A 54,382-nucleotide genomic window follows, 5' to 3' on the forward strand; every position below is an offset into this window, starting at 1 on the left:
CTGTCTCCGGATTTACATGCTTGCTGGATTGGTAAACCAGATAAAGCACAACCAAATAATTGATCGAGTACAAAATACTGATGGTCAAGAGAAACGCCGTTATCGACCAGCCGAAGGAAAGCGCCAAAATATAGGCAGCGACCGATTCGATGAGAAAACCGATTTGCAGGAAAATATCGTATTTTTGCTTTCCGGCGACAACAAATGAGACTGTCAAGGAAGTGACGATAAATTTGGCAGCAAACATGGGAGTAAGCAGCGAAATATAATACCCCGCTTTTTCCCAGCCGGGACCGAACAGCACTCCGATCACCTTCGGGGACAAGACGGCCACCAGGAAGAACATCGGGATCGAAGCCGCCGTCAGCAGAAGCAATGTTTTTCGGAACGCATGGACGAACTTCCCGGTTCGCTGCCGTTCCTCCGTCGCCCTGGACAAATAAACCTTGGCCACGTTCATGCTGATCAGCTGGATCGGCATGCCCAGCAGCCGATACGAAATATAATAATAGCCCACTTCCGCCAACCCGTATAAATTGCCGATAAATATATTCAATACGGAATAGGAGAAGGCGTTAATTAAAGAAGCGGGCGTTGAAAACAAGGCCTGGTTTTTATACTTTTTCAAGGCAGCTATGACGTCCATACGAGTGACTTGCAAAAAATCCTTGAGGTTGGCAAACGCATGCTTCGCCTGGCGGGTGATGCCCATCAGAGTGGACAGCAATTGGGCGAGAAGAAGCCCGGCCATCCCCATCTTCAGCAGGCCAAATCCGATTTGCCCGGCCGCTTGCAGCAGCGAACGCATAAATGTGACGGAAGCGATGATTTTGAATTGTTGATGCCGGTTGTTGTAGCTGCTTAAAATATTGATGATTCCGTTGAACCAGAGCAGCGGCAGCGCCATGAAGCACCATAGGCCGATGGCGCTGTACGACGTAACCCCCATGGCCAAGACGGCCGCAAGCCCTGTCCCGACAAGCGCGATTACGCTCAACTGGATCCCCAGACTGCCCACAGTCAGGGCGCTTGCTTCTTTATCGTTGTCAGCGACCACGATGCCCATATCGTATTTGGCGTTGATGACAGGGGTGAACATGCTGACCAAGGTCACAACCAGCGTGTAGGCGCCGAACTGCTCGGCCGTATAAATGCGGGTAATGATCGGCGATGTAAAAAATAAGATGAGCTGCGCGAAAATGGTTCCCAGGCTGAGCGTAAAAATGTTTTTCAGGAATGTGTTATTTTTAACTTTGCGAACAAGAGTCATATTGGATATCAGCTCTCCTATCCGTCCGTTCTGCCAATTATTCGATATCGCTGAATTCCAATAAGCACAAGCAGCAGCAAGATGACGTCATATCTTACCCTAAAAATCGATTCCAGATCTGCATACATCACGATCATCCCCATGTAAATGGCCACCCGAATGATGATGGGCATCAACACGTAATTATGGTTGTAAGAAGCGATCAATCGGTCAATTTGTCCGAGAATGAAACCGAACAGTACGATGGTGAATAACACCCCTGCTATCCCTAATTGGTAATATCCCAATGTCAATATATCGCTCGGAATTCCCCCCAAGATCATCGTATTGTTTTGCATGACCGTATTATACACATACAGCGGCTCCGACTCGCGGATGCCGATTTTGCTCAGCACAAACGCCGGAGAAAGGCTGATGATCCACAAGAAAAAGTCCTGCATGTAACGAAAAGAGTAGTTGTCGTTGGAAAGCACGAACAGCATGTTGGAAAAAGGAAACGAAAACTGCTGCATCAAGCTGGCCAATCCCAAATCCTCAAAGCTGATCGGTCTTCCGTACGATAAATAGGCAAAAATGGGATCCAGAACGATAATGCTGATGATCCCGATGACTACGATGACGCTCCATAATACCATTTCTTTGTTCGAACGTTTTTTTTCCTTATGCTTCGTCATCAAAAAGCCGATGATCACGGTTGCCAGCAAAATAACGATGTGCGTTCTGCCGCCATTAAGAAAAACAATGTACAGCGTAATCGCAAACGTAAACAGGGCCATCGTTCGATAGACGACGGTCGGCTTATATCGGGCCATCATATAAAACAAATAAAATGAAAAGATGATGAATGGCTTGAACATTCTCAGGAAAACAATCGGGTTATTGGCGCCGTCCTTAACGTCCGAGCGTTTGAAGCCTCGGACCAGCTCGATATTGTTTAATGCGTTCAGAATGCCGCCCTGCAAATAAACCTCCGCAAAGACGCCGACCATGCCAATAAAAAAAGTAAGGAACGCGATTTTTTCATATTTGGCCAGCGGCAGTTCCTCGGAGGGCTCACGGTGCTTCCCTATTTTTGTTTTAACGCCTACGCCATATCCTGCAAGCAATGCGATATAGCCTGCAAAAGCCAAGAAGGTTACCAGAAAGATGACGTTTGTTCCGTAGGCAACGGCAATTTTTTCGGGAACGCTGCTGCGGTTGATAATGAAATAGATGGGCACGACCCCATAGATCAGAGCATAAAAGTAGCTCCCGATCGAGAACGCTTTGATGCCCTTAATTTTTTTGTTTACCTTCATTACCGCAAATTGAACCATGGCAATTAATCCGACACAGAAAGAAATGGCCAATAAGTCCTGGCTGTACATGTTCATTAGGTTTGTTCACCTTTTATCTTATTCAGCGATAGACGCCTATGACGAGCGAATCCTTCGTCATCGGTCGTCACCTGCGGTGTTAAAAACTCGCCGGCAAGTTACCGTCAAATTTTCAAGATAGATGATATTAATTGTTCACCGATTGACTTTGCGTTCAATTCCTTGACCGGCGCCGTTTTTTTGTCGAATCCCGATTGTTCCAACCGGATTAACGCTTCCTTAATATCTTGTTCGTTGTTTTCACAAAAGACGCAGCGATCAAATCGCTCGAAAAATTGCCTCGTTTCCTCTTGATGCCCGTCCAAAATGAACAGTATGGGCTTGTTCGTTCCCATATACTGATAAATTTTGCCCGGTATTTGTCTTCCCCGGCGGTTGCTCAGGTGAACGAGCACATCGACTTCGCTTTCGAGCTTCTTGACGGTTTCGAACGTTTGTCGTCCGAGAATGTCGATGTTGTCCGTCGATTCCAGCTTTTCGTCGGAATTCCCGCACACCACGAATTTGAGATTCGTTTGTTTGACAGCGTTATATAACGGCTTTAAGTTTCTGATATGGGAATGGTAGTCGCCAAAATATCCGATTTTCGTTATTTTCCCGCTGTTTGGATATATATTTTCGTTCAGATAGGGGGGCAGCAAGGTGCCCATCTTTCCCGCGTATTCCGGAAAAATCGCGGCTTGTTCATTGCAGGTAAGCGGCGAAACATAGAACACGAAATCGGCGTAAGACAAGAGCTTTTTCTCTTCTTTTTTAATCAAGTAATTCATGCCGAACGTTTTATTGGTAATATCGGCGAACATGGGATCGCCCCAAATTTGGATATATTTATTATATTTTACTTTATTTTGTTTGATGAGCTCCCAGGCCAGCAGGTGAGAGGACTTCGGGTCCGAAACGGAAATGACGGCGTCAAAAGGATGCTCATCCAAGCCGTACACCTTTCGCACCTGATGAATGCTGCCTTTTAAGGAGTCGTAAATGTTAAATTTGAAATACACCTCCCTCGCCTTCATTTTCAGCTTTTTTTTCATGGCGGACAGCAGCGATGGATGGCTGCTCTGGTTCTGTTTGTTGGAAAATGCCGAGTACATCACACCGGACGGTATAGTAACCTTTCTAACGCCTTTCAAATCTAATGAAGCGTCGTAATTCGATGCGTTTTGCTGCGCCTCGGTCGTTAACAAAGTAACTTCCGCCCCGGCGGACAGCAAACCGTGAATCGTTGCTCGCTTTCTGATGGAGGACGATACATTGGCTTCAAGCGGGCGCGATGTAACAAACAGGATTTTCATCTTCAGTAACTACCACCTAGTTTTTGGTTTTCTTGACTGATTCCCCGGTCGCGATACGAAATTTCGCTATATAGATTCCCCAGTCTTTGCTTCATGATGTTCCAGCTGTATTGCTGCTCGTATAACTGTCTGGCTCGCGCTCCCATTTCCAGCCGCACCGCTTCATTGTCAAACAGATACTTGATCGCCAGTTCGAATTGCTCTTGATCATAATCAATCGTAAGGCCAATCTCCTCGCTTTCCACAATGCGGTCGATTCCGGTATTTTTGCAGACGATGATCGGCTTTTCGCACATCATCGCCTCGTACAGCTTGTTTGGCGAGGAATATTTGTGGTTCGCCACCTGAGGCGAATAGCATGCAAATAAAGCGTCGCTATGGCACGTCAGCTCCAGCACTTGCTTGTACGGAATTTTGCCCAAATAGGCGATGTTGTCATGCTTGTCGGCCGCCTCCTTGCACAGCGCTTCCAGGCTTCCGTATCCCCCAATGATCAGCTGCCATTCCGGATGCCTTGCGAAGATCTCCAGCGCTTCCTTGATCATTCTCCGGTTTTGCAGTATCCCAACATACAATAAGGTCGGCTTCGGATGCTCCCGCCGGGGAATCTCATCGACCATGTCAAAAGGCGTATTATGAATGTACTCGACCCTTTTGGGCCGGCTGCCCTTCACCTGCTCGATCCGGGCTTCATTCACCAAAATCAACGCTTCGGCTTGACGGATGGCGAAAAAGTCCATTTTCTTAATGATCGGCTTCAGCTGCCTGGGCACGTAAAAGGCATCGATATAAAAATCGCAAATGTCGTACACGTACTTTTTCCCAAACAGCATTTTCATCAGCAGCGCCGGCAATACGGTGTCAAAATCGTAAGCATGGATCAAGTCATACTCCTTGCGATGAACGAACAGCCATTTCAGCAAGGCGAGCTGAAAAAGGAGCAGCGGGATTAAATTTTTCAAGCCCTGGTTAAAGTCAGCCTTAATGCCGAAGCGATAAATATCCATTTCGCCGGCGGGAAGCGACAGCTTCTCCAATCGCATTCCGCTTTTTGAAGCACGCCGGTCCCAGGCCAGCGCGACAGGCGTATGGCCGTGCTCCATCGCTGCATTCATTTGTTTTTCGGCGCGCGGATAAGGATTGATCGGATTCGACCTCATGTATACGATTCTCATAGCAACCTCTCTTGCACAGAAAATGAATCATAATGACTCTGCATTTCCTTCAAATAGATGTGCAGCATCTTATCCTTGATGACCTGGATATCAAAATCTTTGATCTTCTCGAGGTTGATCCGAGACATCTTCTCGCGCAGCTCGGCGCTTTCGCATAAAGCGTCCAATGCCGAGGCCATCTGGCCGATATCTGTCGGATGGGCCAGAAAGCCTCCTTGCGAAGGCTCGACCAAATCGGTGTTTCCCCGAATATGGGACACAATGACCGGAAGTCCCGCCGACATAGCTTCCATTAAAGCGCGGGGCAAACCTTCTTGAAATGTCGGAAACAAGAACATATCGCTCGCCTTGAGCAGCTCGGGCATATCGGTGCGAAAGCCTAAAAAATGCACCCGGTCCGCAATGCCAAGCTGCTGCGCCAAGCTTTTGAGCTCTTCTTCCAACGGGCCTTTCCCGCATATCATGCAGTGCATCTGCTTATTGGCCGCCTGCGCGATCGCTCTTATACCGCTCTCGTAATTTTTCCGTTTGATCAGATCGCCAATCATGATCACAAGCGGGGCATTCGCGGGAATCCCCAAGGACTGCTTCACATCTTCTTTGCTGATTTGTACCGAAGCGTATTTGCGGGTGTCGACGCCTACCCCGGGAACATAAAACACTTTATCGCTGTTGTTCCTTAACCTGAACTGCTTCGCTGCCGCAAAGTCCTCGTGATTGATCGTGATCAGCCCGTCGGTCCATTTCGCCAACATTTTTTCCACCGATTTGTAGATCAGGTGATGCAGCAGCGGAGCTCCCTTATAAAAATGAAATCCGTGGGCCATGTAAATCACCGGCTTCGTCCCCGTCAGCCGCCCCGCGATTCGCCCCAGCAGTCCGCCTACCGGTGTGTTGCAATGGACGAGATCGTAGCTTTCTTCCTTCATAAGCCGGCATAACTGTTTCAGGGCGGTGATGTTTCTCAAATCAAGCGGGTTGCGAATAAAATCGATATGCTTCATGATCAGTTGATCGTTGCTATGATTCTTTATGTATTCGTTGAAATTCGCCGCAACATGCACTTCATGCCCTTGCGATAGAAGGGTGTCGAAAAGGACCAAATTGCCTTCATTCATTCGCCTCATAATGTTGGACACATACAATATTTTCATGTCAGCTACTCCTTATTGCGCACGGCTTGCTGACCGGCGGGAGACGAGTTATTGTAGATGCTTTTTCTTTGCAGCACGACAAGGATAGTGGCTACAAATATTTTGACATCCAGCCAAAAGGTCAGGTTCTTGACATAATAAACGTCGTTTTTCCTGCGCTCCTCTAATGACAGGTTATTGCGGTAAAAAGCCTGGTTATATCCCGTGATGCCGGGCCTGACCTCCCACTTCTGAAGCTCCTCCGGGGTGTACAGGTGAAGATTGTCCTGCAATCCGGGACGCGGGCCGATCAGGCTCATATCCCCTTTTAACACATTGATGAATTGGGCCAGCTCGTCAAGGCTGGTCTCTCGCAAAAATTTCCCGATTTTCGTCAAGCGGGGGTCATTCTTGGCATTAAACGTGCTGCCGTCGGCATTCCGGATATCGGGCGCGTTCACGATCATGGTGCGAAATTTGTACATTTTAAACACTTTCCCGTCTTTCCCGACTCTCGGGCCCAAATAGAAGACAGGTCCAGGATCGAACAGCTTGATCGCTATCGCAATAAGCAACAGCAATGGCGAAAGGATAATGAGAGCTACGGCCGCTGCCACGACATCGAGCCATCTTTTGATATATTTTTTATACATGATGATCATCCCTAATGGTCATTTGCTAATATCATGCGTTTGATCTCTGCCAAGCTTTCCGTTATATTGTACTGCGGCGACCAGCCGAGCACGTCCCGGGCTTTGCTGATATCCATGTGGTAGGTCATCGCATCTTCCTTAGCCTGCTCCTCGAAGACGAGATTGCCTTGATTATGGAAGGCGTCATTGACCGCTTCCGCAAGCGCGACATAAGAGATAGGCTGCTTCATGCCGATATTGAAGGCGCCTGTGACATCAGCTTGTTGCACCGCCTTGCGAATCGCATGAACAGCGTCTTTGACATAGAGGTACTGTCGCGATCCCGTCCCACGGCCGAAAATACGAATGGCTTCATGACGGGACGCCCGGTTCACAAAAATCCCGAACGCCCGGCTCACATGCTCTCCAACGCCGATAATCGGCGGCATTCTTAACGTCTTGATCGCCATCCCGTACCTGGCGTTATAATATTCCGCCAGCATCTCCACCGCCGCCTTGGAGTAGCCGTACAGCGTGCCCGGCTTCATGGGCTGGTCTTCTTTCCAGGGGAGCCGGTCAAAATCGGAATACACCGTGATCGATGAGATGATGACGATATTGCGGATCTGATTGCGGCGGCATGCCTCGAGCAAATTGGACGTCATCGTAACATTCGGCAAATACGTCTCCAAACGGTCCGGCCCTGTGCGGACAGCCGCCATATGGATGAGCGCATCGGCGCCTTCCGTCAGGGGCAGCAAACTGTCCAGCGAGTAGTCGGTATATCGATAGCTGTACTCCGTGGCGCCAACCGCATATTTGTCGATGCCCTTTCGCTGGCCCAGCACCGCATACTTGTCTTTGTCCGTGTTCATGGCAAGCAACCACTGCCCTATAAACCCTGTCGCACCCGTGATGACAATGTTCATTCGAGGCTCCTTAGTTGGCGGCTATGAAATAGCCGATTTTTTCATACTGGTTGTTGACCGGCCGTACCTTGGCGCCATTCTCATAGTACCAATGCTGGCACAAGTGCTCCGGAACGAGAAATTTCTCCTTCTGCACAACGGCATTCGGCAATTCGCAAAAAAATTCAAGCTTGAATGAGCCTTTGCCGTGAAAGACGGGCGTGACCGGCGATTTCAAGCGGCCGGTCAAATGCTCCAAGGTCAGCTTGAGCAGATTAAACGAAGTGTAGTAGCTTAGCAGCTTCCACATATGGCAGCCGTCCAGACGCGGGGTCGTCTCGATGATCTTAGGCTCATCGCCCTTCAATTTCATCTGAAAATATAACGGGCCGTTCTTGATGGACAGCTTCTCGGCTGTGCGGCTTACCAGGCTGAACAGCTGATCCAGCATTCCTTCATGGACTGCTCTGGAGGGAACGACATGCTCGCGCACCAGCCCTCCTTCAAACTGCGTCCAGCAATTTCGGTCGGAAGGAATCAGGAAGACGAGCTGCCCATCGATAAAATAAGCGTTGACGGAAATTTCCGGTCCGTCGATATATTCTTCGATAATCACTTTCCCCGTCCGGGAATAGCTTTTGGACATCGCGAACGTTTCCCGAAATTCATCCTCGTTTTTGATCAGCCGAACTCCGCGCTGCCCTTGCGAATCGACGGGCTTCATAATGAAAGGATATTCGAGGCGGACCGGCTCATCCGGCTGCTCGAGAATTTGAAATTGAATGTTGCCTGCAAACGAATTTCCCAGAAAACTTCTTAGCTCATCCTTCCTGTTGCAGATGGTCGCAACTTCGGAGCTGACGAAGTGCGGCAGCCCCAGCTGTTCGCTCACCCAGGAAGCAACCGGCATCGCCATATCGGAGCCTACCGAATACACCACATCGATCTGATGCTTCTCGACAAATCGAACCACCTGTTCCTTATCGAGAAAATTGATCGGCTCGAAATGATCGGCGTATTGGCTGGCCGGGCCATCGTTCGCTTGGGCAATGGCGTAGACCTTGAGGCCCATCTCCTTGCAGGCAAGCACGGCATCGCCCTGTACGGCCGCTACTCCCAGTATTAATATTTTCTGTTTCTCAGCCATCGCTACCCTCTCCAATGTGCACATATTTCTTTTAGCTTCTGTATCGTGTTATGGTCCGGCGATGATGCAAACAAGCTGTAATGCTCAGCCAACAGCTGATCGGGAAAGTCCCACCACTTCAGCTCCAATAACGATTCGATCAGCTGATCGTCAAAACGGTACTTGACGACTTTAGCCGGCACGCCTGCCACGATCGCGTAAGGAGGCACATCCTTCGTCACGACCGCGTTGGCGCCGATGACAGCGCCGTCGCCGACCGTAACCCCTCTGAGCAAGGTCACATTCGCGCCAATCCAAACATCGCTGCCGATGATGCACGGCTGCCGGAAGCGGTCGTAGCTCGCTTCGTCGTCCGGTCTGATGTCATCGACGCTGCTGTACAGAAAGGAGTGGTTCGTAAGCCGGGTGTAATCATGCTCGGCCGGGCCAATCGTCACGCCCCACGATATGGAAGTGAACTTTCCGATATTCGTATGCATGATCACCGTGTCCTGCCCGGTATACGAATGCTCTCCCATCTCCGTATGATAGATATGGCAAAACCGCCCTACCCTCGAATAGTTTTTGAGCCGCGAATGATCGATCTTGGCTCCTTCGGCAGCAATCCCTTTATAGCCGATATGGCTGTTTCGGACCCATGCCTGCTTGTATATTCGCGCTTCGTCTTCAATGGTGGAGGAATGTACTCTTGACTGTACGTCGAAGAAGCAGCGATTTCCCGTATCGGAATCGATAATCTCGGGAGCGAGCCCCGGCTCGATCGTCTTCAACTTTATGAACACTCCCTTCTGATGTACCATTTATTTGCCGAATTTGTGAACGATATCTTGCACCGACGAAATGACGTAGTCGACATCATCATCTGTCATAGACGGGTAAAGCGGCAAGGAAACGATATTTTCAAACCAGGCTTCCGCGTTCGGAAAATCCCCCTTTTTATAACCGAATTTTTTGCTGTAGGCCGTCATGAGGTGAACCGGAATAAAATGAACGCTGGTGCCTACATTGCGCTCCTTTAGCTCCTCGATCAGCTGATCCCTGTCTATACGCAGCTCTGCCGGATTCACGCGCAATACATACAGATGCCAGCTATGGGTTGTCGTGCCTTCGGAAACGGTCGGCACCTTCACTGCCGCAAGCTCGCTGAAAGCGCGGTTATACCGGTCGGCAATCTGGGCGCGTCGCTGCTGCATCTCTTCGAGCCGGTCTAGCTGAATCAAGCCGAGGGAGGCCTGGATATCAAACATATTGTATTTATAGCCCGGCTCTTCGATATCGTATTTCCACGATCCGCCCTTGGCATAACGATTCCAGGCATTGCGGCTCATGCCATGGGTAATCAGCACTCTGGCCCGGTTGGCGATTTCTTCATTATTGGTCACCAGCATGCCGCCTTCGCCGGTGCTGAGATTCTTGGTGGCATAGAAGCTGTAAGAGACGGCGCCCTTAGGATTGTCGCCGATCATCCGCCCTTTATATCGCGTATAAATCGCGTGTGCGGCATCTTCCGATACGAATAAACCGTGTTTGTCCGCTATCTCATAAATGGCATCCAGGTCGCACGAGTGCCCGGAATAATGTACGGGAATGATCGCTTTCGTCCGCGGAGTCACCTTCTTCGCGATTTCATCCGGATCGATGCAGCCTGTCTCCGGATCGATGTCGGCAAAAACCGGCACCGCTCCGACATGAATAATGGTATTGGCCGATGCCGCAAATGTCATCGGGGTGGTGATCACCTCGTCGCCCGGGCCGATATTCGCGGATAACAGCGCAATATGCAGGGCAGCGGTGCAAGAATTCATGGCCACGGCATGCTCGGCCCCTACATACTCGGCGAATTTCTTTTCAAACTCGATCGTTCGCGGGCCTTTGGCTAACCATCCGGATTTCAGCGACTGGACGACTTCATTCACTTCCTCATCCGTAATGTCAGGCAAGCAATAGGGCAAGAAGGCTTCTCTTATTTCGGTTGTTAACATCGTTATCCTCTCCTAAGTTTAGCCATGAGTTCATTTCAAATTTTAAAAAGAAGAAACTATCCATACCTGTCCATACACATAGTTTCTCCTTCTTAATCTTCGAAACGAAGATCGGCAGCGGCCGTCCCCTTCGGTAGCGAGCCTTCGCAGGCGGACAAGGACTTCGCCGAATCCTCAGGATATCTCGGGCATTTAACCCATCCTCACATCACACCCTTGACGATGAACGTCTAAGCCTGCAGCGCAGACCACAGCATGACCGAGTGCCTACAGTGATAAAGGTGCAGTAGACATTACCTGAAGGCCGAACGGAGTTGCCTGCTCCCTCGCCTTCGCTTGTGTCGTGAATGATGCGATTGGGGCAGCCGTTTATCGCACTAAGCTACGGCATGCCGTTCACAAAAATGCAATAATTCTTATGCATTTAATCAACATTATAATTTTAGACGGTCACTAATTCCTTCTGATCCTGCTTATTGCTGCTTTGAAACGTAGGAACGATATGCTTCAGCAGAGCGCGGATCGGCTCCTGGCCTTGTGTGAGCACCTTCTCCAGCTTCTTCATCTCGAAGTCGAGCTCGGTCCGGTCCATGATGACCGGATGGCCGATGAAGATCCGGTTATGCTTCGTCGAGCCCAGGCCTTCCTCGCTTGTCAGCAGTTCTTCGTACAATTTCTCACCGGGACGCATGCCCGTGAACTGAATCTGAATGTCGACGTTCGGCTCGAAGCCGGACAAGCGGATAAGGTCCGTGGCCAAGTCGACGATTTTCACCGGTTCGCCCATATCGAGGACGAACACTTCCCCGCCTTCCGCGAAGGCGCCTGCCTGAATCACCAATTGCACGGCTTCCGGTATCGTCATGAAGTAGCGAATCATCTCCGGATGTGTCACCGTAACCGGGCCGCCCATCGCGATCTGCTGCTTGAAGTGCGGAATGACGCTGCCCCGGCTGCCCAGCACGTTGCCGAAGCGGACGGCGGCGAATTTGGTCTCGCTCTGGTTGTTCAGCGCCTGCACGTACATTTCGGCGATCCGCTTCGTAGTGCCCATGACGCTCGTCGGGTTGACGGCTTTGTCCGTCGATATCATGACGAACCGCTCCGTCCCGTATTTGTCTGCGCAATCGGCGACGTTTTTCGTTCCGAAGACGTTATTTTTGACCGCTTCTGCGGGATTGCGCTCCATCAGAGGCACATGCTTATGGGCGGCCGCATGGAAGACAACATCCGGGCGATAGGTTTTGAAGACGTCGTCCATGCGCTCCCTGTCCTGCACGTCGGCAATGATCGTTTCCAGGACGGCGCCGGGGAACGTTCTCCGCAGCTCCATCTCGATCGCGTAGATGCTGTTCTCGCCGTGACCCAGAAGCAGCAGCCGGGAAGGGCGGAACGGCAGCACCTGACGGCACAGCTCGGAGCCGATCGAGCCGCCGGCGCCGGTAACGAGCACCGTCTTGTTTTCTACATAATTAGCAATTCCTTCCAGATCGACCTTGATCGGGTCCCGGCCGAGCAAATCCTCCACATCGACGTCGCGAATTTCCTTGACGGCGATTTTGCCGTCAATAAGATCTCCGAGCTTCGGAATCAGCTTCAGCTTGGCGCCTGTGCTTTTGCAAATGTCGATCACCCCGGCGATATCCTTGCGGCTGAGCGAAGGCATCGCGATGATGATGTCGTGAATCCCTTTTTCCTTCACAATCTGCGGCACCATCTCCCTCCCCCCGACGACCGTGATGCCCATGATCTGCTTACGGTGCTTCGTCTTGTCGTCGTCGATGAAGGCAACGGGATACATTTGGGCCCCTTTGTTGTACTTCAATTCCTTGGCGATCATCGTCCCGCAGTCTCCGGCCCCGATAATCAGCGCCTTGCGCTTGTTGGTCGGGATTCGGTACATCCGGTCGCGATAAACGCGCCACACGAACCGAACTCCGCCCATCAACAGAAGGATGGTCTCATACGCTCTCAGCACGATCGACAGCGGAACGCTCCGGCCTGTCAGCAGCCCGGCAACCGCCGTAGCCGCAAGGCAAGTGATGAAGACAGCCGCCAATATCGCCACCAGCTCGCCAATGCTGGCATACTGCCATACCCTCTGATACAGCTTGAAATAACCGGCCGTCAGCAGGCATACGGCGATCGAACATAAGCCGTAGATCATGCATTGCTTGTAGTAAAGCGGAGGCACATTGCCGCCAAAGCGCAACAGGTAGGAGGAATAAATGCTTATCCATACGATCAGCACATCAATCGCAACCAGTATTGCCGTTCTTTGTTTACTGCTCATGTCAATCCCCCACTCTAATGCTAACTTTCGGGCTATTTCTGTTTCGGTCCATATCCGTAATAGTAATAATAGGGCGATTCGCTCTTCTTCCGATCCTTGTTATTCAGCACGACGCCGAGCATTCGCGCATTCACCTGCTCCAGCCGGTCCAAAGCCTTGCGGGCCGTATCGCGCTTCACCTTGCCGCAATTCAGCACGAATACGACGCCGTCCACCTTCGTCGCCAAAATCTGCGAATCGGTTACGGCAAGCGTCGGCGGAGAATCGATCAGAATCATCTCAAAGCGCGTCTTCAGCTCCTCGATCAGCTGCTCCATCCGTTTGGAGTTCAGCATCTCGGCCGGATTCGGCGGGATCGGCCCGGACGGAAGCAGATACAGATGGTCGATATGCGTATCGTTCAGGCACTGCTGCAGATCCATCTGTCCAGCCAACAGGTTGGACAGCCCGCTCCGGTTCGATTTGAGAAAATAATGGTGCAAGGTCGGCTTTCGCATATCGGCGTCGATCAGTATCGTGCTCTTTCCTTCCTGGGCGAAGGTGACCGCCAGATTGGAGATCGTCGTCGATTTTCCTTCCGAAGGCTCCGGCGAAGTTACGACAATGCTGCGAATCTGGCTGTCGATCGACGAAAACTGAATGTTCGTGCGAAGCGTCCGGTATGCCTCTGACACGAAGGAACGCGGGTTCTCCTCGGTAATCAGCCGGTAATTATTGACCGATGCTCGCATATCTCGTTTCACCTACCTGTGCATTGGGATTATCGGTTCTCGTCTTCTTGAACTCGTCTTTGTTCATCTTATGAATCGTCACAAGCACCGGCAGCTGAAGCAGCTCTTGCACGTCCGCTTCGCTTTTCACGGTATCGTCCAAATATTCCAGCAGGAAGGCCAGGCCAATGCCCGCCAGCAGAGCTACGACGAAAGCGATCGCCAGGTTGGTTTCCTTCTTCGGCTTCACCGGAACCGGCTTCTCCAGCAGCTTCGCTTCGCTCAGAATCATAATATTGTCGACCTTCATGAAGGTCGGAGTAATCTCCTTGAATACTTGCGCCACCGCATTGACGATGCTGACAGCCCTCGCTTGAGAATGATCTTCCGTGCTGATGGTGATGACCTGGGTATCGTTCACCGAGCTGACATTGATCTTCCGGATAAGCTGTTCGGCCGTCAACTCAAGTTCAGGATACTTCTCCGCCACCTTATCCATGATTGCCGGGCTCTTGATGATTTCCTTGTATGTATTGATCATGAGGATTTGAGAACGAATCGCATCGCTGGAGAAATAATTCAAATCCTTGACCGGCGTTGCTCCGTTCACAATAAGCTTCGTGCTGGCCGAATAGACGGGTTGAATGTAAAAGTAACTGACCGCTCCGGTAACGATGCAGGATACCAATACAATCGTTACAATCATCCATAATCTTTTCTTGATAATGGCCAAATACTCTTTCAGTTCCAATTCCATAAGTTCCCCTCACTTTTCGCGCTTTCCATGATTGTGCTCGAACGATACAATACGTATCATAACACGGGCGACTATGGAAATTTAGCCGACTGCAGTCCCATTTTTTTCCGCTTGTCCCTGGCCGGATACCAAGTGCACACTCCATTCTCGTTCTTTTTAGCGAACATCCGACTTCAAGGCCTTGTGGCACCAAATGTATCATCCAAGCGGCGATCAATCGTTATGATACGGCATGCGCTGGTCCAGCGAATCGTTCATGGATGCCTTATTTCATGAAGTACATTTGTTTAGGAGCGGGATACGGGGAGGAACCTTGAATCAGCAAAGCGATTCCACTGTGCGTCCAGCGATCTTCGCGAATACCCAGTTCGTTTAAAATCTTGCGGACATCCAGCGGTTTGTTCCCTTGATTCGGATCATGGCCGTTCATCATTAACGCTCCTTCTCCTAAATAAATTTTTAGAAACATCCAATTGCGAACCATCATGCAACGGCGGCTCACATATCACTTTATGATACATTATGTATCTTGTCAAACGCTGATTATATCGATTTATGTAATAATATGTCGAATATAGAAAAAATGAATCATATTTCTCAAATAAAAATTTTCAAAACTTTGAAGCGCTTACACCAATTTTTGGATGCCGCAACTCCGCCTGCGACTCTATGACTACATTTAGGACCCTATATTCGCGTATGTACGAACAAGGCCGCGCAGACCCTTTTTTTTCATACAAAAGCACCCTTGACGGGTGCTTTTGCGCCTATTTTGCAAGCTCAAATCTTGATTTGACGATGTCGAAAACGATCTGATGTCCTTCTGCGGCAAGCTGCCCATCGCCTTCGATGAGCTGCGCAAGGTCAGGCTGGCGGCGGAGCTCGGAATATAAATCGACATAATCCCAACCTTGGGCGGATACATATACTCCCGTGCTGTAGGCATAATCGTTCAACGTCAGTCCCAAATTATTTTTGGTCTCGCTGACTTCTTTGGGCGGCGAAGACAGGAGCAGCAGCTTTGCGTCAGGGACTTCCGTTTGAATTTTGTACACGGCATCGGTGATGCTCTTCACGGCGCTTTGGAGCGGAACGGATTGCATATGCTCGTCCGCGATCATCGTATCCAGAATGAAAAGGTCCGGTTGCTGGCCAGTCGCCTCCTGCATTTTGTTTTCGTCCCATAAAGCCTGCAGCCCCGGAGCGACCGCGCGGTACTCCGACCACTTCACGCCGTCGTATCCGATAGCGCTTCTCAGATGCTGCTTCATGAAGGTGCTCCAATGCGTTCCGGCCTCGCCATTGTCAGCCACCGGCGCCGCTGCCGAGCCGAGCGCCGCCACCTTGACCTCCCCCTTCAGCGCATGCGCATAGCGGATATCGTCCATGATTGAGCGCGGAGAACCGTCCGGCTTCCAGCGCTCGATTTCTTCCTGATGCCGCTTCCGCTTAAGCTCCTCGTACTGCTGCTGCCATCGCACCGACTCAGCTCCTTCTCGGGCAATGGCTGCGTCGTATCTTTGGTTCCCGAAATAAACAATCGCTATAAAAATGCCAAGCAGCAGCGCCAGCGTCAACGTTTTGAGCCAATTCGGCAATGGTAACAGCTCCTTCTTCTGTAGAAAAAGGAGAGGCTCCAGCCCCTCCTCTTTTTTTTCTTCTATTATATAGTCGCAATAGTCACAGGTATCGGTTATTCGTTGATAAATTTCAGATGCGTCAGCATCCGCTTCAAAATTACGGCAGCCTGGGCCCGGCTTGCCTGCTGCTTCGGCTCGAACGACTTGCCGTCCACCGTGCCGACGATCCCGAGGCTTGCCAATTGAACTACATCATCCGCCGCCCACGCGCTGATCGCATGCTGATCGCTGAATACGGCGCCGTCTCTCTGCACGGACGTCAATCTGCCGGCTTCGGCGAAGCGGATCGCCCGCGCGATCAGAACGGCGAGCTGCTCGCGGTCCAGCGTCACTTCCGGGCGGAAGGTGCCGTCCTCGTAGCCTTCGATCAAACCGGCCTTGAAGGCGGCCTCGACGAAGCTGCTGTGCCAGTCGCTTGCCGTCACGTCCTTGAAGCGGGATTGATAAGCATCCGGCTTCAAGCCAAGCGAGCGGACAAGCAGCGCCGCAAATTGGGCGCGGGTCAGCTTTTCGTCGGGAGCGAATTCGTTCTCCGACATGCCCATGACAATCAGCTTGGAGGCCATCGTCTCGATATCGCTTTGTGCCCAGTGGCCATCGATGTCTAGGAATGTACGATGCGATTCGATGATGCCGTAGATGCTGTCGTGCGGAGACTTCAGCCTGGCCGTCGAATTGCCGTCCCCGTTCTCGAAGAGCGTCGGGATAAAGTAGATGGCGCTTGAATCGGGATCATACCATACGCCAGTGCCATATGTTGGATTGACCGGCTTGTCGATCGTAAGCTCGCGCTCCACATAAATGCCGTTGTAGCCGGTAATTTTCACATCGCCGACGGCAATCGAAAATTCGTGAGGCGTCGTAATCAGATCGATGCCGAGCTTTCTTGCCGTCTCGGCCACCTTCGTTTCCGTTGCCGCTTCCGAGCGCTGCACGGTGACAACGATCGGGCCGGCCGAGCCTGACGACAGGCTGCTGAGCAGCGATACCGGCAGCTTATATTTGGCGGAGCCAAGCTCGATCGCGATGAACGCTTTGGACGAGCCCGCCCCGGCAAAAGCGGCTACCGGCAGTTCCACCCGGACCACGTCGCCGCTTCCGGCGATCGTGATCGTATCGGTGGTCGCATTTCCGCTGTCAATCGCTTCGATGGCCGCTTTCAAAGCAGCGGCATCAACCGTGATCGTGCTGCCGGATTTGACAAGCGCGCTATCGCTCAGCTTGCCCTCGAACGTCGAGCCGGAAGGAGCGGGAGCTGAGCCGCCGCCTCTCCTTCCGCCGCCGGAGCGCCCTTGACCGAGACCTTCCGTGCGAATGATGAGAGACGCCGTCGACAAAATCGCCTTGAAATCAGGATCGACCTTCCGGATGAACCGCTTCGCCGTTTCGATCAGGTCAGCGCTGGTCACACCTAAATTTTTCAGCACTTTGCTGAAGCGGATGGAGGGATCGTCCAACATTTTGCCGATCTCTTCCTCTACGATTTTTTCAGCCTCGGCGCGGTTGTTAAGCAGGCGGGCCAGCTCGGCTGCCGTCATATTGCGGAAGCGCTGCTCAAGATTGATTTTCGTTTTCCTTGCCAGCATGGTGACATCCTTGAGATCGACCTCTCCCAAGCCTTTGTCGAGCCCGCCCAGCTTGATCAGCTGATCCGTAATGCGGCGGGTCTGCCCGTCTTGAATGACTTCCACTGCCGTGCTGCCGTCCGGACTATAATCGATGCCGGCCTGCAAAACGAGATACAACATATTTTCCGCCGTCAAATCCGGATACTGATCCTTATTGTCCGCAGCATCGAGCTTCGCTTTGACCCGATTCCAGATCGGGGCCACCAGTTCGGCATTGCCGGACAAGTCCGACTTCAGCGCCCGGAATCGTTCGCGTGCCGCTTTGATGTTCGCTTCTTCTTCGGCGGTCATGGCATTGCGCAGCTGCTTCGCTTTTTCCAATAGCTGCTTGTCAAGCTCCGCAGCCCAGGCTTGATTCGCAAGCGGAATGCCTGCAGGCAGCGCCATGGACAAGCTGCTGAGCAGCAGACTTGCGCTAATCGAGGCGGCCATCAGTTTTTTGCTTTTGTTCTTCATCATGCATCAACTCCATTATAATGAATTTTAATGATGCCAAAACTGGTACCAACGCTTGCTCTGCCTAGGGGAATCTCTAGGCACAATGCTGGTGCCCGACACAAGCCGGTTCGCATTGTCTGCATAATATTCCGCATAAGAGGACCCCAGTTGATCCTCGAGCACCCGATAAGCTTCGGCCAATGCCGATATACAGCGGGCCGAATTGTGCGCATCCGAACCGAGCAGATGCACGATTCCTTGCCGACACAGCGATAACGCCAGTCTCCGAATCGTCCGCCCGTGCATGCCGATGACAGAACCGGCGGTCAATTGCAGCAGCGCCCCATGCTCGACAAGCTGTCTGGCGCGGTCCGGCTCGGCAATAATCTCCGCATTTCTTTCCGGATGAGCGATAACAGGATGCAGATTTTTGATCCGCAGCTCATACAATAAATCATAGATGCTATCCGGTATATGCGAATGAGGCATCTCCAGCAATATATATTCAGATTGATTGAGACAGAGCAGCTGCCCCTGGTCCCATTCATCGAGCAAGCCGGCATGTATGCGAATTTCTTGTCCAGGCAGCAGCCGAAGCGGCATATTGCGCCCGGCCAGCTCCTCCTGCAGCGCCGAAAGCGATTCCCGGACGGCGAAGGCCGGATTGTCGTAAGCCCCGTTCGCATGATGCGGGGTGACGATAATCGTTTCGATGCCGTTCTTTATGGCGATCTCAGCCATTTGGAGCGCCTGCTCCAACGTCTGTGATCCGTCGTCCAGACCTGGAAGTATATGGCAATGGGTGTCGATCAGCTTTATCATATTCTCATTCCCCGCTATGCTTGTAAATCGATGCCGGAAGTTCCTCATCGCACCGGACCGCGGCGGCCGGCCGAACGGACTCGGCCGATCCCGGTTTTGCAGACTTCTGCCTTGACCAGCGGCCAGGATGGATAAATGTCTTCGGCATTTGCCATCCTATATATTATGGAAGAGAGACGCCTCTAACGAGCATTTCCTCTCGTCATCGCTTGCCATGACGATAAGTAATCATTGAGGCGTTCGACTCATTCATTCTTTCATCGACAAAATCATACAATACTCTTCCCATCATCTGTATTTTGGGGTACAATAGTCTCTGTTGATACATTTTGTAAAATATCCGTGACATTATTACTATAAGTTGATAAAATGTTACATTATGTAACCATTATTATACTAATCATCGTTATGAACCAAAGCATAAAGTGTTATAATGATGATATTATCGCAAGACTTAAGTCTTCAGACGCATTCGCACGTTATTTGGGGGTATCTGTATGAAATATGGGGAGCGCATCGCCCGGCTCAGAGAAAAGCACTCCATGACCCAAGAGGATTTAGCCAACAGACTAGGCATAACCCGCGCCTCTTTGTCTCACTACGAGAACAACAGACGTGAACCGGATTACGATACGACGGTAAAAATCGCCAATCTGTTCAACGTATCCATCGATTACTTGATGGGCCGTACAGAGGACCCGTACAAGGTTCTTGACGATGATGTCCGGCAGTTCGTTGACAGCCTGGAGCTGTCCGACGAAACGATCCTGGAGAAATTCACCCTTACCATCGACGGCAAAAAGCTAACTCCTGACGAAGCCAAGCGATTCATCGCTTTCGTCCGGGCAGAACGCTCCATGCACGAATAGATCAGCGACATGGTCAAATATTACTTTATGATACATTTTGTAACGTGTCAACCATCTAAATGCCTGTTTTTGCTCAGCTCATTCCGTTCGCTTCATCCCTGATTCTACGATCCGTTTGACCAACCGCGCCCTCGCACGCCGGCCTGCCCCGCTGTATCAAGCCTGTCCTTCAAGGAAAGTAGCCGCAGATCAAGGAGATGCGGCTGCCCTGGACAGATCGCTCCGGCGACCGATGACCCCGCACGCATGAGCGCTTCCCCTTCCGTGACCGCTCCGGTACCTTCGCCTTCATAATGATACGAATTGTATCATCCGCATTCACAAAAGCCTAACGCTACCCCCCTGCCCCATAGGCCGCCGACGTGCTCTTTTCCCTGCGAAAACTGCCGTGCTCTTCTCTCCGCAAAAGACCGCCAAGGAAATGACACGAGCGCCTGCTCATCATTTTGCCGCACACGCCCCGGAAACCCAGATTCCATGCTGCGGCGCTAATGTCCCGAGCAATACAACAAGCCTCTGCGCGAGGGCAGAGGCTGTCGTCATTGCAGCAATGAATAAGTTCAGATATAAGATGAGCAGTCGAAGTACAGCTGTATTCGCGCGGAAAGTAGCAGTCGAAGTACAGGCTGTATTCGTGCAGAGATTAGCAATCGAAATACAGACTGTATTCGTGCGGATGAATGCGAATCGATACGGCCTTCGCTTCTTCGCGCTTGAATGCAATGTAGTTGTTGATGAAGTCTTGAGAGAACACGCCGCCTTCGAGCAGAAACTCATGGTCAGCTTCCAATGCGGTGAGCGCCTCATCCAGCGAGCCCGGTACGCTGCGGATTTCCGCTTTCTCGGCGTCGGACAGCTCGTAAATGTTCTTGTCGAACGGACCATAGCCCAGAGCGCGCGGGTCGATCTTCTTCTTGATGCCGTCCAGACCGGCCATCAGCATTGCCGCGAACGCCAGGTACGGGTTCGCCGTGGAGTCCGGCGTACGGAACTCGATGCGACAGCCTTTCGGCGTAACAGCTGCTACCGGAATACGAACGGCCGCGGAACGGTTGCCCTTGGAGAATACCAGGTTGACCGGAGCTTCGTAACCCGGTACGAGACGCTTGAACGAGTTCGTGCTCGGGTTCGTCAGGGCGATCAGCGCCGGAGCGTGATACAGAATGCCGCCGATGTAGTTCAAAGCCGTTTCGCTCAGGTTCGCATAACCGTTCTTGTCATAGAACAGCGGAGTGTCGCCGTCGAAGATCGATTGGTGAACGTGCATGCCGCTGCCGTTGTCGCCGAAGAGCGGCTTCGGCATGAAGGTTGCGACTTTGCCGTACTGTCTTGCTACGTTGTGAACGATATATTTGTATTTGAGGAGGTTGTCAGCCGTTTTCGTCAGCGTGTCGAAACGGAAGTTGATCTCGCCTTGACCTGCCGTCGCTACCTCGTGATGGTGACGCTCGATGCGAAGACCGGCTTCCATCATCAGTCTGCACATTTCGCTGCGGATGTCCTGCTGGGAATCCATCGGAGCGACCGGCACGTAACCGCCTTTGACCGGAATCTTGAAGCCCAGATTGCCGCCCTCTTCCTTGCGGCCGCTGTTCCATGCCGCTTCTTCGGAGTCGACCTCGAAGTAGGATTTGTTCATGCCCGTTTCAAAACGCACATCGTCAAAAATAAAGAACTCGGATTCCGGAGCGAAGAATGCCGCCGTACCGACACCGGACTTCTGCAGGAACTCTTCCGCTTTTTGCGCGATGCTGCGCGGATCGCGGTCGTAGCGCTCGCCATCCGGAGTGAAAATGTTGCTCATAATAACGAGCGTCGGGTGAGCGGTGAACGGGTCCACATATGCCGTCTCGGTGTCGGGCATCATGACCATATCAGATTCCTCGATGCCGCGGAAGCCGGGAATGGAAGAGCCGTCGAAGGCTACGCCGTTGACGAAGGTGTCTTCGTCCACTTCACTGGCCGGAAGGCTGATGTGTTGAGCTTTGCCGGACAAGCCGACAAACCGAAAATCTACCCATTCGATGCCTTTTTCTTTGATCAAGTTGAGCACATTTTGAACTGACATGGACACGCAAACCTCCTGATTTCCGAACATTATTAGCTCTTATTTCAAGCATTGTTCAGCTTTGTTAATGATCTTGTCGTTATTATAACCCTATTCGCCAATAATCGTCAATACTTATGTGAGGTATTTTTTATCCATATGTTAGGTATTATGACATACAAAGCCGGATTGTTCACATTTCGGACATACAAAAGGCTTGATTTTCCAAGATTCCTTGAAAAACCAAGCCTTCCAGCGCTATTAATATTCGGATGTCAACATGTATATGTCGGCAACATGACGGTCATCGCTATACGGTAACGAAGCTTTTGTGCGTATTGAACGTTTTGCCGCAGAGCGGGGCGAGCTTCTCGAGATCGAGCATTAGCCTAGCGAATTGTTCGGGAAACAGCGATTGCACGCCGTCGCCGGTCATCGAATTGTCCGGATCCGTATGCATTTCCACGATCAGCCCGTTCGCCCCGGCGGCTACGGACGCTTTGCTCATCGGCTCGACAAGCTCGCGACGTCCCGTGCCGTGACTCGGATCGGCGATGACCGGCAGATGGCTGAGCGACTGCAGCGCCGGAATCGCCGCCAAATCGAGCGTATTTCTCGTGTAAGGTTCGAATGTTCGTATTCCGCGCTCGCACAGCATGACGTTCGGATTGCCGCCCGCCAAAATATATTCCGCCGCATTGAGGAATTCGTCGTATGTGGCGCTGAACCCCCGCTTGAGCAGCACCGGCTTCTGAATCGTTCCCAGCTTGCGCAGCAGGTCGAAGTTTTGCATGTTCCGGGTGCCGACCTGCAATATATCGGCATATTCCGCGCATACGTCCACGTACTCCGGCGTCATGACCTCCGTAACGGTCAGCAGTCCGTGCTTGCGGCCGGCCTCTGCCATCATCTCAAGCCCTTCCACGCCGATGCCCTGGAAGCTGTACGGCCCCGTGCGCGGCTTGAAAGCGCCGCCGCGCAGCACCTGAGCTCCGGACGCCTTGACGATCGCGGCGATTTCGTCAATCTGCTTGGACGTCTCTACTGCACAAGGACCGCCCATAATGACGAGCTGATCGCCGCCGATCTCCACGTCGCCCAGCTTAATAACCGTATTGTCCGGATGAAAATCGCGGCTGGCCAGCTTGTAAGACTTGGAAATCTTGACGACCTGCTCGACGCCCGACAGCTGTCTGAGCTGCTCGGTCAGCTTCGGATCGGCTTTGCCGATAATGCCGACGACCGTGCGGTCCACCCCGCGCGACACATGAACGCTGACGTCATGCTTCTCAATATAATGGATAATCTCCTGAATGCGCTCCTCAGGCGTCTTGTTGGATATAATCACGATCATGACCAGTTCACGCTCCCCATCCCATCATGGTTTCACTCATCTTGCACTTGCACACTTCGACGCTTATACGCTTTTAAGCTTTTAATCGTTAAAGCAAATATACATCAGAAGTTGACATCCGTCAACCCTTATTTAATTATTGGCGAGCGTTTATATTGAAAATAGCCGCGGGCCCGCGCCCCATTTTCATCTTCTGATGGTGTCGCGCAAGCCGCATGGGGGTCTATGTTGAAAATAGCGCCCCAGGGATCGCGGCCCATTTTCATCTTCTGGTGGTGCTGCGCCAGCGGCATGGGCGTCTATCTTGAAAATAGCGCGGGGCCCGCGGCCCATTTTCACCATCTGATGGTGCCGCGCCGGCGGCATGGGCGTCTATCTTGAAAATAGCGCCGGGCCCGCGCCCCATTTTCATCTTCTGATGGTGCTGCGCGAGCGGCATGGGCGTCTATGTTGAAAATGCTGCGGTATCCATGAGCCGAACTTTCAACACCGCAGGCGACGGCCGATGACGAAGGAAGCACTCGCTATAGTCGTCCTTCCCGAAAATGCGGCGGCAGCCGCAGGCGCCTAAGCGGCGACCCTGAGCGGCGAGGCTCCGCCCCCCTCTGCTGCGAGAATGCAGAGCCGTCCTCCCTGCCTTACGCTTTGCTTTTGGCGACAGGGATAAGCCGATTCATATTGACCGTCCTGCGAATTTCCCATGTGGCGGGATCGTTCGGATCGTACTGCTCCAAATAAGCGATGACTTCCTTCGTAATCGGCGTCGGCGTCGAGGCGCCGGACGTGACGGCGACGCGGCGGACCGGCTCCAGCCATTCCCGCTTCAACTCGGTAATGTCGGCGATGCGGTACGCCTTGACGCCGGCGATCTCCTCCGCCACTTGAGCGAGCCGGTTGGAATTGTTGCTGCGCGGGTCCCCTACGACGAGCACCAGGTCCGCATCCTTCGCCTGCTCCGCCACCGCTTCCTGCCGGACCTGCGTCGCCAGACATATCTCGTTATGAACCTCCGCCTGCGGAAAACGCTCCAGCAGCCGATTCATAATATGCTTGATGTCCCACTGGCTCATCGTCGTCTGGTTCGTGATCAAAATTTTGGCGTCCGCCAGCTGAAGCCCGTCGATCTCCTCCAGCTTTTCGATCAAATGCACGCGGTCCGGCGCGATGCCGACGGCGCCTTCCGGCTCGGGGTGGCCTTTTTTGCCAATATAGATGACCTCGTACCCTTCAGCCGTCTTCTCGCGAATCAGATCGTGCGTCTTGGTCACATCGGGGCATGTCGCATCGACGACCGTCAGCCCCTTGTCCCGCGCCCGCTTGCGGACCTCCGGGGAGACACCGTGCGCCGTGAAAATGACCGTTCCGCTCTCGACTTGCTCCAGAATCTCCAGCCGGTTCGGGCCGTCCAGCGTAATAATGCCTTCTTTCTCAAAAAAGTCGGTGACATGCGCATTATGAACAATCATGCCGAGGATATAGACAGGACGGGGCAGATCGAGATTTTTGGCCGTCTGCATGGCCAGCGCCATCGCATCGACGACGCCGTAGCAATAGCCCCGGGGCGATATTTTGATAACATCCATTACGGCACCTGCTTTACACGATAATTGGCGATCCGGTGTTGCTACGATCTATTATACCTGAATCGGCCGCCCGATGGAACGACCCGAACAGACCGACCGGTCCGAACTCTCCATTCAATCCGGACGATCCGAAGATCCGAACGACCCGGGCGCTCCTGCCGATCACGCCTCGTCCGGCTCTTCCGCCGCCTCGCTCCATGTCGCCGGATCGACGGCCGGGAACCAGATGACGAACGTGCTGCCCTCGCCCTTGCGCGTCATCACCTCGATCGAGCCGTCATGCTCGTCGATAATCCACCTGGCGATCGACAGCCCGAGTCCGGTGCCGGACCGCTTGCCGCGCGACGGATCGGCCCGGTAAAATCTTTCGAATATATGCGGCACTTCCTCTTTGTCCATGCCGATGCCGGTATCCTCGATGCGGATGCCGACTTGGCCGTCCTTGGCTACAGCGTCCAGACGCACATGGCCTCGGTCGGTATACTTGAAAGCATTTTCGATAAAAATGAACAGCAGCTGCTGCAAATAATCTTTATTGCCCAAGACAAACTTGCCGTCCAGTTCGGCCAGCGAGCCGTGCAGCCATTCCGCTTTGCGGGGCAGCAGCTGCGCCCTGCGCACGACCTCCTCGACGACGGGCCTCAGCTCAAGCAGCGACTTCGTCATCTGAAAGCCGGCGTCCGCCCGCGCAAGCGACAGCAGATCGTTGACGAGCCGCGACATGCGCTCCGCCTCCCCGGCGATATCCTGCATCGCTTCCAGCGAAACCTGCAGCTTCTGCGAATCGCCATCCGCCGCATCTCCGGCGCCCGAGCTGCCGGGGGCGGAAGCTGTCATCACCGCCTGCCGCCACATTTTTTCCAGCAGATCGACATTGCCGCGGATCGTCGTCAGCGGCGTCCGCAGCTCGTGCGAAGCGTCCGATACGAACCGGCGCTGCGCCCGATAAGCCTCCTCCAGTTCGGCATAGGCGCCTTGAATGCGCTCCAGCATATTGTTGATCGTCGAGGTCAGCCGCCCGATCTCGTCGTGCGGCCCGTAATATTCGATGCGCCGGTCGAGATCCGCCCCGCGCTGAATCTGATTCGTCGCGGCGATCACCTGATCGATCGGGCGAAGCGCTTTGCGGGCCAGGAACCAGCCGACGCTGGCTGCCAGAAATACGCTGAGCAGCGCGGCGATCGTCAAAATCAATCGCAGCAAGGCGAAGGTGCTCTCCGTCGCATCGATATAATAGGCCGCCTGCATGACACCGCCGACCTGCAGACCGCCGCCCCGCAGCACGAGAATCGGCGAATTGTAGATCAGAAATTTCCGGTTGTCGATGTCCACTTTTTTGACGATCGGCTTCTTCAGAAGCGTCTGCAGTTCCCCCGCTGTCGGCTCCGGGAAGACGATGCCCGTATCCTTCAGATTGCTGGACTGCCCCTTCCGGCCGGTCCTCACGTCGATCACCTGATAATAGGTCAGGCTCCCGCGGCTGTTGACAAGCTTGATGTCGACATTAATATCGTTCAAAAAAATCGTCAGCTCCGGCTTCATCCGGCTCTTGAGATCTTCCGCCGAGGCTTTCAGCTCATCTTCCAGCGAGCTGTATGATGTGTAGTGCAGAAACGTATAGAGACCTAAACAAAATACAAGCAGCGTCGCCGACAAAATGGCCGTGTACCAAGCCGTCAGCTTCAGCCGGATCGACATGTCAATCGTCCCCTCTAAGCACGTAGCCGGCGCCGCGAACCGTCTGAATAATCCGCTTATGGCCGTGCTCCTCCGTCTTCTGGCGCAGCAGCGCGATATATACCTCCAGCACGTTCGACTCGCCGCTGTAATCGTACCCCCATATTTTCTCCATGATCACGTCGCGGGACAGCACCCTTCGCGGATTTTGCATGAACAGCGACAGCAGTTCGAATTCCTTGGCCGTCAGCTCGATCCGCTTGCCGCCGCGGAATACTTCGCGCGTGTCCAGATCGAGGAACACATCCAAATACTGCAGCTTGTTCGTCGGCTGCTCGGCTTTGTCGGCCGCGCGCCGGCGCAGCAGCACGCGCACGCGGGCCAGCAGCTCCTCCAGCGCGAACGGCTTGACCAAATAATCGTCCGCGCCGAGATCCAGACCCTTCACCCGGTCCGATACGTCATCCTTGGCCGTCAGCATCAGCACAGGCACATTGGAGCCGCCTTCGCGGATGCGGCGAATCACTTCCCAGCCGTCCAGCTGGGGCATCATCACGTCCAGAATGACCGTATCCGGATCATGCTCCAAAATCTGCTTCAGCCCGTCCATGCCATGAGTCGCCGTAAAGACAGTGTAGCCTTCGAAGGCGAGCGTCCTTCGCAGCATGGAGGTGATTTTCTCATCGTCGTCAATGACCAAAATTTTCTCTCGCACAGTTCCTTCCCCCTCGCAATCATAAAATCCGTCCGGCGAACAGGTTTGCGGCCAAGTCTGACGCGCTGCCGCATCCCCAATCCCTCGTGCTTTGATCGTATCAAAAAATGGCGCTGCGGTACAAAAAAGAAGCAGAGCCGCAACTTTCGCGCTCTGCTTCCGTCTCCGCCGTTATTCCTGATTGGCGTTGCGGTCTCCGATGGTGACGTCGAACTCCATCTTCTTGCCGTCGCGCATCACGCCGAGCTTGGCGGTATCGCCGACCTTCAGCTTCTTCACTGCCTCGGACAGCTCCGTAGCGTTCTTCACCTTCTGACCGTTGATTTCGACCACGACGTCGTACGGACGAAGTCCCGCCTGGAATGCCGGGCTGCGGCGCTCCACCTCGACGATGATGGTGCCCTCCGTGCTGTCCAGCTTCAGATCGTTCAGCCAATCTTTGCTGACGTTATCCAATCGCACGCCGATATAAGGAACCGGTTCCTTCGGAATCTCCACATTGTTCTTGAGATTTTCCAATACCGCGTTGAACGTCGTCTCCGGAATGGCGAAGCCGATTCCTTGCGCCTGGGCGCTGACGGCCGTGTTGATGCCGATGACCTCGCCCTTCAGGTTCAGCAGCGGGCCGCCCGAATTGCCGGGGTTGATCGAAGCGTCGGTCTGCAGCAGATGCTTATATTCGCGCGTACCGTTCTGATCGGGAATCGAGATCGGACGCTCCTTGGCGCTCAGGACGCCGACGGTTACCGTATGGTCGAAGCCGTACGGGTTGCCGATCGCCACGACCCAGTCGCCGACCTGCAATTCATCCGAGCTGCCGATCGGGATCGTCGGGAAGTCCTTGTCCCCGCTGATTTTCAGCGCGGCCAGGTCGAGATCGTAGCTATTGCCGAGCAGCTCCGCCTTGAACGGCTCATCGTAGCCTTGCACAGTCACGTAGATTTCCTCCGCTCCGTCGACCACGTGCTCGTTCGTCAGGATGTAGCCCGATTTCTCGAAAATAAACCCGGTGCCCATCCCCCCTGGCTGCAGCTCCGGCTCGCTGTTGTTCGGCTGACGGTAGTATTGGTCGCCGAAGAAGTAGCGAAAGAACGGATCGTCGAACATCGAGCCGCTTCTGCTCGAGCTGCGGCTTTTGACCTTCGTCTCGATCTTGACGACGGCCGGGCTCGCCTGCTGGAAAATTTCCGCGATGTTGTTCGGGCGGGCCAAATCCAGGTTCGACGGCACGACGCCGCCGCCCGAGCTGCTCGCCGCCACCGGCGTTCCTCCTCCGGAGGAGGAATTGTTCGTCATGACGCCCTGCGAGCCGGTGAACAAATTCGTCCGGTCGGCCGCGAACATAAGTGCGGCGACGACGACGGCACCGGCCAGAAATGCCGCGAACGTGCTCTTAAAACGCGACGTTTTCCGGGGCTTGTTGAACTGCCAGCCTCCGGCCGGTTCGTTCGGCGACAAGCTTCCCGCTTGCTGGCCGAAGGAGAAGGGACGAAGCGGCTTCGGCGGCGTCACCTCTACCTGCGCGGGCCCGCTGCTGTCCGTAACCGTCGCCGCGGAGGCCGCTTCTTCGCGGTTCATCCCCGATTTGAACGGGCCGTAAGAGTAGTAATGAGGCTCGCTTTGCGGCTCGGCGGCGTGCTTATCGTCTTCGCGATACGAATCCTGCGCCATATCCCGTTCCCGGGCATCTCCGGAATGATCGTCGCTGCGGCGGCCAGCCCCGCTGTCGTCCCCGGGACGCCGGGCAAAGCCGAAGCCTTCTTTATCATGGTTGTTCTCCATATCGATATACCTCCATTCTGACAAGGCATTGCGGTTCAAGAGTGCTTCAAGCATATTCGGATTGTTTATGCTTACATGATGCACCCGTTACCTTAAAACAACCTTAAAGAAACTTAAAATGGAGGTAAAACCTTGACAGATCCTGCGTTTTTGGCGGTTATGCCCGGCTGTTCGCCATGTTGGCCAAGGGTTCGGAACGTCCCCACGTCTGCCCGGGAGAGCACTTGCGCCGATATGAGCGCTTATACCGGCGCCTCGCACACGCCGCTGCAGCCGCCAGGTACAATAGCCGGGGACGCCGCCGCGGCGCTTATTGCAGCCAGCTCTCCTCCAGCTGGCGCAGCAGCTTCTCCGCCTTCTCAATCCAGCTCCGCTCGACGGGCGCATCCTTGTCCACCGGCTCCTGGAACTGGTCGACCAGAGCGCCGAACGTATTTGCATGCGCTTCCGCATCAAGCCCGTCGTTATACAAATGTTTTAGCACGAAAGGCGTGCCGATCTTGACGATAGCATCCGTCGCATCCGTATCCCCGTCCAGAACGCCGCGCGTCACCGTGAGCGGAATGCGCAGCCAGACCGTGCGCGCTTCATCCAGATGCCGGTCGAAATACCCGTGATTGTAATCCCAGTTGCCGCCAAGCACAAAACCATGCTCGTGAATATAGCCGCGCAGCTGGTCGAATGCTTCCTCGCGTCCGATAATCGCCGAATTTAACGGTACCATAAAATGACCTCCTATCTTGAAAATTTGGCGGTATACGCCGACAAAATTTCAATACCGCAGGTGACGACCGATGACGAAAGGAATCGCTCGTCATAGGCGTCTATCTTGAAAATAGCCCTTGGCCCGCGGCCCAATTTTCACCATCTGATGGTGCTGCGCCAGCGGCATGGGCGTCTATCTTGAAAATAGCGCCGGGCCCCACAACCCTTCCCCAGGCACATGGGCAGCAAATCCTGCAAAAAATGCAACATTTTCCGCCCCCTTTGCACAAGAGAAAGGGGAAAGTTGCATTTCGTGCAACAATTTGGGGACAATTGGCTTCAAACCCCGGAAACATCGCCCGAAAAGTTGCACAAAATACAACATTGAGCCGCAAATAGGGGGTATCCTCCTGTTTTTGTTGTACAAAATACAACATTTGCGCCCGCAGCCCGTTTCCATCATCGGATGGTGCCGCGCAAGCCGTATGGGTCCGCCAGCCAAAATTTTGAGCACACCCAAGGCGGCGGCCGATGTCCGAAAAAACACGGGCCGGCGGGCGGCCCGTGTCGCATCGTCACGCATTATTTTTGATTCTCATTGGCGCTTTCGCGCGGGTTGTTTTGCGCCGCATGCTTGACGTTTTTGGCCAGCACCTCTTCGGCGAATTCGCTGTTGTTCGTCTGATGATTGGACTTCTTTCTATGGTTAGCCACGGACATCACCCCCCTGCTGCCGTTATTGTGGGACGGCGTATGCCCGTTTATGTGTTGGAAACTTTTTTGCTTCGTGCGTTCAGGTTATTGCTTTGTCTTTTCCATGCTGTCCTTCAGCTCGTTCCACATCGCTTCGGTAATTTTGCCGTCGCCTGTTTTCACGACGAAGACGGTCAGCGTTTTCTTTCCCCATTCCTTGTATATCTGGTCCTTCGTTTCGAAATAAAGATCGATGGTGTGACCTTTGACCGCGCTGCCCGTATCCGCCACGACTCCATAGCCGTAACCGGGAATATAGAGCACTGTTCCGATCGGGAATACCTTCGGGTCGGCGGCGATCGTGGACAGCGAATGCTCGTCGCGAATGACCTTCAGTCCCGAGTAAGTAACCCCGTATTCGGGATGGCCCGGGCTTTTGCCCGTCGATTCCTTGCCCGCGTAATAGCCCGTTGCCGTAACCTCCACCGCCTTGTACTTGGTCAAGTCGTGGTTTTCCAGATTCGGCACCAGCTTATAGCTCGCTTTTCTTGCCTTCGCTGCCACGCTGCCCGACCCGGCGCCCGCCTGCTTCGCCAGCGACGGATTCGCGCCCGCCGCCACCGCGGCTTCATCCGCACCGGCAGCCGTTCCGGCAGCCTCCGCCGCGTCCGCGGACCATGAGGCCGGCTTGCCCGCCGCCTGCTCCACTTCCGCAAGCGGCTTTCGTCCTTGCTGAGTCCACCACAGCGCGGCTGCAATCAATGCGATCAGACCGATCCATTTCGCATAGCTTGCGGTTTTCATAAACATGAGTATGGTTTTAACCTCCCCTTAATCTATGAGGTTTTCCAAATACTCACGGAAATATACCGGCCGCTTGCGCATCCAATCAAGCACAACGGCAGCCCGCTGCCCGCTGCATGGCGCGGACGGCAGACTGCCGCTATGAAAGCATGGCGCTTATGGCAAAAGCTGTCCAAGCATTACACTTGCTTGGTGCGAATCTCTTCTGCGATCAGGGCGATGGCGTCGGCAACGCTCTGCGCGCCGAGATCGCCCTGTCCCCGCTTGCGCACCGAGACGGTGCCCGCCGCCTGCTCGTTCTCGCCGACGACGAGCATGTACGGGATTTTCTCCAGCTGCGCCTCGCGGATTTTGTAGCCCAGCTTCTCGTTACGCAGGTCGGCTTCGACGCGGATGCCCGCCGCCAGCAGCTTCTCCTCCACTTCCTTGGCGTAGCTCTCGAAGTTTTGCGACACCGGCAGCACCTTCGCCTGAACCGGGCTGAGCCAGGTCGGCAGCGCGCCGGCGAAGTTCTCCAGCAGGAAGGCGGTCATGCGCTCCATGGTGGAGATGATGCCGCGGTGAATGACGACCGGACGGTGCTTCTGTCCGTCCTCGCCGACATATTCGAGCTGGAAGCGCTCCGGCAGCAGGAAGTCGAGCTGCGCTGTGGACAGCGTCTCCTCCTTCTTCAGCGCCGTCTTGATCTGCACGTCGAGCTTCGGCCCGTAGAAGGCCGCCTCGCCCTCCGCTTCGAAATACGGCAGCTCCAATTCCTCGACGACTTCCTTCAGCATGCGCTGCGACATTTCCCACATCTCGTCGTTCGGGAAATATTTCTCCGTGTCCTTCGGGTCGCGGTAGGACAGGCGGAAGCGGTATTCCTTGATGCCGAAATCTTCATAGACTTGACGGATCAGGCGAATGACCCGGGCGAATTCTTCCTTGATCTGATCGGGACGGCAGAAGATGTGCGCGTCGTTCAGCGTCATCGCCCGGACGCGGTGCAGCCCGGTCAGCGCGCCGGACATTTCGTAGCGGTGCATCGTGCCGAGCTCAGCGATCCGGATCGGCAAGTCGCGGTAGCTGCGCATATCGCTCTTGTACACCATCATATGGTGCGGACAGTTCATCGGACGCAGCACCAGCTCCTCGTTGTCCATCGTCATCGGCGGGAACATATCCTCCTGATAGTGGTCCCAGTGCCCGCTGATTTTGTACAAATCGACATTGGCCAGCACCGGCGTATACACGTGCTGATACCCGAGCTTCTCCTCCAGGTCGACGATATAACGCTCCATCGTGCGGCGCAGCTTCGCCCCGTAAGGCAGCCAAAGCGGCAGCCCTTGCCCGACTTCGCGGGAGAACGTAAAGAATTTGAGGTCTTTGCCCAGTCTGCGGTGATCGCGCTTTTTGGCTTCCTCCAGCAGGCGCAGATGCTCCTCCAGCTCCGATTTCTTGGGGAACGCCGTGCCGTAGATGCGCTGCAGCATCTTGTTCTTGGCATCGCCGCGCCAGTACGCGCCGGCCACGCTGAGCAGCTTGAACGCCTTGATCCGTCCGGTGGACGGCAAATGTGGACCGCGGCACAGGTCGAAAAACTCGCCCTGATCGTAAATCGTAATCACCGAATCGTCCGGCAAGTCGTTAATGAGCTCCAGCTTCAGCGGATCGTCCAGCTCGCCGAATATGCGCAGCGCTTCCTCGCGGCTGACGACGCGGCGGCGGATCGCCAGGTTTTCCTGTACGATCTTCTCCATCTCTTTCTCGATCTTGCCAAGATCTTCAGGCGTAACCGGCGTATCGAGATCGATATCGTAATAAAAGCCGTCCTCGATGACCGGGCCGATGCCGAGCTTGACCTTCTTCTCGCCATAAATGCGCTTCAGCGCCTGCGCCATCAGGTGCGCCGTGCTGTGCCGCAGCACCTCCAGCCCGTCCGCGCTGTCCAGCGTCACAATCTCCAGCTGCGCATCGGCTTCGAGCGGCGTATACAGGTCGACCAGCTTGCCGTTCACCTTGCCGACGACCGCATTTTTTCTGAGGCCTTGGCTGATAGAGCCGGCGACCTCCTCAACCGTCGTGCCGCGCTCGTATTCTCTTACGGCTCCGTCGGGAAAAGTAACTTTGATAGACATGAACATTCACCCTCCTGCTTCAAATAAAAAAGCGCCTCATCCCATAGGGACGATGGCGCTTGATCGTGGTTCCACCCTAATTCGATCCGCTGGCTGATGCTTAACCGACACCAAGCCGGACAAGCCGAAACCTGCGGATCCTCTGACATTCGTTAACGGGAATGACCCGGCAGGATATACTGACCGGCAGGCCGATCGGCCCTGCTTGCGGCGTTCCATCCGGCGGCTACGAAGGGGTAAACCGGGATCGTGCTGAAGGGGATTGCAGCCTTGTCCCCTCTCTCTGTACAGTCCGCATCCGGCGGCTCGTGTCTTCGATCATTGCCTTAACCTTTATTATATTCGGCGGCGTGCGTCCGGTCAAGATTGTGACACAGCCGGCAGTATTCGCACAGCTCGACCCGGTTTTCGAAAATTTGCCCGATCGTCTTGATCACCTGCAGCTCCGGCTCGCGCGTATGGATGTAAATTTGCCCCGGCGACACCGTAATCAGCGTGCTGACGATCATATCCTCGAAATTCATGTCCTTCTCCAGCATTTCCACCGTCACCGTCGATTCCGCATCGTCCGTATCGATCGGCTTCATCCGTTCGTCCAGCAGCATAAATTCGCTGCCGCCTTTATGAATCAGATGAACGAACGGCACCTTCGCTTCCTGGATATAGACAAAATATTGGAGCAGCGTAATAAATTCCTGATATTGCCGATCCATGACAAATTCATCCACAGCAAATTCCGCGACATCGCGCAGCTCCTCCGTCAGCGTGCGCAGCCGGAAGCGGACGAAACCTTCCCAATTAAGCAGCGTGTGCTCCCTCAAGTAATCCGCGATTTCGCCGGACAATTTGCTCTTTCTGCGGCTGCGGGCACATAGCGCCCGCTCCGCGTCCCCGCCGGCAGCAGTCCCGTCCAGCATGGCCCGGCAATACTTCATAATGCCTCCGATATCCTCTTCCTGCTCGTACTGGAAGTCGCGGCGAATGATGCTGGCAAGCAGCGCCTCCTCTTCATGCCGCATCATGATTTCGGCCAGCGCGCCGGCCGCTTCCGAGCACAGCGCGTCCAGGTCGTCGGACAAGCGGAACTGCGGCAAAATGCCGTCCACCTCGACGGCTCTCCGGCCGGCCGTTCCGGTCAACTTGATTGCCACGCTATCCCTTTTATGTAGAAAAAAGCCGGTGTTGCGCAGCGCCTCCTGCAGCTGCTCGGCAAGCTCGTCCGGCCGGTTCGCGCATAAGATCGAGAACAGCTTCACCTTAAAACCACTCCTTTCCACCCGTACCGGGCCAAAGCGAATTTACGCCCTTTCGCGCATGTCCGATTTTTCCAAGGCATGCTGCTTCGGTTATCGTCCAGCGCGGGGACGAGCGGCATTCGCTACGTAGAAAGTATATGGTTCGCCAATGGCAGATATACGGCTTATTGTCCGGCCAGAGCGTAGCAAATAAATGAAAAAGCCCGGACGATCCCAAGGCACGGTCCCAGGCCGGACCTTGCAGGACATTCCGAGCTTTGCCGATTAGTTCTGCATAATAAAATCTTTCTCGACCGCTGACGAGTCGTTATCGAACATGCGCAAAATTTCATAGCGCGTATTGCGCTGCGCCGGGATTTTGCCCGCTTCGCGAATGATCTGCAGCGTCGACGAAATGTTCACCTTATGCGTCGTGCCCGCCGCCGACACGACATTCTCCTCGATCATCGTCGAACCGAAATCGTTGCAGCCGTACTGCAGCGACAGCTTGCCGACCTCCGGCCCCATCGTGACCCAGGACGATTGGAAGTTCGGGATGTTGTCGAGCATGATGCGGCTGATCGCGACATTTTTCAAGTAGTCCTCCGGACCGAGCTTCTCCGCTTTCAGGTTCGTGTTGTCCGGTTGGAACGTCCAGGAGATGAAAGCAAGGAAGCCCGGCGAGTTCCAGCCGCTGGCGATGCATTCGTCCTGGGCGTCGCGCACTCTCAGCAGATGAAGCGCCCGCTCCTCGATCGACTCGCCGAAGCCGATAACCATCGTCGCCGTCGTGCTCATGCCGACGCGCTGCGCGGTCTGCATCACATCCATCCAGTCGCGCCACGAGCCTTTCAGCCGGCTGATTTTGCGGCGCGTCCGGTCATCGAGAATCTCGCCGCCGCCGCCCGGCAAGGAATCGAGCCCGGCCTCCTTCAGCTCGCGCACGACCTGCTCCAGCGTCAGGCCGCCTGATACCTCTTTCATCTTCAAAATTTCCGCCGGAGAGAAGGAATGCATCGTAATGCTCGGGAAGCGCTTCTTGATCTCCCGCAGCAGATTCGTATAATAGCTGAACGGCAAATTCGGGTTCGTGCCGCCCTGCATCAAAATTTCCGTTCCGCCGACGTCGATCGTCTCCTGAATTTTCTGAAAGATCGCCTCGTCCGGCAGCACATAGCCCTCCTTCGAGCCCGGGGGCCGATAAAAGGCGCAAAACCGGCAATACACGTCGCAAATATTCGTATAGTTGATATTTCGTCCGATAACGAACGTCGTCACCGGCTCCGGATGAAAACGAAGCATAATTTGGTTGGCCGCATGCCCCATCTTTTCGATTTCGTTCGAAGCGTACAGCTCCATGCATTCTTCCGCCGTAATTCGGGTGCCGGCTACCGCTTTATCCAAAATCTGATCGATCGCGCTCATCGACGCCACACTCCTTTTCAAACAACACTCTACCATAATAGGGATGCCTTTGCTATAGAAAAAGACCGCCATAAGGGACCTCTCCCCTCTGGCAGTCTTCTTCGCGCCGGCAAAGACGTCGGTTAGACCCCTTCGATCTCGGCCTGAGCAGCGGCGATCGCCCGATCCAGATCGGCGATCAGGTCCTCCGCATGCTCGATGCCGACCGAATAGCGGAGCAGCCGGTCGTCGACGCCGACCTGGCGGCGAATCTCCTCCGGGATGTCCGCATGCGTCTGCACCGCCGGGTACGTCATCAGCGACTCGACGCCGCCGAGACTTTCGGCGAAGGCGATCAGCCGAATATGGCGCAAAATCGGCTCGATATAGCGGGCATCCTTCATCCGGAACGAGAAAATGCCGGTGTTGCCGGACGATTGCATATTTTGAATCTCATGGCCCGGATGCGTCGGCAGAGCCGGGTAATAGACCGCTTCGACCGCGGGATGCGCCAGCAGATGCTCGGCGATCTTGGTCGCATTGTATTGATGGCGCTCCATGCGAATGGCCAGCGTCTTCATTCCCCTCATCAGCAGCCAGCTGTCCTGCGGATTCAGAACGGCGCCGATGGAATTGTGCAGGAACGCCATCTGCTCCGACAGCTCCTTGCCCTTCGTCACGATCAGCCCGGCCAGCACGTCGTTATGTCCGCCCAAATATTTGGTCGCGCTGTGAATGACGATATCGGCGCCAAGCTCGATCGGCCGCTGGAAGAACGGCGTCAGCAGCGTATTGTCGACGATCGACAGCATGCCCTTGCGCCTCGCCCAGCCGCACACCTTCTTAAGGTCGGTAATCATCATCAGCGGGTTCGTCGGCGTCTCGATCAGGATCGCCTTCGTGTTCGGCTTCGCCTGCGCCTCCAGGGCGTCAAGATCGTTCGTGTCCACATACGTGGCGGTGACGCCGAAGCGGGACATGATGCGCTCGAGCAGGCGATATGTACCGCCATACAGGTCGAGCGAGACGAGCAGGTGATCGCCCTGGCCGAACAGGGCGAAGATCGTCTGCAGCGCGGCCATGCCGGAGCTGCAGGCGAAGCCGGCGTCGCCGCTCTCCAGCTCGGCGATGGCGTCTTCCAGCACCTTGCGCGTCGGGTTTTTCGTGCGGGAATAATCGAAGCCGGTGCTCTGGCCGAGCTTGGGGTGACGGAAGGCCGTCGCCTGATAAATCGGGTAGCTGACCGCCCCGGTGACCGGCTCCTCGAGGGAGCCGATCTGGGCCAGGCGGCTTTCTATTCTCCAATGGCGCTTGTCTAAAGTCATATGCGGACACTCTCCTTGCTGTTGCTGTACAGATCATAAGGCGTTTCCTGGTACACATAGTAGTTCAGCCAATTGGAGAACAGCAGATTGGCATGCGCCCTCCAGGTGTTGCGCGGCGTCTTGGACGGATCGTCGCCGGGAAAATAATTTTTCGGAATGTCGATATCCATCCCTTTGGCAATGTCCCGATCGTATTCATATTTCAAGGTGCAAGCGTCGTATTCCGAATGGCCGGTCACGAAAATTTGCCTGCCGTCCCGGGTCGCTACGATATAGACGCCCGCCTCCTCCGATTCGGACAAAATGTCCAGCTCCGGGTGCTTCTCGATATCTTCCCGCCGCACCTCCGTATGCCTCGACTGCGGAGCGAGGAACTGCTCGTCGAAGCCGCGCAGCAGCTTGACTTTGGGCTTCTCCACCGTATGCGGATAGACGCCGAACAGCTTCTTCTCAAGCGGATGCTTCGGCACTTTGAAGTGGTGGTACAGCCCGGCCTGAGCGGCCCAACAGATGTGCAGCGTCGAGGTGACGTTCGTGCGGCTCCAGTCCATCAGCTGCGTCAGCTCATCCCAATAGTTCACCTGCTCGAATTCGAGCGTCTCCACCGGCGCGCCGGTAATGATCAGGCCGTCGAATTTCTCTTCCTTCACATCGTCGAACGTTTTGTAAAACTGCTCGAGGTGTTCGGCGGACGTATTTTTGGATCTATGGGTTTTCGGATGCAGCAGCACGAACTCGACCTGCAGCGGGGTGTTGCCGATCAGCCGAAGCAGCTGAGTTTCCGTCGTTTCTTTCGTGGGCATCAAATTCATGATCGCAATCCGCAGGGGCCGAATATCCTGGTGAAAAGCGACCGTCTCATCCATCACAAAAATGTTCTCGTCGATGAGGATTTCCTTGGCAGGCAAGTGATCCGGTATTTTGATGGGCATCTGATTCACTCCTTTGGGATCGGTGATGATTCGTCGTTTCTCGCACCTGCCGCGGAAAAGCCATAACAAAAGGGCCTTTCCGCTTGCACGAGAAAGGCCCTTGTATCGCTACAATCTCCTCTCTCATCTCTCAGAAGCCGCCGCAAAGCCGCTTCCGCAAGAATTAGCACCGTGCAATAGAGCCTGCCGCAGGGTATCGTCCAGGCGATAAGTCTATTGTCGGTTGCCGGGTATCATCGGGCCAGTCCCTCCACCTACTCTTGATAAGAGTGCGAAACCGAATCTATTCTGTTGGATATGATAATACTGTATACGAAAAGCACATACGCGTCAAGAGCATTGAGCCGGCAGCATCCGGCAACATCTCGCAGCATTCCGGCGGCATCCGGCAACATCTCGCAGCATTCCGGCGGCATCCGGCGGCATCCGGCAACATCTCAGCATTCCGGCGGCATCGGGCGGCATCCGGCAACATCTCGCAGCATATGGAATCTCCGGCAGTGCAATGATCCGGCATCAACCTTACTTTCGCCCAAAGTTTTCACCTTGAAGTGTGGAAAATGAAGGTATATACTGAAACAAGCGCGGCAATGCGCGCTGACATTTTCTCGCAAAGGGGTGCATCCATCGAATGGACGGAGACCCGAGGAGTAGCAGTCGCTCCCGAGTTCACGACACACGGCACGGCGGTTTGACGTTCAGACAACAAATGAATAGTTCGTGTGGAACCCGGCCGGATCCCGCTGCATTCGATCGAGCCGCCTGAAGCGCGCAAGCCATGAATGCGAGCCTTTGCCCGGCTGTTTTTGCCGTTCGTTTTGGCAGCTGCTCGCATGCCCTGGAGCGCCTCTGCCTGCCGCCTTGCCGGCCGCGTTCCACCGACATCAGGGAGGGTGGAAACCGTGAAGGCACGTTTGGTTGAAAACGGAGTTTTTACATTGGTGGAGGATATTGCCGCAACGCTGAATCCGCCTGAACGGGGCTTTTATTGGATCGACGCGGGCATTGACGATTTGACGGTGCTGCAGCCGCTGTTCCAGCTGCACGAGCTGGCGGTGGAGGACTGCATGAACGAAGAGGAGCAGCGCCCCAAGATCGAATTGTACGACAACAACTATTTTATCGTGGTGAACAGCATCCGTTTCGACGATGAGGAAATTTTTCTGAGGTCATTGAACATTTTTCTCGGCAAGCATTACATCATTACCGTTACCCGGCAAAAAATCAACGAGCTCCGCACCTTGAAGCCGATTTTGTGGCAGGAAGAGGTGACGGCGCCCGACGAGTTTTTGTACCACCTGGTCGACCTGGTCGTGGACAACTACACGAACGTCGGCGACCGGATCGAGGCGAAGATCGAGAAGCTTGAGGAAGACATCCTCATGCATACGAAGAAATCACATCTGAACGAGATCATCGGGCTCCGAAGCGAAATTTTGTGGCTCAAGAAGGTGCTGATCCCCCAGAAGGAGGTCATCTCGCTGCTGAGCCGCAAGGATCTGAAGCTCATCAGCGAGCCGCTGCGCAAATATTTCGGCGACATCTACGAGAACGCCGTCAAAATTTCGGAGACGTTCGATACGTTTCGCGATTTGATGGGCAACCTGCGGGAAGCGTACCAATCCAGCATCGCCAGCCGCGCCAACGAAATCATGCGCATCTTTACCGCGCTGACGACGATCTTCATGCCGCTGACGTTCATTACCGGCATCTACGGGATGAACTTCGATTACATTCCGGGGCTGCACTTCAGATACGGCGGCGTTATCACCGTTATTTTCATGATCATCGTCGGCATCTCCATGTTCGTGCTGTTTCGCAAAAAAGATTGGCTTTGACCGGAAGTCCGCTTAATAACGCTTATATCACTTATATCGTCGATATCGCTGCGGCGAATGACGCCGTTTGTCGTCCGACTGGCGAAGGCCCTCCCGAGGGACCTTCGCCATTTTGCTGCTGCGGCTCTCAGCTCGCCTCCTCGACCCGCTCGCTTGCGGCGGCGTCCCGGCGATATTTGATCCTTAGCAAGCGGAGCCATTCGTAGATGCGCTCCGTCTCCTTGGCGCTTAGCTCCTTGTCGCCGAACACCGCCAGCAGCACGGGCTTCAAATACTTGTCTCCCAGCTTGGCGAAAGCCTCCCGGGCCGCCTCCCGCTCCTGCGCGGGGACTTCCTCCAGCATTCGGTCGGCGAACGGCAGCATATCGTAACCTTCCTTGTCCAGCTCCTCGACCCACAGCACCAGATCGCGCCGCTGCAGCTTCGTTTCGTTCAGGATCGCTTCCAGTCCGTCGCCGCGGCCGATCGACTCGAGCAGCCTGCGCTTTGTTTCCCGCTTGTCCGCTTCCGCCTTGCGCCTGCGCCGCTTTTCCTCCAGATACCATGTTACGAAAGCGTTCTCGTCGACGGATGGCTCGACCCAATCGAGCGGGAACGAGGTGGTGCGCTCGTAGCGGCGAACGATGTCCGTAATCGCGGCAGCGTACAACGCCGCCCGATGCTTGCCGAAGCCCGGCAGTTGCAGCAGCTCCTCTTCCGTATGCGGCTTGTAGGCGCTGATCATCTTCAGCATCCGGTTGGAGGCGATGATGAACGGCGACTTGCCGTCCCGCGCCGCCTGCTTGAAGCGCCACTGCCTAAGCTCCTCGTACAGCGGCTCGTCCGCCTGCATCTCTCCGTAATACTGCAGCATGCCGGAGTGCAGCGCGCGCTCGTCCAGCAGCTCGATGCCTCCTGCGCCCATCTCGATCAAGGGCCTGAAGCCTTCGCTCTGCTTCGCCGCGATGCGTTCGCGGAATACTGCCAGCAGCTCGTCCCAATGAATGCCTTCGAACCAGCATTCCTGTACAGGCCGCCCGTCCTCCTTCGTCTCGCTCCAGATGACCGACCACTGGCCCTGATGCTCCCCGATGGACACTTGCCCGGTGCGGACTCTCCCCTCTTCCGTCGTCTTCTCCAGGCTGTTCAAGAACATCAAATTCATGCCTTTCCCTCCCGCAAATATTGGTGATCACATGCTTTCTTTCAAACGCAAAAAAGCACCTCCCTGCCCCGAAAGGCAAAAGAGGTGCTTCCTCAAGTACGCTGCATTTGAAATTAATCCCATTATAGCATAAGATGCCCTGGCTGGCAACAGGTCAAGCCATCCGTCGGACAATCTTGAATCGCCCGGCGACCTTGCATGGTCATGGTCGGATATCGTTCCCGCTTTTGGGGAGAATGATAAAAGCCCCCGCTTTTTAGAATGATGGAGGCCCTTTCGTATAAGGGCATCCCGCGAAATATCCCGAAGGAGGGAACAGCCGACATGCCGGAAGACGTAAACCGCGACGGCTTCATCGACGAGGACCGTCACCATTATACCGATGTCAAAACCGTTGAGTCCCAGCGCAACGACTTGACTGCCGAAGAATTTCCGGAGGGGCCGTACGGCATGGACCTGCTTGCGGAATCGCTCGGCAAAAGCTCGCCCTGGCGAAAGGACCAGCGGGCGCACCATCAATTCACCTACGAAAACCGCGATCTGCACGCCGGCATCTCGCGGGAATATCCCGGCGCCCATCCGACGCACGACGCCTCCGGGGACGACCGGGTCGACGAATAAGACAGCGGCGCAAGCGCCAGTCGTTCGGCGAGATCAACAAAACAGCCCCGACCGGCCGAGAGCCGGGGGGCTGTCATCGCTGCTTGCTTAAATTTTGAGCACGCCGCCAGAGCTGGCGTTCGTGACGAGCTTGGAGTAGCGGGCCAGGTAGCCGGTCTTCACCTTCGGCTCGAAGCCTTTCCAGTTCGCCTTGCGGCGGGCCATCTCTTCATCGCTGATATGGAGCTCGATCTTGCGATTGTTCAGATCGAGCTCGATGATGTCGCCGTCCTCGACGAAGGCGATCGGTCCGCCCTCGGCCGCTTCCGGCGAGATGTGGCCGATGCTGATGCCGCGGGACGCGCCCGAGAAGCGGCCGTCGGTGATCAGGCCGACCTTCGCGCCGAGGCCCATGCCGACGATCTGCGATGTCGGCGCCAGCATCTCCGGCATTCCCGGGCCGCCCTTCGGCCCTTCGTAGCGGATGACGACGACGTGGCCTTCCTTCACCTTGCCGCTTGCGATGCCGCTGAGCGCTTCTTCCTGCGAGTCGAAGCAGATGGCCGGCCCCTTATGATAGCCGCCGACGGACTTGTCCACCGCGCCGACCTTGATAATGGAGCCGCCCGGCGCCAGGTTGCCGAACAATACGGCCAGGCCGCCCTGCTCGGAATGCGGGTTATCGAGCGGACGGATAACGTCCTTGTTCACAATTTCGCAGCCGGCGACGTTCTCGCGCAGCGTCTTGCCGCTGACGGTGATCGCCTCTCCGTAAATGGCGCCCGGCTTCTTGAGCAGCTCGTTGATGATCGCGCTCACGCCGCCGGCGTTGTGCACGTCCTCGATATGATAGTCGGAGGCCGGAGCGATCTTGGCCAGGTGCGGTACCCGCTTCGCCACTTCGTTGATGCGCTCGATCGGATAATCGATGCCCGCTTCGTGTGCGATCGCCAGCGTATGCAGCACCGTATTGGTCGAGCCGCCCATCGCCATGTCGAGCGCGAATGCGTTGTCGATGGCCTCGGGCGTCACGATATCGCGCGGCTTGATATCTTTCTCGATCAGCTCCATCAGCTGCTTCGCGGAGCGCTTGACGAATTCCTTGCGCTCCGGCGATACAGCGAGAATCGTGCCGTTGCCGGGCAGCGCCAGGCCGAGTCCTTCGGCCAGGCAGTTCATGGAGTTGGCCGTAAACATACCGGAACAGGATCCGCATGTCGGGCAGCCGTACTGCTCCAGCTCCTGCAGCCCTTTGTCGTCGATTTTGCCGGCCTGGTATGCGCCGACGCCTTCGAAGACGGAGGACAGGGAGATCGAGCGGCCGTCGCTTGTCTTGCCGGCCTTCATCGGGCCGCCGCTGACGAAGATCGTCGGGATGTTGACACGCAGCGCGCCCATCATCATGCCCGGCGTAATTTTGTCGCAGTTCGGGATGCACACCATGCCGTCGAACCAGTGTGCGGATACGACCGTTTCCAGAGAGTCGGCGATAATCTCCCGGCTCGGCAGCGAATAGCGCATGCCGATATGGCCCATCGCGATGCCGTCGTCCACGCCGATCGTGTTGAATTCGAACGGCACGCCGCCCGCTTCGCGAATCGCTTCCTTGACGAGCTTGCCGAACTCCTGCAGGTGCACGTGACCTGGAATGATATCGATGTAGGAGTTGCACACCGCGATAAACGGCTTGTCGAAATCTTCCTCCTTGACGCCTGCGGCGCGCAGCAAGCTGCGGTGCGGAGCGCGGTCGAAGCCTTTTTTGATCATGTCGCTTCTCATCTTGCGTTTATTGGACATAGCTCTATGATGCCTCCGTTTCTTTCTATGTTGAAAATTGGACGAAGTCCTTCGGCAAATTTTCAATACCGAAGGTGACGGCCGATGACAGAAGGAATCGCTCGTCTCGTCATAGGCGTCCATCTATAAAAATACCAAAAATATCGCTTCTCTCGATTGTAACACGTTTCCCCGAAATTGAAAACGTGAAACAGCTGGGCAACAGACGCCGCAGATGCGCGGTCATTAGCCGCCGAGACGAGCTTCTTTGCCGCGGGCAGCGTATTAAGGTATAATCATGGCATGATCTTACGTCGCAAAGGAGGACACGGCGTGTCCGCAACCAGGGAATTCGATTACTTATACGACAACAAGGAAGAGACGACGACACGGTTCGTCTGCTTCGTCGGCGAGACGCTGCGCCGATTCGATCTGGCGATCACCTCGACGAACCGCTTTTACGGCAAGAAGCTCGTCACAGACCTGCAGACAGGCCGCACTGCCGTCATCGGACCGGACGATTTGGCCGAGGAAGGCTACTTGGAGCACTTCTACAAGCTGACTGACGAAGAGGCCGCCGAGCTGCGCGCTTTTTTGGAGGAAATCGTCGGCCCTGTGAACTTCACCGATCTGTAGGCTCGTGTCGCATAACAAGCTTATTGTAAGAAAAACATCTATCGAAGTCCATTCAAGGGTGAGCGACCGCGGTTCAGCGGTTGTTTTTCTTGATACAGACAATGATGCTAAGAAAACCGCTCCATGACTTGGGGGCATAGCCACAAACGGTTTCACGTTTTGGCAGGGACCGGTTTATGACTCGATCCGCAAGACATAGCCAAGGCAGCATAAACCGAGGGCTACAAGTGAGCCAAGCGGATCGCCTGGAACCATCCCGATCACAATCTCCTCCCTAACGCAAGTGACAAACGCTATTTTGCTGAAATGCAGCCTTTGAAAAATCTAACGCAACTGGGTAGCGCTATTTGGTCAAAAACGCTGAATTTGGTGGCCGAAAACGCGAAATAAGGCTGCTCACTTGCGTTACAATTCCAAATCGAGCGTTTCGAGTGAAATAAGCTCTCTGACTTGCGTTAGCTCAGGGTCTGCCCGGCAAAACGTGAGCCCAAGGCATGCCTAAGGAGGCTATCGAAGCGAGCGATCCGCCTTGGCCGCGATCCGGAAGCGAGCAAGCCATTGCCGGCAGCTCGGGTCCGCCGATCGCAAGTGCCGGCGACGATCGGTTGCAGCGAACATAAAGCAAGCACACCGCCTTGGCATCGACCCAGAAGCGATCCAAAAGCGAGCCGCAGGTCATGGCATTCTTCCACAGCCTCCTTCGCAGACCAGCAGCTTGAGGCTATTCTTCCATGGCCTCCTTCACAAGCCGGTTGCTGCAAGACATTCTTCCGTTCTCCCCGTCCCCGAAAATGCTGCGCCTTTCATGATCCCGCTCAGCCTCAGCTGCTTTTCGTATTTGGCCGCAAGCCACGCCCCAGTCCATGATGCTCCAGGACAGATTCGTGTCATCGCGCCCGAGAAGTCCTATGGCCCGAGCTCCGCGGTAGCGCGGCTCCTTCCCGGGGCACATGGAGCGATCCGTTCCCTGATCAGCAGGTTGTACGCCCCTCCCCGGGCACATGAGGCAACAAATCCTGCAAAAAATGCAACATTTTCCGGAACTTTCGGGTAAAAGGAGGGGGAATGTTGTATTTTGTGCAACAATTTGAGCGCGATTGGCTTCAAACCCGGGAACATCGCCTGAAATGTTGCACGTTCTACAACTTTGAGCCGCTTATGCGGTTTATCCCCCCGTTTTTGTTGTACAAAATACAACATTTGCTATCTTGAAAATAGCCCCTCGCGGCTCATTTTCATCTTCTGATGGTGCCGCGCAAGTCGGCATGGGGGTCTATCTTGAAAATAGCCGGCGGTGCGCGGCACATTTTCACCATCTGATGGTGCTGCGAAGCCGCATGGGGGGCTATCTTGAAAATAGCCGGCGGTGCGCGGCTCATTTTCATCTTCTGATGGTGCTGCGCCAGCGGCATGGGGGGCTATCTTGAAAATAGCGCCCAGGGGTGCGCGGCACATTTTCATCTTCTGATGGTGCTGCGCCAGCGGCATGGGGGTCTATCTTGAAAATAGCCCCCAGGGCCCGCGGCCCATTTTCATCTTCTGCTGGTGCTGCGCAAGCCGCATGGGCGCCCGGCCATCCCTCACGAGCCGAATTTTCAACGCCGCAGGTGGCGACCGATGACGACAGGAATCGCTCGTCAGCGGCGTCCGTTGATGTCCTTTCAAGGATGAGCAATCGCGCTTTAGCGATCGTTTGGCGGATTGCCCGTCAGGTCAGCGCTTGATCAGGTCTTCTCGGACCGGGGCGAACGAATCGAGCAGGGCGCTCGGTTCCAGCGCCCTGCAGCCGTGCTTCGCGCCGCTCGGGATGTAGATCGTCTCGCCGGCCGAGACGATCTTCGTCTCCCCGTCGACGGTGAATTCCATCCTGCCCTTCAGGCAGTAGGACAGCTGCTCATGCGGGTGGCTGTGAACGTATCCTTCCGCTCCCGCTTCGAAATGAACCTCCATCATCATGATGCCGGCGCCCGGCTCGAAAATTTTGCGCCTTACGCCAGGCTCGGCATTCTCCCATATGTTGATATTGCTCATTGCCCGCATCCCCTTTGCCCGTGATTCATAGCAACTCCAACTTCGTCAGGCCGACTTGCCTTGCGGCAGCGAGCCTTTCGCAGCCTTGAGCATTTTGCCGCTGAAGAAGACGTATCCGAAGAACGAAGCCATCATTTGCTGGAACAGCATCCCGATAATCGTCGGCACAGCTACGGCCGGCGGAAAGAAGGAGGTGGCCAGCACCGCTCCCGCGCTGATGTTGCGCATGCCGCAGTTGAACATGAGACTGACGGCCGCGCCCCGGTCCATGCGGAAGAGACGGGCCGAGCCCCAGCCGATCACGTACCCGAGCGCCACGACGAAGACGCAGACGGCCCCAAGGAACAGGATTCCGCTGTCCCACTGCTTGAAATAAGGGGCGATCACCGCGCTGTTGATCATGACGACGAGGGCCAGCCCGATTTTCGAGAACGGAGCGAGCTTGGGGCCCCATTCGGACTTCGCCCTTCCCCCGGTCCACTGGTTGATGGCCATCCCGAGCAGCGAAGGGACGACGACCATCCATACAAGGCCTTGCAGCATGCCCCACGTGTCCATCTCCACCTTAGCTCCGATCAGCAGAGACAGCGTATAGGGGACCAAAAAAGGCGACAGGAACGTGTCGATCAGAATGATGGACAGCGTCAGCGCCGTATGCCCTTTGTAGATCGTCACCCACGTGAAGCTGACGATCCCTGTCGGAATCGTCAGCAGCAGAATAAGTCCGGTAATGGTCAGCGGATCGTCAGGGAACGCCAGATGCCCCATCGACCAGGCCAGCAAGGGCATAACGGCGTGAACGACGACGAGAAACAGCAAAATCGGCAGCGGATGGGTCATCACCCGCTGCAGATCGCGAAAATTCATGCCCAGACTGCCCGAAAAGGTCATAAAGGCGAAAATCCAGGGCACGGCAGCCGTGAACGGCGACAGCCAGACGGACAGCAGCAGTCCGATGGCCACGCTCGTCGGCGTGACGAGCGGCAACCATTTTTCCAAGAAGCGGTTGATCGTTTGCAGCATGGCGGCTTATCCTTTCAGCAGGAAGGAATGGCCGTCCTCGTCCTTGAACGTCGCGTAGGTGCCCCACTGCATTTTCTGCGGCTCGCCTTCGAATTCGACGCCACGCGCTTTCATGCTGTTATATGTCTCCTCCACATCGTCGCAATGAAAGACGATGGAAGGCGTAAGCTCCGCCCAATTTTTCATCATGCTTTTCGGATAAATCACGAGAGCGCTTTCGGCTCCCGGAGGAGCAACCTCCAGCCAGCTGCCGCCAGGTCCCATCGGCGTTTCACGGACGACCCGGAAGCCGACTTTTTCCGTCCAGAACGTTTTCGCTTTTTGCTGATCCTCGACATAGATCGCGACGGTCGCGATTTTTTGAATCATCGTGTTATCCTCCCGGTGGAATGTTCGCAAGTTCGCAGAGTCTTTCTTATCATAACGCTTCATCGCCTATATGACAAACCCGCCAGCGGCTTGTGGGAGGCGGCCTGCAGCTTTAAATCGCCAGCAATCTCCCGGCCTGGCCGGAAATCGTCGGCTTGTTGCTGGGCCAAATCCCGACTGGCGGGTTAGCAATTAATCCATGCCTAAAAATCGCTCCCGGATGTCCGGAGTCGGCATCATGCAGGAGCTTTCCTTGCCGAACCAGCGATAGCGCCGCCGCGCGAAGGAGCGGTATACCAGATCCCTGACTGGCCGGGGAATGACGATCGCCAGGTAAGCCGCCTTCCATAGGCCGTCCAGCCGCCTTGCGATGCGCAGCACCGCGGTCGATTCGGTATACGCCCTACCCTGCTCGATCAGCACGATCGAGTCAGTGCCCGCCGCTTCGGGGAAGGCTGCCAGCAGGGCGCTGCCGGCGCCTGACTGCTGCGAGGCGAAGCGGAAATAGCCGCCGCGGTCGCGCTGGATGACAAACTGCACCGACCGGTTGCAAAACGTGCATACACCGTCGAACAATACGACTGCATGCTCCTCAGGCTTCGCCATAGCCCCTTTGTCCCTCCCATTGCTCCGACCTCGCCAATATATACCATGATATCCAATAACGGTTAACCACCGTTCGTTTTCGCCGCCTGCGGGGAGCCCGCGTTCGCTTTCGCTTTGGCTGCGGCCCGAATCGACAGCAGGAAGCACAGCAGCAGGACGACCGCGGCCGAAGCGTATGGAAAATGGATATTCATGTCAAACAGCACGCCGGCAGCCAGCGGGCCGAGAATGTTGCCCATGCTGGTGAACGCCGAGTTCAGACCGGCAACAAAGCCCTGCTGCTCGTTGGCCATCTTGGACATTTGCGTGCCGAGCGCGGGGCGCAGCAGATCAATCGACAGGAACAGGATGAATGTAACGACGAGCACCGACCAGTAGCTGCCCGCGATAAGCATCAGGAAGACGAAGACGCCGGCGGTGCCCAAGGAGCAGGAAATGACCCTTCGTTCGCCGAACCGCTCGAGAATCCAGCCGAAAATCGTAAGCTGCACCACTGCGCCGGCGATCGAGCCGACGGTGATGATAAAGGCGATGTCCTTCGTCGTAAAGCCGAACTTGTGGTCCACATACAGTCCGAATACGGTCTCGAAGTTCGCCAGCCCGAACGAGGCGACCAGCACGATGATCAGGCTGAGAAAATACGGCTCTTTATACGACAGCAGCAGCTGCGAAAGCAAGCCCGGCTGCTTCTCTGCTGTGCGCGCTTCGCCGGAAGCGGCCTCTTGAGCCTTCGTATCCGGCAGGACCAGAATCGTAATGACGGCAGCGATGGCGCCAGCCGCCGCCGCTGCATAGAACGGAGCGCGAACGCCGAATCCCGCCAAGTAGCCCCCAATCCCGGGGCCGATAATAAACCCTGTCGTGATGGCCGCATTAATGAATCCCATCCCTTGGGCGCGCTCTTCCTTGCTGGTAACGTCGGCGACATAGGCCATAATCGCAGGCATGACCAGCGCCGCTCCCATGCCTCCGAGCACGCGCGAGACGAACAGCCACAACGGCTGGCTGGCCGCTCCGAACAGCCACTCCGATACGGCAAAGAGGACGATGCCAGCCACGATATTTTTCTTCCGGCCAATCTTATCCGATAGTCTGCCGGCAAAAGGAGAGAATAAGAGCTGCGACAACGAAAAAGCCGCGACCATGAACCCCAGAATGCTGCCGTTCAAATGAAGCTCTCTCAAATATGTCGGCATAACGGGAATAACAAGACCGATTCCGGTAAAAACAAGCAAAATATTGCCCATCAGGAGGAGGATAGCCCCCCGGTTTCTTAACAAGAGCGACATGATACGATATCCCTTCTATTCAAATTAAGCGATGCGGCTTCAGGAATCGGGTATCGCCTTACTCCCGCTGCGCGATCCCGTTCAGCATAACGTCGACGGCGGTGCGGTAGAGCGCGATCGCTTCGTCCATCCGGTACGTTCGCCTGGACAGCTGATTAAGTCCGAACAACAGGCTTTCCATAATGACGGCCAAATGCTCGACCGGATAGTCCGACGCGAATTCGCCCCGGTCGATCCCTTCCTGAATCAGCCGCTGGTTAAAACGCAGGTGCCGGGCCATCATTTCGGTAATGCGCCGCTCTACCTCGTTCGACTTCTCCTGATTGAAAAACTCATCCGCCGCCTTGGTCAAAGGATGATTGAAATCGTCCAATACGAGCAAATCGGCGATCGCATGCAGCTTCTCGGTGGAGGACTGATAACGCGCTTCCTGCTCCTTCCATTTTTGCTCCCACTCCAAATCCCACTCGTCGAGCAAATAAAGAAACAAGCTTTCTTTACTTTTAAAATGGTAGTAAATATTGCCCTTGCTGCACTCCGTCGCCTCCACGATCTCCTCAATGGAGGTTGCTTTGTAGCCCTTCTGCGCGAAAAGCGCCCGGGCAGCAGCGGCAATTTTGCCTTTCGTCTGTTCGCTTTGCGCTTGCTTTTTGTTCATTTTGATGGGGAGACACCTTCTTTATTATTTATACTGAACGTTCGTTCTATAATATTATCAAACGGGATGCCGTAAAGCAAATACCTCTATTAATGCGCATAATGCGCAAAAAAGGCCGATCCGGGCAGTCTGTCTGCCTCGCGATCCGCCTTCCCTGCAGCCGGTGCGCTGGTGCGGGCGCAATGCCCGGGCAACTCATGGATGCTTCCAGCGCCTGGCCTAACGCTTCCGCAACCGCGCCAGTGAGCGGTCACGCTGCCGATGAACGCGCCGCTCTCTGGCCTGCCGCTTGCCCTATGTCCCCGCTCCCGCCATCATCTGCTCGAGCTGCTCCGAGGATATGTTCGGCAGCTCGTCGGCCATGCGGCTCCAATCCTCCCGCATCTCTTCGTCGGTCAGCAGGCATTGATCCAACCCTTTGGCAATCGCCGCCGCATCCATGCCGATGCCGATGAACACGAGGCGCGTGATGCGATCCCCGTACACGGGGTCCCAGCCTTGCGCCAATTCCGGCTCCTCGGCAAGCAACGCCTCCCGCTGCTCAAGAGGCAGAGACGCCGCCCACCGTCCGGCCGGACCGAACTGGATCGAGGGGCCGGCCTGGCTCAAGCTTTGGGCCATGTCGTTCCTGGTGGCGAGCCACAGCGTCCCTTTGGCCCGGACGATCTCTTCCGGCCAGTCCGTCATCCATGCGGTCAGCCGCTCGGTATGGAACGGCCTCTTTCTTTCGTATACGAAAGAGGATATGCCGTATTCATCGGTTTCCGGCGTATGGTGGCCCTGCTCCAGCTCCTTGATCCAGCCCGCCGAGGCGCTCGCCTCCGCGAAATCGAATCGGCCGGTATTCAGCAGTTCCCGCGGGTCCACCTGCCCGTACGTCGTGCGCACGATTGTAGCGCGCGGCTGCAGCTTGCGGAGCATCCGCTCCAGGGCGGCCAATTCCTCTTCTGCGACCAGATCGCATTTGTTCAGCAGCAGCACATCGCAAAATTCGATCTGGCTGATCAGCAGATCGACTACATCCCGCGTATCGTCCTGTCCTACGGCCTGCCGACGGTCCAGCAGCGACTCGCCGCTCGAATAATCGTGCCAGAACCGGTACGCGTCCACCACCGTCACCATCGTATCGAGCCGGCACCACTGCGTAAGGTCGATGCCGTGCTCCTCGTCGATATAGGAGAACGTCTGGGCGACCGGAACCGGCTCCCCGATCCCGGTCGATTCGATCAAAATATAATCGAAGCGCCCGTCCTTCGCCAGCCGCTCCACTTCCCGCAGCAGGTCCTCGCGGAGCGTACAGCATATGCAGCCGTTGGACATCTCCACCAGCTTCTCCTCCGTCCGGGATAGCGCCCCGCCGTCCTTGATCAACCCCGCATCTACATTCACTTCGCCCAAATCGTTCACAATTACGGCAACCTTAAGGCCTTGCCTGTTGTGCAAAATATGGTTCAGCACCGTCGTTTTTCCCGAACCCAGATAGCCGCTGAGCACCGTTACGGGAATTTTAGCATCGCGATTGGTCATCGGATAAAACCCCTTTGTTTATTTTGTTGTAATTATTACTATTTAAGCTTGGTCTAATCGTAACAATTACGATTATACAACGTGATATTGTACAGCGCAAGAAGTTCAGGGAATTTTATGGCCGGGCGCCTGGAGCATGGGGGGACAAGAGAAACGCGGTCGGCCAGCGACCGAATCCGTTTCATAAGATTAATAAGGCGCATATCCCCTATGAAAACGGTTTATTCCCCCCGATCGATCGGCTTTCCGCCTTGTTATGATCATGGTGCGGAATTGAGCTAATGATTGGTCCCTCTCCTTCTCTCATATATTTTTTGGAGCTATTCCCGGACTGAACTGACGGGAATAGTCTTTTTTTTTTCGCTGCACAAAAAAAACTGACGCCCCTGAACAGGACGCCAGCTTGCCTCTTTACATATCGTTGTCCGGGCGGCTTGCGCCCGCCAGATGCTTCATTTGCCGGTGCTGCTGAATTTCCCGCAAAATTTCCTGCTCAACCCGGGCATTGTATTCCCGCAGCATGCGGGGAAGAAGAAACAAATCGACGATGACCCATATGAACAGTGTAAGCGCCGGCAGGATGAACAGAATGATCGAAATGGCGATCAGGGCTTCGGACTGCGCTGCCGAGCCAATGCTGAGCCCGAAATAAAACAGGCAGGCCAGCAGAAACAAAACCAGCTGCAGGATGCCTGTTCCCTTTTTGTTCAAGTAAAATCGATGAATCCCCAAATGTCCGCCCAGCAGCATCAAGTAAGCGAGCGCCGTCGATTTCTCGGAAGCCCTCATCTCCGAGCTGAATACCATCATTTCGTCTAATGTCAAATCTTGTTTGTTGAGCATGCTGCGCTCCTTATATAGCTAAATAAATTACATGGTGGCAGAGACGTTCTTCTGTCTCATGATTTGCTCCAGCACTTTCCCTTCAACATCGCGATTGTGATCTTTGACCCACGTATGTACAAGAAACGCGTCAACCAGCCACCAGATAGCGGTGATCACCGCCCCGATGAGGGTCAGCGTCAAAATTAACTGTGCGATAGCCGACCCTTTCTTGCCCAAATAAAAGCGGTGTCCCCCCACTATTCCAAGGAAATACCAGAGCACATAGGCGACTACCATGTTTTTGCCCTGGTTTTTCACCTCTTGCTCCAAAAGCAGCAATTCCCGCGCATCGAGCTGGCTTTTTAGTGCCACATTGTAGCTCATACCCAAAACAGTCTCCTTTTGCCATAGTTTGTAACAATAACGTAATAATTATAATGAACTAAGACTAAAAAAACAACTACATTTTCCATTTTTTCTTGGGACTTTTGAATTAAATTTGCAAAATTTATGATCTTTTTGGCGCATGTCCGATTGCTGCTTCTCCTTAAACCTTCTCAGACCGCAATCTACTCCAAATACTTACTCGCCAGTTCTCGTTCAAATATATTGCCATCCCTGTCTTCAGCCGCTTATCCTATTTTTTTGGTAAAACGCTTCGTTACCCGAAGTCGATATCAAATGCAAGCAAGAAACATCGGCAAGCTTGTCCATCAAATGCTCTACGATCCTCTGGCCAACACCTTGTTTTTGATATTCCCGATGCACAACGACATCATAAATTGCTGCGTTAAAGACACGAAAAACCTTGCCTTCGGCAAGGTCCTTTATCGTGCAAAATACTTTGTGCGGCAGGTGCGGCGGGGATATTCAGCCTGCGGCCCCGAACTCCGCGCTGGCATGCGAATTCCGCGCCGGCATTCGGACCCCGCGCAGCATGCGAACTCCGCGTTGGCATTCGGACCCCGCGCAGCATTCGGACTCCGCGCTGGCATTCGGACCCCGCGCAGCATTCGGACTCCGCGCTGGCATTCGGACCCCGCGCAGCATTCGGACTCCGCGCTGGCATTCGGACCCCGCGTTGGCATTCGAACTCCGCGCAGCATTCGGACTCCGCGCTGGCATTCGGACCCCGCGTTGGCATTCGAACTCCGCGGTGCATTTGGACTCCGCGTTAGCGCTGCCCCTTTCCGGGCCCACCCGGCACATGAAGCGACGAATGACTGGTTCGGCTTCCTACCTCCGTCGCGAGGCTCCTCCCCGGGCACATGTAGCGACGAATCCTGCAAAAAATGCAACATTTTCCGTCCTCTTCGCACCAAAGGAAAGGGAATGTAGAGTGAAGGGCTGGGGGTACCAGCCCCTCCTCATCAAACCGTACGTGAAGTTTTCCCTCATACGGCTTTCCGACGTTCTTCACCTTGGACAGTACGTTTGCCCCAAATTGCGACGGTTTTCAGACCCGCCATCCGAAGTAATTCGAACACATTTACCTGACTGGCTCTCCTCTTCTTGTGTTTTCTGTTCCACCACAGACTTATTCTTCTGCGGATATGCCAGTCCACTTTGGTCAGGAATCGGTTTGCCATGGTCGGGTCTATGCTCGCGTAGT

46 protein-coding genes, 2 pseudogenes and 1 riboswitch (1 of these 49 running past the window's edge) are annotated in these 54,382 nt (G+C 54.8%); of the genes and pseudogenes, 4 read left to right on the plus strand and 44 right to left on the minus strand.

The window, feature by feature from the left end; translation table 11 throughout:
* The 17 genes and pseudogenes from F591_RS0108975 to F591_RS0109055 form a co-directional block, all read right to left on the minus strand.
* Positions 1–1,270: the 5' portion of a lipopolysaccharide biosynthesis protein gene (locus F591_RS0108975; protein ID WP_019534263.1), read on the minus strand. The gene continues 17 nt to the left of window position 1, outside the view; the window shows 1,270 of its 1,287 coding nt (coding positions 1–1,270); its start codon is at positions 1,268–1,270; the stop codon falls past the left edge of the window.
* Positions 1,271–1,287: 17 nt separating this feature from the next.
* Positions 1,288–2,586 carry an oligosaccharide repeat unit polymerase gene (locus F591_RS0108980; RefSeq protein ID WP_169445842.1) on the minus strand — a complete coding sequence of 433 codons (1,299 nt, stop codon included), beginning with the start codon at positions 2,584–2,586 and terminating at the stop codon, positions 1,288–1,290.
* A 164-nt stretch (positions 2,587–2,750) separates the two neighbouring features.
* The gene (locus F591_RS0108985; protein ID WP_019534265.1) at positions 2,751–3,941 is read right to left on the minus strand and encodes a glycosyltransferase family protein; all 1,191 of its coding nucleotides are present in this window, start codon (positions 3,939–3,941) and stop codon (positions 2,751–2,753) included.
* A 2-nt stretch (positions 3,942–3,943) separates the two neighbouring features.
* Entirely contained in the window at positions 3,944–5,116 is a 1,173-nt protein-coding gene (locus tag F591_RS27680) for a glycosyltransferase family 4 protein (RefSeq protein ID WP_019534266.1), read from the minus strand.
* The gene (locus F591_RS0108995; RefSeq protein WP_019534267.1) at positions 5,113–6,270 is read right to left on the minus strand and encodes a glycosyltransferase family 4 protein; all 1,158 of its coding nucleotides are present in this window, start codon (positions 6,268–6,270) and stop codon (positions 5,113–5,115) included. The genes F591_RS27680 and F591_RS0108995 overlap by 4 nt, the downstream gene beginning before the upstream one ends.
* 5 nt (positions 6,271–6,275) lie before the next feature.
* Positions 6,276–6,902: a sugar transferase gene (locus F591_RS0109000; RefSeq protein WP_019534268.1), complete on the minus strand. Its 627-nt coding sequence runs from the start codon at positions 6,900–6,902 to the stop codon at positions 6,276–6,278.
* Between the two features lie 11 nt (positions 6,903–6,913).
* On the minus strand, positions 6,914–7,810 hold the full coding sequence (locus F591_RS0109005) for an NAD-dependent epimerase/dehydratase family protein (protein ID WP_019534269.1): 897 nt from the start codon (positions 7,808–7,810) through the stop codon (positions 6,914–6,916).
* A 10-nt stretch (positions 7,811–7,820) separates the two neighbouring features.
* Positions 7,821–8,936 carry an ATP-grasp domain-containing protein gene (locus tag F591_RS0109010; protein ID WP_040741349.1) on the minus strand — a complete coding sequence of 372 codons (1,116 nt, stop codon included), beginning with the start codon at positions 8,934–8,936 and terminating at the stop codon, positions 7,821–7,823.
* 175 nt (positions 8,937–9,111) lie between these two features.
* A pseudogene (locus F591_RS33525) lies at positions 9,112–9,244 on the minus strand (DapH/DapD/GlmU-related protein); the annotation flags it as partial.
* Positions 9,245–9,736: 492 nt separating this feature from the next.
* On the minus strand, positions 9,737–10,918 hold the full coding sequence (locus tag F591_RS0109020) for a DegT/DnrJ/EryC1/StrS family aminotransferase (protein WP_019534272.1): 1,182 nt from the start codon (positions 10,916–10,918) through the stop codon (positions 9,737–9,739).
* Between the two features lie 442 nt (positions 10,919–11,360).
* On the minus strand, positions 11,361–13,211 hold the full coding sequence (locus F591_RS0109025; RefSeq protein ID WP_019534273.1) for a polysaccharide biosynthesis protein: 1,851 nt from the start codon (positions 13,209–13,211) through the stop codon (positions 11,361–11,363).
* A 32-nt stretch (positions 13,212–13,243) separates the two neighbouring features.
* Positions 13,244–13,942, minus strand: coding sequence for a CpsD/CapB family tyrosine-protein kinase (locus F591_RS0109030; protein WP_019534274.1), 699 nt, complete (start codon positions 13,940–13,942; stop codon positions 13,244–13,246).
* Positions 13,923–14,678 (minus strand): YveK family protein, encoded by a 756-nt coding sequence (locus F591_RS0109035; RefSeq protein WP_019534275.1) that lies wholly within the window; start codon positions 14,676–14,678, stop codon positions 13,923–13,925. Before F591_RS0109035 ends, F591_RS0109030 begins: the two co-directional genes overlap by 20 nt.
* Positions 14,679–14,943: 265 nt before the next feature.
* Positions 14,944–15,111: a hypothetical protein gene (locus F591_RS31315; RefSeq protein WP_156829496.1), complete on the minus strand. Its 168-nt coding sequence runs from the start codon at positions 15,109–15,111 to the stop codon at positions 14,944–14,946.
* 334 nt (positions 15,112–15,445) lie between these two features.
* The gene (locus tag F591_RS0109045; protein WP_019534277.1) at positions 15,446–16,276 is read right to left on the minus strand and encodes an SGNH/GDSL hydrolase family protein; all 831 of its coding nucleotides are present in this window, start codon (positions 16,274–16,276) and stop codon (positions 15,446–15,448) included.
* 95 nt (positions 16,277–16,371) lie between these two features.
* A complete protein-coding gene (locus F591_RS0109050) occupies positions 16,372–18,405 on the minus strand; it encodes an S-layer homology domain-containing protein (RefSeq protein ID WP_019534278.1) in 2,034 nt (677 codons plus the stop codon).
* Between the two features lie 24 nt (positions 18,406–18,429).
* On the minus strand, positions 18,430–19,206 hold the full coding sequence (locus F591_RS0109055; protein ID WP_026326480.1) for a tyrosine-protein phosphatase: 777 nt from the start codon (positions 19,204–19,206) through the stop codon (positions 18,430–18,432).
* A gap of 497 nt (positions 19,207–19,703) precedes the next feature.
* Here F591_RS0109055 and F591_RS0109060 point away from each other — a divergent pair, with 497 nt between their 5' ends.
* Entirely contained in the window at positions 19,704–20,075 is a 372-nt protein-coding gene (locus F591_RS0109060) for a helix-turn-helix domain-containing protein (protein WP_019534280.1), read from the plus strand.
* 643 nt (positions 20,076–20,718) lie between these two features.
* Here the strand turns inward: F591_RS0109060 and glnA are convergent.
* From glnA to metA, 14 genes are all read right to left on the minus strand, one after another.
* On the minus strand, positions 20,719–22,143 hold the full coding sequence (gene glnA, locus F591_RS0109065) for a type I glutamate--ammonia ligase (protein WP_019534281.1): 1,425 nt from the start codon (positions 22,141–22,143) through the stop codon (positions 20,719–20,721).
* A gap of 289 nt (positions 22,144–22,432) precedes the next feature.
* Positions 22,433–23,476, minus strand: coding sequence for a 3-deoxy-7-phosphoheptulonate synthase (aroF, locus tag F591_RS0109070; RefSeq protein WP_019534282.1), 1,044 nt, complete (start codon positions 23,474–23,476; stop codon positions 22,433–22,435).
* Between the two features lie 638 nt (positions 23,477–24,114).
* Entirely contained in the window at positions 24,115–25,059 is a 945-nt protein-coding gene (locus F591_RS0109075) for a 4-hydroxy-3-methylbut-2-enyl diphosphate reductase (protein WP_019534283.1), read from the minus strand.
* A 162-nt stretch (positions 25,060–25,221) separates the two neighbouring features.
* On the minus strand, positions 25,222–26,757 hold the full coding sequence (locus F591_RS0109080; protein ID WP_019534284.1) for a sensor histidine kinase: 1,536 nt from the start codon (positions 26,755–26,757) through the stop codon (positions 25,222–25,224).
* A gap of 1 nt (position 26,758) precedes the next feature.
* Positions 26,759–27,451, minus strand: coding sequence for a response regulator transcription factor (locus F591_RS0109085; RefSeq protein WP_019534285.1), 693 nt, complete (start codon positions 27,449–27,451; stop codon positions 26,759–26,761).
* Positions 27,452–27,622: 171 nt separating this feature from the next.
* Positions 27,623–29,233 (minus strand): S1C family serine protease, encoded by a 1,611-nt coding sequence (locus F591_RS0109090; protein ID WP_019534286.1) that lies wholly within the window; start codon positions 29,231–29,233, stop codon positions 27,623–27,625.
* Positions 29,234–29,543: 310 nt separating this feature from the next.
* Entirely contained in the window at positions 29,544–29,957 is a 414-nt protein-coding gene (locus tag F591_RS0109095) for a YugN family protein (RefSeq protein ID WP_019534287.1), read from the minus strand.
* Positions 29,958–30,520: 563 nt separating this feature from the next.
* The gene (locus F591_RS33240; protein ID WP_281166688.1) at positions 30,521–30,652 is read right to left on the minus strand and encodes a hypothetical protein; all 132 of its coding nucleotides are present in this window, start codon (positions 30,650–30,652) and stop codon (positions 30,521–30,523) included.
* An 84-nt stretch (positions 30,653–30,736) separates the two neighbouring features.
* On the minus strand, positions 30,737–31,441 hold the full coding sequence (locus F591_RS33245) for a 3D domain-containing protein (RefSeq protein WP_019534289.1): 705 nt from the start codon (positions 31,439–31,441) through the stop codon (positions 30,737–30,739).
* A 173-nt stretch (positions 31,442–31,614) separates the two neighbouring features.
* Positions 31,615–33,552, minus strand: a complete 1,938-nt coding sequence (gene thrS / locus F591_RS0109110) for a threonine--tRNA ligase (protein ID WP_026326481.1) — start codon at positions 33,550–33,552, stop codon at positions 31,615–31,617.
* 326 nt (positions 33,553–33,878) lie between these two features.
* Positions 33,879–34,808 carry a putative sporulation protein YtxC gene (gene ytxC / locus F591_RS0109115; protein ID WP_019534291.1) on the minus strand — a complete coding sequence of 310 codons (930 nt, stop codon included), beginning with the start codon at positions 34,806–34,808 and terminating at the stop codon, positions 33,879–33,881.
* Positions 34,809–35,072: 264 nt separating this feature from the next.
* The gene (gene mqnC, locus F591_RS0109120) at positions 35,073–36,212 is read right to left on the minus strand and encodes a cyclic dehypoxanthinyl futalosine synthase (protein ID WP_019534292.1); all 1,140 of its coding nucleotides are present in this window, start codon (positions 36,210–36,212) and stop codon (positions 35,073–35,075) included.
* 122 nt (positions 36,213–36,334) lie between these two features.
* Positions 36,335–37,516 (minus strand): aminotransferase class I/II-fold pyridoxal phosphate-dependent enzyme, encoded by a 1,182-nt coding sequence (locus F591_RS0109125; RefSeq protein WP_019534293.1) that lies wholly within the window; start codon positions 37,514–37,516, stop codon positions 36,335–36,337.
* Positions 37,513–38,448, minus strand: a complete 936-nt coding sequence (gene metA / locus F591_RS0109130) for a homoserine O-acetyltransferase MetA (protein ID WP_019534294.1) — start codon at positions 38,446–38,448, stop codon at positions 37,513–37,515. Before metA ends, F591_RS0109125 begins: the two co-directional genes overlap by 4 nt.
* Before the next feature lie 120 nt (positions 38,449–38,568).
* A riboswitch (SAM riboswitch) is annotated at positions 38,569–38,718 on the minus strand.
* 632 nt (positions 38,719–39,350) lie between these two features.
* On the opposite strand from metA, the gene corA reads away from it, so the two are divergent.
* Positions 39,351–40,286, plus strand: coding sequence for a magnesium/cobalt transporter CorA (gene corA, locus F591_RS0109140; RefSeq protein WP_026326482.1), 936 nt, complete (start codon positions 39,351–39,353; stop codon positions 40,284–40,286).
* Positions 40,287–40,413: 127 nt separating this feature from the next.
* Here the strand turns inward: corA and F591_RS0109145 are convergent, their stop codons facing one another.
* Positions 40,414–41,430: an HRDC domain-containing protein gene (locus F591_RS0109145; protein WP_019534296.1), complete on the minus strand. Its 1,017-nt coding sequence runs from the start codon at positions 41,428–41,430 to the stop codon at positions 40,414–40,416.
* A gap of 324 nt (positions 41,431–41,754) precedes the next feature.
* On the opposite strand from F591_RS0109145, the gene F591_RS0109150 reads away from it, so the two are divergent.
* Positions 41,755–42,051 carry a hypothetical protein gene (locus F591_RS0109150; RefSeq protein ID WP_019534297.1) on the plus strand — a complete coding sequence of 99 codons (297 nt, stop codon included), beginning with the start codon at positions 41,755–41,757 and terminating at the stop codon, positions 42,049–42,051.
* A gap of 87 nt (positions 42,052–42,138) precedes the next feature.
* Here F591_RS0109150 and ilvD read toward each other — a convergent pair whose 3' ends face one another.
* Positions 42,139–43,827, minus strand: a complete 1,689-nt coding sequence (gene ilvD, locus F591_RS0109155) for a dihydroxy-acid dehydratase (protein ID WP_019534298.1) — start codon at positions 43,825–43,827, stop codon at positions 42,139–42,141.
* Between the two features lie 282 nt (positions 43,828–44,109).
* Between ilvD and F591_RS0109160 the strand changes: the two genes are divergently transcribed.
* On the plus strand, positions 44,110–44,442 hold the full coding sequence (locus tag F591_RS0109160) for a DUF3055 domain-containing protein (RefSeq protein WP_051109156.1): 333 nt from the start codon (positions 44,110–44,112) through the stop codon (positions 44,440–44,442).
* A 1,713-nt stretch (positions 44,443–46,155) separates the two neighbouring features.
* Here F591_RS0109160 and F591_RS0109185 read toward each other — a convergent pair.
* From F591_RS0109185 to F591_RS32255, 11 genes and pseudogenes are all read right to left on the minus strand, one after another.
* Complete coding sequence (locus F591_RS0109185) at positions 46,156–46,473, minus strand: cupin domain-containing protein (RefSeq protein ID WP_019534303.1); 318 nt, start codon at positions 46,471–46,473, stop codon at positions 46,156–46,158.
* A gap of 45 nt (positions 46,474–46,518) precedes the next feature.
* Positions 46,519–47,496 (minus strand): bile acid:sodium symporter family protein, encoded by a 978-nt coding sequence (locus F591_RS0109190; RefSeq protein WP_019534304.1) that lies wholly within the window; start codon positions 47,494–47,496, stop codon positions 46,519–46,521.
* A 6-nt stretch (positions 47,497–47,502) separates the two neighbouring features.
* Positions 47,503–47,865 carry a VOC family protein gene (locus F591_RS0109195; RefSeq protein ID WP_019534305.1) on the minus strand — a complete coding sequence of 121 codons (363 nt, stop codon included), beginning with the start codon at positions 47,863–47,865 and terminating at the stop codon, positions 47,503–47,505.
* A 192-nt stretch (positions 47,866–48,057) separates the two neighbouring features.
* A complete protein-coding gene (locus F591_RS0109200; protein WP_019534306.1) occupies positions 48,058–48,471 on the minus strand; it encodes a thiol-disulfide oxidoreductase DCC family protein in 414 nt (137 codons plus the stop codon).
* A 62-nt stretch (positions 48,472–48,533) separates the two neighbouring features.
* Complete coding sequence (locus tag F591_RS0109205; RefSeq protein WP_040741351.1) at positions 48,534–49,760, minus strand: MFS transporter; 1,227 nt, start codon at positions 49,758–49,760, stop codon at positions 48,534–48,536.
* Between the two features lie 58 nt (positions 49,761–49,818).
* Complete coding sequence (locus F591_RS0109210; protein ID WP_019534308.1) at positions 49,819–50,418, minus strand: TetR/AcrR family transcriptional regulator; 600 nt, start codon at positions 50,416–50,418, stop codon at positions 49,819–49,821.
* A 294-nt stretch (positions 50,419–50,712) separates the two neighbouring features.
* Positions 50,713–51,945, minus strand: coding sequence for a GTP-binding protein (locus tag F591_RS0109215; RefSeq protein WP_019534309.1), 1,233 nt, complete (start codon positions 51,943–51,945; stop codon positions 50,713–50,715).
* Positions 51,946–52,356: 411 nt separating this feature from the next.
* Positions 52,357–52,788, minus strand: coding sequence for a TM2 domain-containing protein (locus tag F591_RS0109220; protein ID WP_019534310.1), 432 nt, complete (start codon positions 52,786–52,788; stop codon positions 52,357–52,359).
* A 27-nt stretch (positions 52,789–52,815) separates the two neighbouring features.
* Positions 52,816–53,154, minus strand: a complete 339-nt coding sequence (locus F591_RS0109225; RefSeq protein WP_019534311.1) for a TM2 domain-containing protein — start codon at positions 53,152–53,154, stop codon at positions 52,816–52,818.
* Between the two features lie 240 nt (positions 53,155–53,394).
* On the minus strand, positions 53,395–53,538 hold the full coding sequence (locus F591_RS32695) for a GNAT family N-acetyltransferase (RefSeq protein WP_245581003.1): 144 nt from the start codon (positions 53,536–53,538) through the stop codon (positions 53,395–53,397).
* 626 nt (positions 53,539–54,164) lie between these two features.
* A pseudogene (locus F591_RS32255) lies at positions 54,165–54,382 on the minus strand (group II intron reverse transcriptase/maturase); the annotation flags it as partial.

It is taken from the genome of Paenibacillus ginsengihumi DSM 21568, assembly GCF_000380965.1.
GTDB lineage: Bacteria > Bacillota > Bacilli > Paenibacillales > NBRC-103111 > Paenibacillus_G > Paenibacillus_G ginsengihumi.

Bases quoted from the DNA above. Each gene is read 5' to 3' on its own strand.
- F591_RS0108980 (WP_169445842.1), bottom strand. From the start codon at position 2,586: ATGGTTCAATTTGCGGTAATGAAGGTAAACAAAAAAATTAAGGGCATC.
- F591_RS0108985 (WP_019534265.1), bottom strand. From the start codon at position 3,941: ATGAAAATCCTGTTTGTTACATCGCGCCCGCTTGAAGCCAATGTATCG.
- F591_RS27680 (WP_019534266.1), bottom strand. From the start codon at position 5,116: ATGAGAATCGTATACATGAGGTCGAATCCGATCAATCCTTATCCGCGC.
- F591_RS0108995 (WP_019534267.1), bottom strand. From the start codon at position 6,270: ATGAAAATATTGTATGTGTCCAACATTATGAGGCGAATGAATGAAGGC.
- F591_RS0109000 (WP_019534268.1), bottom strand. From the start codon at position 6,902: ATGTATAAAAAATATATCAAAAGATGGCTCGATGTCGTGGCAGCGGCC.
- F591_RS0109005 (WP_019534269.1), bottom strand. From the start codon at position 7,810: ATGAACATTGTCATCACGGGTGCGACAGGGTTTATAGGGCAGTGGTTG.
- F591_RS0109010 (WP_040741349.1), bottom strand. From the start codon at position 8,936: ATGGCTGAGAAACAGAAAATATTAATACTGGGAGTAGCGGCCGTACAG.
- F591_RS0109020 (WP_019534272.1), bottom strand. From the start codon at position 10,918: ATGTTAACAACCGAAATAAGAGAAGCCTTCTTGCCCTATTGCTTGCCT.
- F591_RS0109025 (WP_019534273.1), bottom strand. From the start codon at position 13,211: ATGAGCAGTAAACAAAGAACGGCAATACTGGTTGCGATTGATGTGCTG.
- F591_RS0109030 (WP_019534274.1), bottom strand. From the start codon at position 13,942: ATGCGAGCATCGGTCAATAATTACCGGCTGATTACCGAGGAGAACCCG.
- F591_RS0109035 (WP_019534275.1), bottom strand. From the start codon at position 14,678: ATGGAATTGGAACTGAAAGAGTATTTGGCCATTATCAAGAAAAGATTA.
- F591_RS31315 (WP_156829496.1), bottom strand. From the start codon at position 15,111: ATGATGAACGGCCATGATCCGAATCAAGGGAACAAACCGCTGGATGTC.
- F591_RS0109050 (WP_019534278.1), bottom strand. From the start codon at position 18,405: ATGATGAAGAACAAAAGCAAAAAACTGATGGCCGCCTCGATTAGCGCA.
- F591_RS0109055 (WP_026326480.1), bottom strand. From the start codon at position 19,206: ATGATAAAGCTGATCGACACCCATTGCCATATACTTCCAGGTCTGGAC.
- F591_RS0109060 (WP_019534280.1), top strand. From the start codon at position 19,704: ATGAAATATGGGGAGCGCATCGCCCGGCTCAGAGAAAAGCACTCCATG.
- glnA (WP_019534281.1), bottom strand. From the start codon at position 22,143: ATGTCAGTTCAAAATGTGCTCAACTTGATCAAAGAAAAAGGCATCGAA.
- aroF (WP_019534282.1), bottom strand. From the start codon at position 23,476: ATGATCGTGATTATATCCAACAAGACGCCTGAGGAGCGCATTCAGGAG.
- F591_RS0109075 (WP_019534283.1), bottom strand. From the start codon at position 25,059: ATGGATGTTATCAAAATATCGCCCCGGGGCTATTGCTACGGCGTCGTC.
- F591_RS0109080 (WP_019534284.1), bottom strand. From the start codon at position 26,757: ATGTCGATCCGGCTGAAGCTGACGGCTTGGTACACGGCCATTTTGTCG.
- F591_RS0109090 (WP_019534286.1), bottom strand. From the start codon at position 29,233: ATGGAGAACAACCATGATAAAGAAGGCTTCGGCTTTGCCCGGCGTCCC.
- F591_RS0109095 (WP_019534287.1), bottom strand. From the start codon at position 29,957: ATGGTACCGTTAAATTCGGCGATTATCGGACGCGAGGAAGCATTCGAC.
- F591_RS33245 (WP_019534289.1), bottom strand. From the start codon at position 31,441: ATGTTTATGAAAACCGCAAGCTATGCGAAATGGATCGGTCTGATCGCA.
- thrS (WP_026326481.1), bottom strand. From the start codon at position 33,552: ATGTCTATCAAAGTTACTTTTCCCGACGGAGCCGTAAGAGAATACGAG.
- mqnC (WP_019534292.1), bottom strand. From the start codon at position 36,212: ATGAGCGCGATCGATCAGATTTTGGATAAAGCGGTAGCCGGCACCCGA.
- F591_RS0109125 (WP_019534293.1), bottom strand. From the start codon at position 37,516: ATGACTTTAGACAAGCGCCATTGGAGAATAGAAAGCCGCCTGGCCCAG.
- metA (WP_019534294.1), bottom strand. From the start codon at position 38,448: ATGCCCATCAAAATACCGGATCACTTGCCTGCCAAGGAAATCCTCATC.
- F591_RS0109145 (WP_019534296.1), bottom strand. From the start codon at position 41,430: ATGAATTTGATGTTCTTGAACAGCCTGGAGAAGACGACGGAAGAGGGG.
- F591_RS0109150 (WP_019534297.1), top strand. From the start codon at position 41,755: ATGCCGGAAGACGTAAACCGCGACGGCTTCATCGACGAGGACCGTCAC.
- ilvD (WP_019534298.1), bottom strand. From the start codon at position 43,827: ATGTCCAATAAACGCAAGATGAGAAGCGACATGATCAAAAAAGGCTTC.
- F591_RS0109160 (WP_051109156.1), top strand. From the start codon at position 44,110: ATGATCTTACGTCGCAAAGGAGGACACGGCGTGTCCGCAACCAGGGAA.
- F591_RS0109185 (WP_019534303.1), bottom strand. From the start codon at position 46,473: ATGAGCAATATCAACATATGGGAGAATGCCGAGCCTGGCGTAAGGCGC.
- F591_RS0109190 (WP_019534304.1), bottom strand. From the start codon at position 47,496: ATGCTGCAAACGATCAACCGCTTCTTGGAAAAATGGTTGCCGCTCGTC.
- F591_RS0109195 (WP_019534305.1), bottom strand. From the start codon at position 47,865: ATGATTCAAAAAATCGCGACCGTCGCGATCTATGTCGAGGATCAGCAA.
- F591_RS0109200 (WP_019534306.1), bottom strand. From the start codon at position 48,471: ATGGCGAAGCCTGAGGAGCATGCAGTCGTATTGTTCGACGGTGTATGC.
- F591_RS0109205 (WP_040741351.1), bottom strand. From the start codon at position 49,760: ATGTCGCTCTTGTTAAGAAACCGGGGGGCTATCCTCCTCCTGATGGGC.
- F591_RS0109210 (WP_019534308.1), bottom strand. From the start codon at position 50,418: ATGAACAAAAAGCAAGCGCAAAGCGAACAGACGAAAGGCAAAATTGCC.
- F591_RS0109215 (WP_019534309.1), bottom strand. From the start codon at position 51,945: ATGACCAATCGCGATGCTAAAATTCCCGTAACGGTGCTCAGCGGCTAT.
- F591_RS0109220 (WP_019534310.1), bottom strand. From the start codon at position 52,788: ATGCTCAACAAACAAGATTTGACATTAGACGAAATGATGGTATTCAGC.
- F591_RS0109225 (WP_019534311.1), bottom strand. From the start codon at position 53,154: ATGAGCTACAATGTGGCACTAAAAAGCCAGCTCGATGCGCGGGAATTG.